The following is a 56524-nucleotide window of genomic DNA, read 5'->3' as shown; positions in this document are numbered from 1 at the left end:
CAACGGTGACGTCCGTATCCGACGCTCGGAACTGGACCGCTGGCTCACGTCCTTGGAGGAGGCGGCGTGACGAACAGTAGTGCCCCTGGGACCGGGCAGAACAACGGTTTGGACCCGGCAGGGTTTTCCCTGGACGTGCGCCTGTGGAATGTGACCAAGGCGCAGAGCAAGACTCGGCCATACCAACTCCGCTGGATCGTGGCTGGCAAAGTCAGCAGCAAGACGTTCGCCACGGTGACACTTGCGGGAAGCCGTAGGTCAGAACTGTGGCTGGCCATGAAGCGCGGGGAAGCCTTCCGCATCAAGGACGGCCTGCCCGAGTCCGAAGTCCGCGCTGCCATGAAGGCCGCAGCGACCGCAGATGCCCGAGAGGAACTGCCCTGGCTCGTCTTCTGCCGCGAGTACATGGCGATGCGCTGGCCTACAGCAGCGGCAAAGACCCGAGAAGGCATCGCGGATGGTCTCGCAGCGGTGACCCTGGCCATGGTGGAACAGGACAAGCAGATGCCCAAGGCGGAGGAGCTACGTCTCGCTCTTCGTTGGGCGGTCGTTCCGGCGAACGCGGAACTGGAGCCGCCGGTCGATCTCGAAGTTGCGTATCAGTGGCTCTCGAAGCGGTCGCTCCTCGTTTCGGCGCTGGAAGATCCGAAGATCCTGCGGGATGTCCATTACCGGCTCTCGTTCAAGCTGGACGGCACACCCGCAGCGGGCGAGACCTCTCGCCGTAGGCGCCGTGCCCTGAACACCGCTGTGGATTACGCGATCGAGCGCAAGCTCTTGGTTGAAAATCCTCTCGCTGGGCTCAAGAAGGTGAAGGCCTCATCATCGGATCGAGTTGATCCGCGCGTTCTCGTGAACAAGACCCAGGCAGCTCAACTGCTCGCCGCGGTTTCCTATGTCGGCACGTGGCACCGTAAGAAGGGGCGCCGTCTGGTGGCGTTCTACGCGGTGATGTATTTCGCGGCGCTCCGTCCGAGTGAGGCCGTGGGGCTGCGAAAGTCTGACTGCCACCTCCCCGAGAAGGGGTGGGGGACGCTCACCCTCCACACCACGCACCCCGTATCGGGCAAGCAGTGGACGGACAGCGGTGAGCGCCACGACAAGCGCGGTCTGAAGTCCCGTGAGGCCAAGGACGACCGGCCGGTACCGATCCCGCCGCCACTGGTCGCCATGCTCCGGGCACACCTCGAAGAGTTCGGCACGGCCAAGGACGGCCGACTCTTCACGAATGAGCGTCTCGGTCTGGTTGGCAGTAGTACGTACTGGCGCGTATGGAGGGACGCCCGGGAGTACGCGCTTTCGCCGGATCTCCAGACATCTATCCTCGGCGGTCGGCCGTACGACCTCAGGCACACCTGCATCACGACTTGGTTGAACGCCGGGGTTCCCGTCGCCGAAGTGGCCCGCCGGGTCGGGAACTCGCCTGAGGTCATCCACCGGGTGTACGAGGGCTGTATCTACGGCCAGGAGGATGCTATGAACAAGAAGATCGAGGCTGAGCTTGACTGGACTTGAGTCGCACCGCTGGGCATAAGGTGAGCGTCTGACCCGGCGAGTGTGCCCGCAGTTTTAAGAGAGGGCGCTCAGCATCATTCGCACGCCATGGAAAAGTTCGTCGTACGTCAAAACTCGTACGTCTTTCAGGCTTGATCGAAATACTTCTACAGAGTGGCGCTGCTTCTCGGAGAGAGACTCTTTTTCTAGGTCTCCGATCAGGATGGTGCAAGGGGGGCTAATCGCGCGAAGGTTGGGGGTCTGGTATGCAAGTGCCGTGATCTCCCTAATCAGGCTTTCTCGGTACGTGAGGACCTGGATGCACGACCCAGTCAGCTCTTTGGATGGCGCGAACACATTTGCGCGATATGGAGTGGGCGAGAGTAGTCGTGTAGTCGGAGTTTTGATCTCCAGAAGTGCAGAGTTTCCAGAGTTTTGGGCAAGGAAATCTACTATGTTTCCGCCACTGTTTAAAACATTCTTGCCTCCGACGTAGCACTTACTCAGGAGGCCGTACGCCTTCCCTTCGAGAGGGATGGCAAGCACCTCTGGGTGCTCTGCGAAGAATCCATGCCAGAACTCCTCGCTTGAATTATCCCGTTCGCTCTCCCAAATTGACAATGCCTCGGCGAATCGGCCGATAGTCGATACTGGAGCGGATAGCGCGGATGCGATGCGGGCGAGGTGGGCTTCGCGCATCCTCACGAGCACTTCGATGGAGTAGGTCTCGGGACTCCGGTCGACGAGGAGATGATGCGTCGGGCAGAGGATGATGATGTTGTCGCCAAGGTTCTGGTCGCCCGTCGCAAGCTCCGGGGCGTACCGAGGGCCACCGGGTGAGAGGGACGAGATGTGGGCGATCTCAAGTAGAGGAAGCCCATTGTCCAGAGTCCTGGGCGAAGGGCAGCCGGCGAACGAGCACCGCCCGCCGGCGAGTGCGATGGCTGTGCGAATGGTGGTGGCCGGGACTGCCGTCCGGGCCCGCGGGCGTCCCGTAGCGCTGTTGTCTGCCATGCAACTGATGCTGCCTCAGTGGTCTGACAGACGTCGCGGCATCTGGTGTGTCTGGCTCGCGCGCAGTTGGGGGCTGTCTATCGCAGGTCTATCGCGATCGGTGCGTAGCAACGACAAAGACCTGGACTCAGTGGGACTGGGTCCAGGTCTTCATGCTTGGCACTCGTGCAGGTCAGCGGGTGTTTCACGCTGGTCCAGCAGGAGTGCCCCCGGCAGGATTCGAACCTGCGCACACGGCTCCGGAGGCCGTTGCTCTATCCCCTGAGCTACGGGGGCGTGTCGTTCGCGTTGCGGCGACGGGTTGAACACTACCAGCTTCCGCAGGGTGATCAGGAACGGATTACGGGCCTGGGGGACGTGCGTCGCCCGGAGGGGGTGGAAGTGGCAAAAACCCGGACGCGGGGGCTTAGGCGGACCTACTCTCGAGTTGTGCCAGGCGCCTCGGGCCGGGTGCTTGTTGTCGACGACAACAAGGTCATCCGGCAGCTGATCAAGGTCAATCTCGAGCTGGAGGGCTTCGAGGTCGTGACCGCGAACGATGGTGCCGAGTGCCTGGACATCGTGCATCGCGTGTGTCCCGACGTGATCACCCTTGATGTGGTCATGCCCCGGCTGGACGGGTTCGGGACCGCCGCGCAGTTGCGTGCCGATCCGCGGACGCGGCATCTGCCCCTCGCCATCGTCAGCGCCTGTACGCAGCACGAGGTGGAGGCGGGCATCGCCGCCGGGGTGGACGCGTTCCTCGCCAAGCCCTTCGAGCCCGCCGAGCTCGTACGGGTCGTACGCCGGCTCGTCGAGCACAAGGACCGGCGCGAGCGGAAGGGTGCGCCGGCCGGGCGCGGCAGGGGGTAGGTGCGGGTGGTGGCGGTCACCTGTTCACATGGCGAAACCGTTCGCGGGATGGGCGGGCTTCTCCCCTAGGCTGGTCCCGTGACCCCCGCCGACCTCTCCAGCACCGTCGCACGCGCCGTGCGCCGCGCCGTCGAGGACGGGGAGCTGCCCGCCGAGACGGGTGTGCCCGAGCGGATCGTCGTCGAGCGGACCCGGCCCGGCGGGGCGGGTGACTACGCCAGCCCCGTCGCGTTCCAGGTCGCCCGGTCCGCCGGAAGGGCCCCCGCCGAGGTCGCCCGGGTGATCGCCGAAGGTCTGGCCGCGGAGCCCGGGCTGGTGCGCGTCGAGATCACCGGCGCCGGGTTCCTGAACTTCACCCTCGCCTCCCGCAGCGCCGCCGGGCTCGTCCGCGAAGTGCGCTCGCGCGGACGGCGCTACGGGTACGCGGCCGACGCCGTCGAAGCCGAGCCGTTCTGCCGGGCCCCCGCCGCCGAGTTCCGCCGGCGCGCCGTCCACGAGGCCGTCGTACGCATCCTGTGCAGCCAGGGTCAGGGTCAGGGCCAGGGAAGCCGAGACGGCGGCGCGCCGCCCGCCGTCGCCCCCGTCGCGCGCCGCGACGGCGACGTGGTCGCCGCCTACGGGCGGGACGCCGCCACCTGGGCCGTGCTCGCCGTTCCGGCCCGCGAGACCCCCCAGTTCGGGGCCCGGCTGCTGGTGCAGGACGAGTCCAGCGAGTTCTTCCTCGTGCGGTACGCCCACGCCCGCGCCGAGGCGCTGGGCCGCGCCGCCGCCCGCCTCGGCTTCCACGCCGAGCCCGCCGAGCCCGGCGAGCCCGCCGAGCCCGGCGAGCCCGGCGAGTCCGCCGACTCCGCCGACTCCGCCGAGTCAGCCGAGTCCGCCCACGCCCCCGCACTGCTCCGGCTCCTCGCCGAGTACCCCCTCGTGCTGGAGGCCGCCGCGCACCGGCGGGCGCCGGAGCAGCTCGTCCGGTTCCTCGTCCGCGTCGCCGACGAGCTGCTCGATTTCCAGCACTGCGTGCTGCCCAAGGGGGACGAGAAACCCTCGGCCGCCCACCGCGCCCGGCTGGCTCTCGCCGAAGCCGCCGGGACGGTGCTGGCCGGCGGCCTGGCCCTGCTCGGCATAGACGCACCTGACTGCCTGTGATCTGCGAAGAGAGATACCGATGAGCCGTTCCGCGCACCCCGCCGGGCCCCGCCACGCCGACGTCCTGCCCGAGGGCCACTACTCCCCGCCGCCCGCCGACCTCAACGCGCTCGACGAGAAGGTCTGGGCGCGGACCGTGCGGCGCGACGGCGACGGGGTGGTGACCCTGGGGGGCATCCCCGTCACCTCCCTCGCCCAGGAGTTCGGGACCCCCGCCTACTTCCTCGACGAAGAGGACTTCCGGGAGCGCTGCCGGGCCTGGGCGCACGCCTTCGGGCCCGACGCCGACGTGTTCTACGCGGGCAAGGCGTTCCTCTCCAAGGCCGTCGTGAAGTGGCTGCGGGAGGAAGGGCTCAACCTCGACGTCTGCTCCGGCGGTGAGCTGACCACCGCCCTCGCGGCCGGCATGCCCGCCGAGCGGATCGCCTACCACGGGAACAACAAGTCCGTCGCCGAGATCACCCGGGCCGTCACCGCCGGCGTCGGCCGCATCGTGCTCGACTCCTTCCAGGAGATCGCCCGCGTCGCGCACATCGCCCGTGAGCTGGGCGTACGCCAGCCCGTCCAGATCCGCGTGACGGTGGGCGTCGAAGCGCACACGCACGAGTTCATCGCCACCGCGCACGAGGACCAGAAGTTCGGCATCGCCGTCGCCGACGGCTCCGCCGCCGAGGCCGTACGGCGCGCCCTCGGGCACGACAGCCTCGACCTGCTCGGCGTCCACTCCCACATCGGTTCGCAGATCTTCGACATGGCCGGCTTCGAGGTCTCGGCGAAGCGCGTGGTGCGGCTGCTGGCCGCCGTACGGGACGAGCACGGCGTCGAGCTGCCCGAGATCGACCTCGGCGGCGGCCTCGGCATCGCGTACACCTCCTCCGACGACCCGCGCGAGCCCCACGAGATCGCCAAGGCCCTGCACGAGATCGTCGCCCGCGAATGCGAGTCCGCCGGGCTGCGCGCGCCCCGCATCTCCGTCGAGCCCGGCCGCGCCATCGTCGGCCCCACCGCCTTCACCCTCTACGAGGTCGGCACGATCAAGCCGCTCGAAGGGCTGCGCACGTACGTCTCCGTCGACGGCGGCATGTCGGACAACATCCGCACCGCCCTCTACGACGCCGAGTACGCCGTCACCCTCGTCTCCCGCGTCTCCGACGCCGAGCCCATGCTCGTCCGCGTCGTCGGCAAGCACTGCGAGAGCGGCGACATCGTGGTGAAGGACGCCTTCCTGCCGGCCGACCTGGCCCCGGGAGACCTCCTCGCCGTACCCGCCACCGGGGCGTACTGCCGCTCCATGGCCAGCAACTACAACCACGCCCTGCGCCCGCCCGTCGTCGCCGTGCGCGACGGGCAGGCCCGCGTGATCGTCCGGCGCGAGACGGAGGAAGATCTCCTGCGTCTCGACCTCGGATGATCCGGTTATTTCAGGGAGAAGCCCCCATACCCCCAAAATAGGTGTCTCACTCAATGGACCGAGGATGGAAAGTCCTGTCCATTGAGTGAGACTGGTTGAGACCCGGCGGGCAATACCGCACGCCGGGTGGTGATGGAAGATCGAAAGGCGTAGGTCGAATGATGCGTACGCGTCCGCTGAAGGTGGCGCTGCTGGGCTGTGGAGTGGTCGGCTCAGAGGTGGCGCGCATCATGACGACGCACGCCGACGACCTCACGCAGAGGATCGGCGCGCCCGTCGAGCTCGCCGGCGTGGCCGTGCGCCGCCCCTCCAAGGTGCGCGAGGGCATCGACCCCGCCCTGGTCACCACCGATGCGACCGCCCTCCTCAAACGCGGCGACATCGACGTCGCCATCGAGGTCATCGGCGGCATCGAGCCCGCCCGCACCCTCATCACCACCGCGTTCGAGCACGGCATCTCCGTCGTCTCGGCGAACAAGGCGCTGCTCGCCCAGGACGGCGCCGCGCTGCACGCCGCGGCCGAGCAGCACGGGCTGGACCTGTACTACGAGGCCGCCGTCGCCGGCGCCATCCCGCTGGTCCGCCCGATGCGCGAGTCCCTCGCCGGCGACAAGATCAACCGGGTGATGGGCATCGTCAACGGCACGACGAACTTCATCCTCGACAAGATGGACTCCACCGGCGCCGGGTACCAGGAAGCGCTCGACGAGGCCACCGCCCTCGGGTACGCCGAGGCCGACCCCACCGCCGATGTCGAGGGCTACGACGCCGCCGCCAAGGCCGCGATCCTGGCCGGCATCGCCTTCCACACCCGGGTCCGCCTCGACGACGTCTACCGCGAGGGCATGACCGAGGTCAGCGCCGCGGACTTCGCCTCCGCCAAGCGCATGGGCTGCACCATCAAGCTCCTCGCCATCCTGGAGCGCGCCGCCGACGGCGAGTCCGTCACCGCCCGCGTCCACCCGGCGATGATCCCGCTCAGCCACCCGCTCGCCTCCGTCCGCGAGGCGTACAACGCCGTCTTCGTCGAGGCGGAGGCCGCCGGGCGGCTCATGTTCTACGGGCCCGGCGCGGGCGGTTCTCCGACCGCCTCGGCGGTCCTGGGCGACCTCGTCGCCGTCTGCCGCAACAAGCTCGCCGAGGCAACGGGGCCCGGCGAGTCGGCCTACACCCAGCTGCCGGTCAGCCCCATGGGCGACGTCGTCACCCGGTACCACATCAGCCTCGATGTGGCCGACAAGCCGGGCGTCCTCGCCCAGGTGGCGACCACGTTCGCGGAGCACGGTGTCTCCATCGACACCGTGCGGCAGCAGGGCAAGGACGGCGAGGCCTCCCTCGTCGTCGTCACCCACCGCGCGCCCGACGCCGCCCTCTCGGGGACCGTTGAGGCACTGCGGAAGCTGGACACCGTGCGCGGTGTCGCCAGCATCATGCGTGTTGAAGGGGAGTAAGGACCCATGAGCAGCAATCGCACCCACCAGTGGCGCGGCATCATCGAGGAGTACCGGGACCGCCTGCCGGTGACGGACACGACTCCCGTGGTCACACTCCGCGAGGGCGGTACGCCCCTCGTTCCCGCGCAGGTGCTCTCCGAGCGCACCGGCTGCGAGGTCCACCTCAAGGTCGAGGGCGCGAACCCCACCGGGTCCTTCAAGGACCGCGGCATGACCATGGCCATCACGAAGGCCAAGGAGGACGGCGCCCAGGCCGTCATCTGTGCCTCCACGGGCAACACCTCGGCCTCCGCCGCCGCGTACGCGGTGCGCGCCGGGATGGTCTCGGCCGTCCTCGTGCCCCAGGGCAAGATCGCGCTGGGCAAGATGGGCCAGGCGCTCGTGCACGGCGCCAAGATCCTCCAGGTGAACGGCAACTTCGACGACTGCCTGGACCTGGCCCGCGCGCTGTCCGACAACTACCCGGTCGCGCTGGTCAATTCCGTCAACCCGGTGCGCATCGAGGGCCAGAAGACGGCCGCGTTCGAGATCGTGGACGCGCTCGGCGACGCCCCCGACATCCACGTGCTGCCCGTCGGCAACGCCGGCAACATCACCGCGTACTGGAAGGGCTTCAAGGAGTACAAGGCCGACGGCCTGGCCTCCCGTACGCCCCGCGTGTGGGGTTTCCAGGCCTCCGGCTCCGCGCCGATCGTGCGCGGCGAGATCGTCAAGGAGCCGCACACCATCGCCACCGCGATCCGCATCGGCAACCCGGCCTCCTGGGACTACGCGCTCGCCGCGCGCGACGAGTCCGGCGGCTTCATCGACGAGGTGACGGACCGCCAGATCCTGGCGGCCTACCGCCTGTTGGCCGCGCAGGAGGGCGTCTTCGTCGAGCCCGCCTCGGCCGCGTCCGTGGCCGGCCTGCTCAAGGCCGCCGAGCTGGGCCTGGTCGACCCCGGCCAGAAGATCGTGTGCACCGTGACCGGAAACGGCCTCAAGGACCCCGACTGGGCCGTCGCCGGCGCTCCGCAGCCGGTCACCGTCCCGGTGGACGCGGAGGCCGCGGCCATCCGCCTCGGCCTGGTCTGACCCACCCCCGAGTCGCCCCGAGTCGCCGGATTCCGCAGAGCCCGCGGAATCCGGCAACTCAGGTCGTACGGCACATAAGTCAACGGCATTCGGCGGAATCCACCGGAAGGCGCCGACACGCATCGTGCGCCTCCTGTGCGCCCTATGTCGCGAGAGAACCTTCCTTCGATAGGCTGTACTTACATCCGCCACCGCGCATATGTCCGTGGTGCTGCCCAGAGGGCCTTCGGGTGTCGTACGTTCTCCAGTACATTCGCAGCGAGCCAGCGAAGATCTCGTCTCGCACAGTCACAAGGAGTGTCATCGGACGATGGCCGGTCCAGCGTTCCGCGCCGCCGCCGTACGGGTGCGCGTCCCCGCCAGCAGTGCCAACCTCGGCCCGGGTTTCGACGCCCTCGGCCTGGCCCTGGGGCTCTATGACGACGTCGTCGTCCGGGTGGCCGACTCCGGCCTGAACATCGACATCGCGGGCGAGGGCGCCGACACCCTCCCGCGGGACGAGAGCCACCTGCTCGTACGCTCCATGCGCACCGCCTTCGACCTGCTGGGCGGGCAGCCGCGCGGCCTTGAGGTCGTCTGCGCCAACCGCATCCCGCACGGCCGCGGCCTCGGGTCCTCCTCCGCCGCGATCTGCGCCGGCATCGTCGCCGCCCGCGCCGTGACCATAGGCGGGGAGGCCAAGCTCGACGACGCGGCCCTGCTGGAGCTGGCCACCGAGATCGAGGGCCACCCCGACAACGTCGCCGCCTGTCTCCTCGGCGGCTTCACCCTCGCCTGGATGGACGGCGGCAGCGCCAAGGCGATCCGTATGGAGCCCGCCGATTCCATCGTTCCGGTGGTCTTCGTCCCCTCCAAGCCGGTCCTGACGGAAACCGCGCGCGGCCTGCTGCCGCGCAACGTCCCCCACGTGGACGCGGCCGTCAACGCGGGCCGCGCGGCCCTGCTCGTCGAAGCCCTGACCAGGCGTCCCGAGTTGCTGCTGCCGGCCACCGAAGACCGGCTCCACCAGGAGTACCGGTCCCCGGCGATGCCGGAGAGCGTCGCACTCGTCAACCGGCTGCGGGCGGACGGCATCCCCGCGGTCATCTCCGGCGCGGGCCCCACGGTCCTCGCGCTGGTCGACAACGGCGCGGCCGACAAGGTCGCGCAGCTCGCGGGCGAGGGGTGGGCGGCGAACCGGCTCGCCCTCGACGCCGCGGGCGCGAGCGTCCTGCCGCTGGGAAACCAGGGCGGCTAGGCCGTAGGGGCATACCCGCCGGGGGCGGGCGGCCAGGGCAGGCCGCCCGCGCTGCAGGCGCGATTGCCGGTGATTGAGAGGGGGAATATCTGTTGGATCCGGTAGTGTTAGTCTCAAGTGCGCATCCGAAGCCGCCATGGCTCGGTGCTCAGTGTCCCCATCCGGGACCACCTTTCTTCCGGGAGCCTCCCCGACTGCTTTGATCGCTGCCAGCAGTTTCGAGCACGCTCCGGAATCGGCGTGACATTCCCACGCTTCCAGCTCGGGGGCTTCTCGCCGGAACCACCCATGCACGTTTCTTTCCGCCGTTCCTCTTTCGGCGGACCACCGCCCCGGCCGCGGCCCATGACCCATCAAGCCATGGACCGTTGTCGGACAGCACAACCGGTCGCCGAGCCAGACAGGCCGACGTCCGCTCCAGGGAAGGACCCTTCGTGAGCGACACCACCGATCTGATGGGCGCTGCCGACACCACTGTCGACACCAGTGCCCCCGCCGCGGGCGCCGCCCCCAAGCGTCGCCGCTCCGGCACCGGCCTCGATGGCATGGTCCTGGCCGAGCTCCAGCAGGTTGCGTCGGGCCTCGGCATCAGGGGCACCGCGCGGATGCGCAAGAGCCAGCTGATCGAGGTCATCAAGGAGGCGCAGGCGGGAAGCGGCGCCCCCAAGGCCGCGGCTCCCGCCGCCGACGCCGCCGAGGCCAAGCCGAAGCGCCGCGCCACCAGCAAGGCCCGTACGGGTGAGGCCGCCGCCGAGGCGCCCGCCGAGAAGCCCGCCGCGCAGGCACAGATCGAGATCCCGGGCCAGCCGTCCCCCAAGCTCTCCGAGCAGGGAGGGACCCCCGCCGACGACGCCCCGGCCGGCGAGCGCCGCCGCCGTCGGGCCACGGCCCCCTCCGGCAGCCCGGAGACCGCGGCCCCCGCCGCCGTGCAGGTCGAGGCCAAGACCGAGACCGCCACCGCCACCGCGACCGCTCCGGCCGAGACCAAGGCCGAGGCGGCCACCGCCGTCTCAGCGCCCGCCCAGGAGGGCGAGGGCCGCGGCCGGCGCGACCGCCGCGAGCGCGGTGACCGTACCGAGCGCGAGGGCGGCCGGCGCGACCGCCGCGACCGCGGCGCCAAGGCCGACGACCAGGGCCAGGGCGCCCAGGGCCAGGGCCAGGGCCAGGCCGGCCAGGGTCAGGGCGGCGGCCAGGGCGGCCAGGGCCAGGGTCAGGGCGGTGGCCGCGGCGACCGCCAGGACCGCCAGCAGCAGGGCGGTCGCCAGGACCGCCAGCAGCAGGGCCGCCAGGACCGTCAGGCTCCCCAGGGCAACGGCCCCGAGGACGATTTCGACGACGAGGGCGGCCGTCGCGGCCGTCGGGGCCGCTACCGCGACCGCCGCGGCCGTCGTGGCCGTGACGAGTTCGCGCCGAGCGAGCCGCAGGTCGCCGACGACGACGTCCTGATCCCCGTCGCGGGCATCCTGGACATCCTCGACAACTACGCGTTCATCCGGACCTCGGGCTACCTGCCCGGCCCGAACGACGTGTACGTCTCCCTCGCCCAGGTCCGCAAGGCCGGTCTGCGCAAGGGCGACCACACCACCGGTGCCGTGCGCCAGCCCAAGGACGGCGAGCGCCGCGAGAAGTTCAACGCCCTCGTGCGTCTGGACTCGGTGAACGGCATGGCGCCCGAATCCGGCCGCGGCCGCCCGGAGTTCCAGAAGCTGACCCCGCTGTACCCCCAGGACCGGCTCCGTCTGGAGACCGACCCGGGCGTGCTGACGACCCGCATCATCGACCTCGTGTCGCCGATCGGCAAGGGCCAGCGAGGCCTGATCGTGGCCCCGCCGAAGACCGGCAAGACCATGATCATGCAGGCGATCGCCAACGCGATCACCACCAACAACCCCGAGTGCCACCTGATGGTCGTCCTGGTCGACGAGCGTCCGGAAGAGGTCACCGACATGCAGCGGTCGGTCAAGGGCGAGGTCATCTCCTCGACCTTCGACCGCCCGGCCGAGGACCACACCACCGTCGCCGAGCTGGCCATCGAGCGCGCCAAGCGCCTCGTCGAGCTCGGCCACGACGTGGTCGTCCTGCTGGACTCCATCACCCGTCTGGGCCGCGCGTACAACCTCGCGGCGCCCGCCTCCGGCCGCATCCTGTCCGGTGGTGTCGACTCGACCGCGCTGTACCCGCCGAAGCGCTTCTTCGGCGCCGCGCGCAACATCGAGGACGGCGGCTCGCTGACCATCCTGGCCACCGCGCTGGTCGACACCGGCTCGCGCATGGACGAGGTGATCTTCGAGGAGTTCAAGGGCACCGGCAACATGGAGCTCAAGCTCGACCGCAAGCTCGCCGACAAGCGCATCTTCCCGGCCGTGGACGTCGACCCGTCGGGCACCCGCAAGGAGGAGATCCTCCTCAACAGCGAGGAGCTCGCCATCGTCTGGAAGCTGCGCCGGGTGCTGCACGCGCTCGACTCGCAGCAGGCCATCGAGCTGCTGCTCGACAAGATGAAGCAGACGAAGTCGAACGCCGAGTTCCTGATGCAGATCGCCAAGACGACCCCGTCGGGCAAGAACGACGACTGATCCGTCGATCCGTCGCCGTACACGGCACCACGGAACCGCCCCCGCCGCAGCCGCGGCGGGGGCGGTTCCGTCTTTTCCGCCGCTGCGAGCTTCGCCACACTCGCGGCTTTCGCGCACCCGCCCGCCGTGCCTCGCGTGCCCTGGTAAAACCGCAGGTGGGAGCGGTGTGCCGGAAGGCGGAAGGGCCATTGGTCCCGCAGTGGCCGCCACAGTGCCCCCGTACGGGCACCCCTTTCGGCCGTGGAACCCTGGACGCCATTCGTCCGTCTGTGTTCAGAGGGAACGTACTCAGGGACCGAGGAGAGCATGAGCGAGGACAGCACGGGCGGCGGCAGGCGTGCCGCGGGCCGGCGCCGACGGAAACCGCCGAAGCGCCGCAGGGCCCTGGTCATCGCCGCGTGGAGCGCCGCCGGAGTGGTCCTGCTGGGCGGGGCGGGTCTCGGCTGGTTCTACTTCCACCTGAACGGGAACCTCAAGACGGTCGACATCGACCAGGCGCTCGGCACCGACCGGCCGCAGAACGTGGACAACGGCTCGATGGACATCCTCGTCCTCGGCTCCGACTCGCGGGGCGGCGCCAATTCCGAGTACGGACGGGACGACGGCGGCTCGGCCCGCTCCGACACGGCGATGATCGTCCACCTGTACGAGGGCCACAAGCAGGCCACCGTCGTCTCCATACCGCGCGACACCATGGTCAACCGGCCGGCCTGCACGACGGCCGGCGGCAAGACCGACCGCGGCAGCTCGCGCTCCCAGTTCAACGAGTCGTTCACCATCGGCGGGGCCGCCTGCGCGGTCAAGACCGTCGAGAAGATGTCGGGGATCCGCATGGACCACTACATCGAGGTCGACTTCACCGGCTTCAAGAAGATCATCGACAACCTTGGCGGCGTCGAGCTCACGACCAACAAGCCGATCAAGGACGGATCGAGCCACCTCGACCTCCCGGCCGGCGCGAACAAGCTCAACGGCGAGCAGGCCCTGGGCCTCGTACGGACCCGCAAGAGCGTCGGCGACGGCTCCGACCTCGGCCGAATACAGCTCCAGCAGGCGTTCATGAAGGCCCTGATCAAGCAGGTCAAGGGCATCGGCCTGTTCGACAACCCCAAGCGGCTGCTCGACCTCGCCGACACGGGCACCAAGGCGCTCACCACCGACAAGGCGCTCGGCGACGTGAAGTCCCTCATGGGCTTCGCGCAGAGCCTCCAGGGCATCGACGCCCAGAACATGAAGATGATCACGCTGCCGGTGACGCAGGACGCGCGCGACCACGACCGCGTCGCCCCGCTCGCCAAGGAGTCCCAGCTGGTCTGGAACGCGCTCCTGGCCGACCAGCCGGTCCCGGCCGAGGCCACCGCCAACTCGATGGGCGACAAGGGCACGGCCGGCCAGATCGTGCAGTGACCAGCAAAATGCCTGGTCACACGCTTTTCGCGGGGGAGCGGAATAGATGACGGACCCCTCTCGTTGAGGGAGGCGTCCTCAGAATTTTGACAGGCAGCCCGGTCCTGGCAGACTGGTCTGTCGGCCCCGGTTCACGCAGTGCGCAATTCGGCTCCTGCGACCCGGCGCCCTCCCGAATCTAGGAGACACCTTGAAGCGCGATGTTCACCCCGAGTACGTCGAGACCCAGGTCAGCTGCACCTGTGGCGCGTCGTTCACCACCCGTAGCACCCTGACCGAGGGCACCATCCGTGCCGAGGTCTGCTCCGAGTGCCACCCGTTCTACACGGGCAAGCAGAAGATCCTCGACACCGGTGGCCGCGTCGCCCGCTTCGAGGCCCGCTTCGGCAAGGCTGCCGGCTCGAAGTAGCGAGCCCCCGGCGCCGGACCCCGGCTGCACCCTGTCCAACACGGGGGCAGCCGGACCGGCGCCTTTGTCGTCCCGCAGCCCTTTTTCGCACTTTTCACTTCAGGAGCCCCCGATGTTCGAGGCGGTCGAGGAACTGGTCGGCGAGCACGCCGACCTTGAGAAGAAGCTCGCCGACCCTTCGGTCCACTCGGATCAGGCCAACGCGCGCAAGCTCAACAAGCGCTACGCGGAGCTGACCCCGATCGTCGCGACCTTCCGTGCCTGGAAGCAGTCCGCCGAGGACATCGAGACGGCGAAGGAGTTCGCGGCCGACGACCCCGACTTCGTGGCCGAGGTGAAGGAGCTCAGCGCACAGCGCGAGGAGCTCACCGAGAAGCTCCGCCTGCTGCTGGTCCCGCGCGACCCCAGCGACGACAAGGACGTGCTCCTGGAGGTCAAGGCGGGCGCGGGCGGCGACGAGTCCGCCCTGTTCGCCGGCGACCTGCTGCGCATGTACCTGCGCTACGCCGAGCGCGTGGGCTGGAAGACCGAGATCATCGACGCCACCGAGTCCGAGCTCGGCGGCTACAAGGACGTCCAGGTCTCCGTCCGCACCAAGGGCGGCAACGGCGCCACCGAGCCCGGCCAGGGCGTGTGGGCCCGGCTGAAGTACGAGGGCGGCGTGCACCGCGTGCAGCGCGTTCCGGCCACCGAGTCCCAGGGCCGCATCCACACCTCCGCCGCCGGCGTGCTCGTCACCCCGGAGGCCGAGGAGGTCGAGGTCGAGATCAACCCGAACGACCTGCGCATCGACGTGTACCGCTCGTCGGGCCCCGGCGGCCAGTCCGTCAACACCACCGACTCGGCCGTGCGCATCACGCACGTACCGACCGGCGTGGTCGCCTCCTGCCAGAACGAGAAGAGCCAGCTCCAGAACAAGGAGCAGGCCATGCGCATCCTCCGGTCGCGCCTGCTGGCCGCGGCCCAGGAGGCCGCCGAGCAGGAGGCCTCCGACGTGCGCCGCAGCCAGGTGCGCTCCGTGGACCGCTCCGAGAAGATCCGGACGTACAACTTCCCGGAAAACCGGATCTCGGACCACCGGACCGGCTTCAAGGCGTACAACTTGGACCAGGTGCTCGACGGCGACCTCGATCCGATGATCCAGGCCTGCGTCGACGCGGACTCGGCCGCCAAGCTGGCGTCCGCGCACTGATCCGGGCCGCACGGCCCCGCAGGACCCGTACCGCCCCCGCAGAACCCGTACCGCCCCGCACCACCCCCGTACGACAGCAGCCCGGAGGACCAGCGTGAACTTGCTGCTTGCCGAGGTGGCCCAGGCCACCCAGCGGCTGGCCGCCGCCGGCGTGCCCTCACCGCGCTTCGACGCGGAGGAGCTCGCGGCCTTCGTGCACGGCGTCAAGCGGGGGGAACTGCACCACGTCAAGGACGCGGACTTCGACGCCCGCTACTGGGAGGCCGTCGCCCGCCGCGAGGCGCGCGAGCCGCTCCAGCACATCACCGGCCGCGCCTTCTTCCGCTACCTGGAGCTCCAGGTCGGGCCCGGGGTCTTCGTGCCCCGGCCCGAGACCGAGTCGGTCGTGGACTGGGCCATACACGCCGTCCGCGCGATGGACGTCGTCGAGCCGCTGATCGTGGACCTGTGCACCGGCTCCGGCGCCATCGCGCTGGCCATGGCCCAGGAGGTGCCGCGCTCGCGCGTGCACGCGGTGGAGCTGTCCGAGGACGCCCTGCGGTGGACCCGCAAGAACGCCGAGGGATCGAGGGTCACCGTCCACCAGGGCGACGCGCTGCGCGCCCTGCCGGAGCTGGACGGCCAGGTCGACCTGGTGATCTCGAACCCGCCGTACATCCCGCTCACCGAGTGGGAGTACGTCGCCCCCGAGGCCCGGGACCACGACCCCGAGATGGCCCTGTTCTCCGGCGAGGACGGCCTCGACACCATCCGCGGCATCGAGCGCACCGCGCACCGGCTGCTGCGGCCCGGCGGGATCGTCGTCATCGAGCACGCCGACACCCAGGGCGGCCAGGTTCCGTGGATCTTCGCCGAGGAGCGGGGCTGGGCCGACGCCGCCGACCACCCCGACCTGAACAACCGCCCGCGCTTCGCCACCGCCCGCAAGGCGATGCCGTGACGCCCCCGACCCACCCCTCCACCCCCCAGCTGCACGAGGAGTCCCGCTGATGGCCCGGCGATACGACTGCAACGACGCGACGGACCGCAAGACGGGTCTGCGCGAAGCCGCATCCGCCGTGCGCCGCGGCGAGCTCGTCGTGCTGCCCACCGACACCCTCTACGGGATCGGCGCGGACGCCTTCAGCGCGGAGGCCGTCGGCGACCTGCTCGCCGCCAAGGGGCGCGGCCGCAACATGCCCACCCCCGTCCTCATCGGCTCCCCGAACACCCTGCACGGGCTCGTCACGGACTTCTCCGAGCAGGCCTGGGAGCTCGTCGACGCCTTCTGGCCGGGCGGTCTGACCCTCGTCGCCAAGCACCAGCCCTCGCTGGCCTGGGACCTGGGGGAGACCCGCGGGACCGTGGCCGTACGGATGCCCCTGCACCCCGTCGCGATCGAGCTGCTGACCGAGGTGGGCCCGATGGCCGTGTCCTCGGCGAACCTGACCGGGCACCCGGCGCCCGAGGACTGCGACGCGGCGCGCGAGATGCTCGGCGACTCCGTGTCCGTGTACCTGGACGGCGGCCCGACCCCGAGCACGCTGCCGTCGTCGATCGTCGACGTCACCGGGAAGGTTCCCGTGCTGCTGCGCGAGGGGGCGCTGACCGCCGAGCAGCTGCGGGAGGTCGTACCCGACCTCGAGGTGGCCCCGTGAGCCCTGAGGGGCGTGGCATAGCAAGCGGGCACACCTCCGGCGGGAGCCACGGCTGGGGGGACTCCCACCCGGCGGGCGCCGGCGGGGACACGTTCCGCATCCTCCACGTCAGCACCGGCAACGTGTGCCGCTCGCCGATCACCGAGCGGCTGACCCGGCATGCGCTGGCGCACCGGCTGGGCGGCATCCCGGTCGGCGACCTGATCGTGGAGAGCGCGGGGACGTGGGGCCACGAGGGGGCCCCGATGGAGGCGAACGCGGCGGCCGTGCTCGCGGACTTCGGGGCGGACGCCACCGGGTTCACCGGGCGCGAGCTGCTGGACGAGCACGTCATACGGGCGGACCTGGTGCTCACCGCCACGCGGGACCACCGGGCCCAGGTCATCTCGATGGGGCATTCGGCGGGGCTGCGGACGTTCACGCTGAAGGAGTTCACCCGGCTGGTCCGGGCGATAGATCCGGCCACGCTGCCGCCGCTGGACGACGGGGTCGCGGAACGGGCCCGAGCCCTGGTACGGGCTGCCGCCGCGCTCCGCGGATGGCTGCTCGCGCCCTCGCCGGACGCGGACGAGGTGTACGACCCTTACGGGGCGCCGATCACCTTCTTCCGCTCGATCGGCGACGAGATCAACCAGGCGCTGGACCCGGTGGTCACGGCCCTGACGGGCGTCAACGCCCGGTACTGACGGCCCTCGCGGCCCCTCGCCGGCCCGGACCCCGGCACCTCGGACGCCGGTCGGGACGAAATCGGGCGCGGTGGGACGGGGCGACCTAGAGTGGGGCTATTCGGGACAGCCCACTGGAGTCGCGCCATGAGCGTCATCACCCCGCCCTCGGACCTGCTGCGGCAGCAGGATCCGCAGATGGCCGACGTGCTCGCGGGGGAGGCGCGCCGGCAGGCCGACACCCTGCAGCTGAGCGCCGCCGAGAACTTCACCTCGCCCGCCGTGCTGGCGGCCCTCGGCTCGGCGCTCGCCAACAAGTACGCCGAGGGCTACCCGGGCCACCGCTACCACGGCGGCTGCGAATACGCCGACCTGGCCGAAGGGCTGGCCGTCGAGCGGGCCCGCGCGCTGTTCGGGGTCGAGCACGCCAACGTACAGCCGCATTCCGGTTCCGCCGCGGTGCTGGCCGCGTACGCCGCCCTGCTGCGGCCCGGGGACACGGTCCTCGCGATGGGGCTCCCGTACGGCGGCCACCTCACGCACGGCTCGCCGGCCAACTTCTCCGGCCGCTGGTTCGACTTCGTCGGCTACGGCGTCGACGCCGAGAGCGGCCTGATCGACTACCGGCAGGTGCAGGACCTCGCCCGGCTGCACCGGCCGAAAGCCATCGTCTGCGGCTCGATCTCCTACCCGCGCCACCCCGAGTACTCCGTGTTCCGGGAGATCGCCGACGAGGTCGGGGCCCACCTCATCGTGGACGCCGCCCATCCGATCGGGCTCGTCGCGGGCGGAGCCGCGCCGAGCCCCGTCCCGTACGCCGACATCGTCTGCGCGACGACGCACAAGGTGCTGCGCGGTCCGCGCGGCGGGATGGTCCTGTGCGGGTCCGAGTTCGCCGAGCGGATCGACCGCGCCGTCTTCCCCTTCACCCAGGGCGGAGCCCAGATGCACACCATCGCCGCCAAGGCCGTGGCCTTCGGCGAGGCGGCGGGCCCCGCGTTCACCACGTACGCCCACCGGGTGGTCGCCAATGCCCGGGCGCTGGCCGACGAGCTCGCCGCCCACGGCTTCGCGGTGACGACGGGCGGCACCGACACCCACCTGATCACCGCCGACCCGGCGGCGCTCGGCCTGGACGGCCCCACCGCCCGCGGCCGGCTCGCCGCCGCCGGGATCGTGCTGGACACCTGCGCCCTCCCGTACGGGGACCAGCGCGGGATCCGGCTCGGCACGGCGGCCGTCACCACCCAGGGCATGGCGGAGCCCGAGATGGCCCGCATCGCCGCGCTGTTTGCCGCCGCACTGCGCGGGGAAGGCGCGCAGACCCGCCCGGAGGTGGCCGAGCTGACGCGCGGATTTCCCCCGTACGGGGCGTAACAGGGACAAGCGGGGCGTACTGCAACCGGGATAGCGCCCCCTCGCGTCCTCGGTGAGGGGTACATCGCAGCTAATGTGTGGGGCTGAGATGGCCGGCGATACATCTGGGGCAGCCCGTGCGTGAATATCTGCTGACGCTTTGCGTCACGGTCGCGGTGACCTACCTGCTCACCGGGCCCGTGCGGAAGTTCGCGATCGCGGCCGGTGCGATGCCGGAGATCCGCGCCCGCGACGTGCACCGCGAGCCCACTCCGCGGCTCGGCGGCATCGCCATGTTCGGCGGGCTGTGCGCGGGGCTGCTGGTCGCGGACCACCTGCGCAATCTCAACGGCGTCTTCGAGCTGTCGAACGAGCCGCGGGCCCTGCTTTCCGGAGCTGCCCTGATCTGGCTGATCGGCGTCCTCGACGACAAGTTCGAGATCGACGCGCTCATCAAGCTCGGCGCACAGATGATCGCCGCGGGCGTGATGGTCATCCAGGGTCTGACCATCCTGTGGATTCCCGTCCCGGGCATCGGCAACGTGTCGCTGACCCAGTGGCAGGGCAACCTGCTCACCGTGGCCCTCGTCGTGATCACCATCAACGCGGTGAACTTCGTGGACGGCCTCGACGGCCTGGCCGCCGGCATGGTCTGCATCGCCGCCGCCGCGTTCTTCCTCTACGCGTACCGGATCTGGTTCGGGTACGGGATCGAGGCGGCCGCGCCCGCGACCCTGTTCGCCGCGATCCTGATGGGCATGTGCCTCGGCTTCCTGCCGCACAACATGCACCCGGCCCGGATCTTCATGGGCGATTCCGGATCGATGCTCATCGGCCTGGTACTGGCCGCCGCGGCGATTTCGATCACCGGGCAGGTGGACCCGGACACCATGGCCCTGTTCGCCGGCGGTGAGCGCAACGCGACCCACGCGATGCTCCCGGTCTTCATTCCGCTTCTGCTCCCGCTGACGATCATCGCGATCCCGATGGCGGACCTGGTCCTGGCCATCGTGCGGCGTACGTGGAAGGGCCAGTCGCCGTTCGCGGCCGACCGCGGGCACCTGCACCACCGGCTGCTGGAGCTCGGGCACTCGCACAGCCGCGCGGTGCTGATCATGTACTTCTGGTCGGGGCTGATCGCCTTCGGCGCGGTGGCGTACTCGGTGCACTCCGCCTCGATGTGGATCGTGCTCGCCATCGTCGCGCTGAGCGCGGCCGGCCTCGTACTGCTCCTCCTGCCGCGCTTCACCCCGCGCACCCCGCGCTGGGCCGAGGGCCTGGTGCCTCCGCGCTACCGCCACCGCGAGCGGGCCGCCGAGGCGGCCGCGCTGGACGTCTCGGGCCGGGAGCCGGAGCCCGCCGGGACGATCCGGGTCGGTGTCTCGGGCGTCAACGGAGCGACCGCGGTAGGCCCCCGTTCGCGCTTCCCCGACCGGCGTAAGGCCGAGTCGGCGCGCTGACGCCCGCGGTACATGTCGGACATGAACCGCCTTTACCACACACAACGACGGCTTGTCGCGCACACACGGGCGGATTAGCTCTCATGTGTGACAGTCGGCACACTCCCCGGGTAAAGCTCTCATCAAATAGTTTGTGATACCGTTCACTAAACCCGGCGACAGAGCCGAAGGACCGTAGTGCGACGGCCCATCGGCCCGAGGTTCGATCTCGGACCGGGCTTACGCTCGTCCCGTACGAGTCCCCGTAGTACGAGTCCCGTACGAGTCCGTGCCCCCACCACCACGCGGAGCAACCCGCCATGCGGTCTGATGACGTCCGATCCCTCCTGCACGCCGCTGTACCCACAGCTGTCGCCGGCGCTCTCGCAGCCGTCATCAGCGCCGTGGTGGCAGGCGGCAAGGGGGCCCTTGGCGCAGTCATCGCCACGCTGGTCGTGATGCTGTTCATGGGCATCGGATTCGTCGTTCTGCAACGCACCGCGAAATCGCTTCCGCACCTGTTCCAGGCCATGGGGCTGATGCTCTACACGGCCCAGATCCTGTTGCTGTTCGTCTTTGTCGCCGTGTTCAAGAACACGACGTTGTTCAACCCCAAGGCATTCGCGATCACGCTCGTCGCCACCACCCTCGTGTGGATCGGCGCACAGACGCGTGCTCATATGAAAGCCAAGATCCTCTACGTCGAACCGGACTCGACGAAGGGCGACAAGCCCGAAAATTCGGGGCCGAAGTCGTGAGGGGTAGGGCCGGAATAAGTGCTCGTTCGAGATGCTGCTATCGTCCGGTGCCAACTGCGGCATTGCGGGCGCGGGCATCTGAGCTGACGCCTGTTCCATCGCGAGGCTCGATGCCTGATCGCCGCCCCCACACCCGTAACACCAGTCCAGTGCCGAACAGCGGCTGTGCGCCGCGCCGACACAACGAGGTTGCCGTACCTATGCGCCACGCTGAAGGAGCCCGCGGTGAGTGCTGACCTGACGCAGGTGCTCGCTTTCGAGACCGACTGTCACATCTTCGACGGATGTGGCTTCCCCGGCCCGGGCCTGCACTCGTTCCTCTTCGAGCCGCTGTGGGGCGAAGCCGGCACCACCAGTGTGTACTTCAACAAGCCGATGCTGCTGGCCCTGCTGGGCTCCGTCATCATCGTCGCCTTCTTCTGGGCCGCGTTCCGGAAGCCGAAGGTCGTCCCGGGCAAGCTGCAGATGGTCGCCGAGGCCGGCTACGACTTCGTGCGCCGCGGCATCGTGTACGAGACGCTGGGCAAGAAGGAGGGCGAGAAGTACGTCCCCTTCATGGTGTCGCTGTTCTTCTTCGTCTGGGTCCTGAACGTCTGGTCGATCGTCCCCGTGGCCCAGTTCCCGGTGACCGCGATCATCGCGTACCCGGCGGCGCTCGCACTGGTCGTCTACTTCATCTGGATGTCGGTGACGTTCAAGCGTCACGGCTTCGTCGGCGGACTCAAGAACCTGACGGGCTACGACAAGTCGCTCGGCGGCGTCCTGCCCCTGGTCATGGTCATCGAGTTCTTCTCGAACGTCCTGGTGCGCCCGTTCACCCACGCGGTCCGACTGTTCGCGAACATGTTCGCCGGTCACACCCTGCTGCTGCTGTTCACCATCGCCAGCTGGTACCTGCTGAACGGGATCGGCATCGCCTACGCCGGCGTCTCTTTCATCATGGTCATCGTGATGACGGCGTTCGAGCTCTTCATCCAGGCTGTCCAGGCCTACGTCTTCGTACTGCTGGCCTGCAGCTTCATCCAGGGCGCACTCGCCGAGCACCACTGAGTCCGGCCCTCCCCCAAACCCCCTGTCGTCCGGTGGCCAACCCCCACCGGTCCGTGAAAGAGAAGGAAGAACTGGCATGTCCCAGATCCTCGCTGCCGCCGATGGCGTCACCGGCTCCCTCAGCTCCGTTGGTTACGGTCTCGCGGCCATCGGCCCGGGTGTCGGCGTCGGCATCATCTTCGGTAACGGCACGCAGGCTCTCGCCCGTCAGCCCGAGGCTGCCGGTCTGATCCGCGCCAACCAGATCCTCGGCTTCGCCTTCTGTGAGGCGCTCGCCCTCATCGGTCTGGTCATGCCGTTCGTCTACAGCTGACGAACCGCGACCACTAGTCCGATTAGACGAAAGGCACTGATGTGAACCTCCTGGTTCTCGCGGCCGAGACGGAAAACCCGCTCGTCCCGCCGATCCCCGAGCTCGTCATCGGTCTGATCGCCTTCGTCATCGTCTTCGGTTTCCTCGCGAAGAAGCTCCTCCCGAACATCAACAAGGTTCTGGACGAGCGCCGCGAGCAGATCGAGGGCGGTATCGAGAAGGCTGAGGCCGCTCAGACCGAGGCCCAGAGCGTGCTGGAGCAGTACAAGGCCCAGCTCGCCGAAGCCCGGCACGAGGCCGCGCGCCTGCGCCAGGAAGCGCTGGAGCAGGGCACTGCGCTCAAGGAAGAACTGCGCGCAGAGGGCCAGCGGCAGCGTGAGGAGATCATCGCTGCCGGCCACGCCCAGATCGAGGCCGACCGCAAGGCCGCCTCTCAGGCGCTGCGCCAGGACGTCGGCAAGCTCGCCACCGACCTGGCCGGCAAGCTCGTCGGCGAGTCCCTTGAGGACGCCGCCCGGCAGAGCCGCACGATCGACCGCTTCCTCAGCGAGCTTGAGGAGAAGGCCGAGGCGGCCCGATGAACGGAGCGAGCCGCGAGGCGCTGGCCTCCGCGCGCGAGCGTCTCGACGCGCTGACGGACAACACGTCCGTCGACGCGGCGAAGCTCGCCGGCGAGCTGGCAGCCGTCACCGCGCTGCTCGACCGTGAGGTCTCGCTGCGTCGGGTCATCACGGACCCGGCGCAGTCCGGCGAGGCCAAGGCCGAGCTGGTCGGCCGGCTGCTGTCCGGCCAGGTGGGCGGGGAGACCCTCGACCTGGTGTCCGGCATGGCGCGGTCGCGCTGGTCGCAGTCCCGTGACCTGGTCGACTCGCTGGAGGCCCTGGCGGCCACCGCCGACCTCACGGCGGCCCAGCGGGCCGGTGCGCTCGACGACGTCGAGGACGAGATCTTCCGCTTCGGCCGGATCGTCGCCTCGAACACCGGGCTGCGTGCGGCGCTGACCGACCGTGCGGCCACCGCCTCCGCCAAGGGCGAGCTGCTGCGCAGCCTGCTCGGCGGCAAGGCGAACGCCGTCACCGAGCGCCTGGTCGCCCGTCTTGTCACGCACCCGCGTGGACGTAGCCTGGAAGCGGGACTGGAGTCCCTTTCCAAGCTCGCCGCCGAGCGCCGTGACCGCATGGTCGCCACCGTGACCACCGCGGTTCCGCTCAGCGACGTGCAGAAGCAGCGTCTCGGTGCGGTGCTGGCCAAGCTGTACGGCCGCCAGATGCACCTGAACCTCGACGTGGACCCCTCGGTCCTCGGCGGGATCACGGTGCGGGTCGGCGACGAGGTCATCGACGGCACCATCGCGGACCGCCTCGCCGAGGCGTCGCGCCGCATGGCCGGCTGACCAGCCACCAAAAGAACAAAGCATTCCTAGCGGCCCGGTTGGGCCGTGCAGAACTTGCAGAAGATTCCTGGGGGTCGCCCCCAGACCCCTAAGAAGCTTCAGGCCCAACAAGGAGAGCAGGGAACCCAGATGGCGGAGCTCACGATCCGGCCGGAGGAGATCCGGGACGCACTGGAGAACTTTGTCCAGTCGTACCAGCCGGACGCGGCCTCGCGCGAGGAGGTCGGAACGGTCAGCGTTGCCGGCGACGGCATCGCGAAGGTGGAGGGCCTGCCCTCCGCCATGGCGAACGAGCTGCTGAAGTTCGAGGACGGCACCCTCGGTCTCGCCCTCAACCTTGAGGAGCGCGAGATCGGTGCGGTCGTCCTCGGCGAGTTCAGCGGTATCGAGGAGGGCCAGCCGGTGCAGCGCACCGGTGAGGTGCTCTCCGTCGGCGTCGGCGAGGGCTACCTCGGCCGTGTCGTCGACCCGCTCGGCAACCCGATCGACGGTCTCGGCGAGATCGCGACCGAAGGCCGTCGCGCCCTGGAGCTGCAGGCCCCGGGCGTCATGGTCCGCAAGTCGGTCCACGAGCCGATGCAGACCGGCTACAAGGCCATCGACGCGATGGTGCCCGTAGGCCGCGGCCAGCGTCAGCTGATCATCGGCGACCGTCAGACCGGCAAGACCGCTCTGGCCGTCGACACGATCATCAACCAGCGCGACAACTGGCGCTCTGGCGACGTGAACAAGCAGGTCCGCTGCATCTACGTCGCCATCGGCCAGAAGGGCTCGACCATCGCGTCCGTTCGCGGCGCCCTGGAAGACGCCGGTGCGCTTGAGTACACGACGATCGTCGCCGCCCCGGCGTCCGACCCGGCCGGCTTCAAGTACCTGGCGCCGTACACCGGTTCCGCCATCGGTCAGCACTGGATGTACGCCGGCAAGCACGTCCTGATCATCTTCGACGACCTGTCGAAGCAGGCCGACGCCTACCGCGCCGTGTCGCTGCTGCTGCGCCGCCCGCCGGGCCGTGAGGCCTACCCGGGTGACGTCTTCTACCTGCACTCCCGTCTGCTGGAGCGCTGCGCGAAGCTCTCCGACGACATGGGCGCCGGTTCGATGACCGGTCTGCCGATCGTCGAGACCAAGGCGAACGACGTGTCGGCGTTCATCCCGACCAACGTCATCTCCATCACCGACGGCCAGTGCTTCCTGGAGTCCGACCTGTTCAACGCGGGCCAGCGCCCGGCGCTGAACGTCGGCATCTCGGTCTCCCGCGTCGGTGGCTCCGCCCAGCACAAGGCCATGAAGCAGGTTTCCGGCCGTCTGCGCCTGGACCTGGCCCAGTACCGCGAGCTGGAGGCGTTCGCCGCCTTCGGTTCCGACCTGGACGCCGCGTCGAAGGCCTCGCTGGAGCGCGGCAAGCGTCTGGTCGAGCTGCTGAAGCAGGGCCAGTACCAGCCGATGCCCGTCGAGGAGCAGGTCGTCTCCGTCTGGGCCGGCACCACCGGCAAGATGGACGACGTTCCGGTCAACGACATCCGTCGCTTCGAGTCGGAGCTGCTGGAGCACCTGCGCCGCGAGCGCAAGGACCTGCTGACCTCGATCGCCGACGGCGGCAAGATGTCGGACGACACCCTGTCCTCCATCGCGGACGCCATCGCCGGCTTCAAGCGCCAGTTCGAGACCTCGGACGGCAAGCTCCTGGGCGAGGACGCACCGGCCGTCAACGTCTCCAAGTGACGACGGAAGGGACCTGACTCATGGGAGCGCAGCTCCGGGTCTACAAGCGTCGCATCCGTGCCATCACGGCGACCAAGAAGATCACCAAGGCGATGGAGATGATCGCCGCCTCGCGCATCGTCAAGGCGCAGCGCAAGGTGGCGGCGTCGATGCCGTACGCGACCGAGCTCACCCGTGCGGTGACCGCGGTGGCGACCGGTTCGAACACCAAGCACGCCCTGACGACCGAGGTCGAGCAGCCGAGCCGTGCCGCGATCGTGCTCATCACGAGCGACCGCGGTCTGGCCGGCGGCTACTCCTCCAACGCCATCAAGCAGGCGGAGCGGCTCACCGAGCGGCTGCGCGGCGAGGGCAAGGAGGTCGACACCTACATCGTCGGCCGTAAGGGTCTGGCCTACTACGCCTTCCGCGAGCGCAAGGTCGTGGATTCGTGGACCGGCTTCACCGACAGCCCGGCCTACGCCGACGCCAAGCGCGTCGCCGGGCCGCTGATCGAAGCCATCCAGACGGAGACGGCCGAGGGTGGCGTCGACGAGCTGCACATCGTCTACACGGAATTCGTGTCGATGATGACGCAGAACCCGGTCGACGGCCGGATGCTGCCGCTCAGCCTCGACGAGGCTGCGGAGGAGAGCGGTACGAAGGGCGAGATCCTTCCGCTGTTCGACTTCGAGCCGTCGGCGGAGGACGTCCTCGACGCCCTTCTGCCGCGCTACGTCGAAAGCCGTATCTACAACGCACTGCTGCAGTCGGCCGCTTCCGAGCACGCCGCCCGCCGCCGCGCGATGAAGGCGGCGACCGATAACGCCGGAGACCTCATCAAGAGCCTCTCCCGGCTTGCCAACGCGGCCCGCCAGGCCGAAATCACCCAGGAAATCAGCGAGATCGTCGGTGGCGCGAGCGCCATGGCTGACGCGACCGCGGGGAGTGACAAGTAATGACGACCACTGTTGAGACGGCCGCCGCCACGGGCCGCGTCGCCCGGGTCATCGGCCCGGTCGTCGACGTGGAGTTCCCCGTCGACGCCATGCCCGACATCTACAACGCCCTCAAGGTCCAGGTCTCCGACCCGGCCGAGGACGGCGCGCTGAAGACCCTGACTCTTGAGGTCGCGCAGCACCTGGGTGACGGCCTCGTCCGTACCATCTCGATGCAGCCGACCGACGGTCTGGTCCGCCAGGCCCCGGTGACCGACACGGGCGAGGGCATCACCGTCCCCGTCGGTGACTTCACCAAGGGCAAGGTCTTCAACACCCTGGGCGAGGTGCTGAACTACCCCGAGGCGAACGCCGAGGTCACCGAGCGCTGGCCCATCCACCGCAAGGCGCCCCGCTTCGACGAGCTCGAGTCGAAGACCGAGATGTTCGAGACCGGCGTCAAGGTCATCGACCTTCTCACCCCGTACGTCAAGGGTGGAAAGATCGGTCTGTTCGGTGGTGCCGGTGTCGGCAAGACCGTTCTGATCCAGGAAATGATCTACCGCGTCGCCAACAACCACGACGGTGTGTCGGTCTTCGCGGGCGTCGGTGAGCGTACCCGTGAGGGCAACGACCTCATCGAGGAAATGGCCGACTCCGGCGTCATCGACAAGACGGCGCTCGTCTTCGGCCAGATGGACGAGCCCCCGGGCACCCGTCTGCGCGTCGCCCTGGCCGGTCTGACCATGGCGGAGTACTTCCGCGATGTGCAGAAGCAGGACGTGCTCTTCTTCATCGACAACATCTTCCGTTACACCCAGGCCGGTTCGGAGGTGTCGACCCTTCTGGGCCGCATGCCGTCCGCCGTGGGTTACCAGCCGAACCTGGCTGACGAGATGGGTCTGCTGCAGGAGCGCATCACCTCGACCCGCGGTCACTCGATCACCTCGATGCAGGCGATCTACGTCCCCGCGGACGACCTGACCGACCCGGCGCCGGCCACCACGTTCGCCCACCTCGACGCGACGACGGTTCTCTCCCGTCCGATCTCCGAGAAGGGCATCTACCCGGCCGTGGACCCGCTGGACTCGACGTCCCGCATCCTCGACCCGCGGTACATCGCGGCGGACCACTACGCCACGGCGATGCGCGTCAAGGGGATCCTGCAGAAGTACAAGGACCTCCAGGACATCATCGCGATCCTCGGTATCGACGAGCTGGGCGAGGAGGACAAGCTCGTTGTCCACCGTGCCCGTCGTGTCGAGCGCTTCCTGTCGCAGAACACCCACGTCGCCAAGCAGTTCACCGGCGTGGACGGTTCGGACGTTCCGCTCGACGAGTCGATCACCGCGTTCAACGCGATCTGCGATGGTGACTACGACCACTTCCCCGAGCAGGCGTTCTTCCTGTGCGGTGGCATCGAGGACCTGAAGGCCAACGCCAAGGAGCTGGGCGTCTCCTGATCCGGCGCGCTCCTCACGGGGCGCTTCCGGTTCGAAGGCCCGCCGGTTCGCCGGCAGGTGTTTCGGTGGAGAGGGGCGGGTGTGTCCCGTCCCTCTCCCCACGCCCATTAGAATTTGACCCAACACCCGGCTTACCCGCCGGGTGGTGACCCGAGGAGCCACCTTGGCTGCTGAGCTGCACGTCGAGCTGGTCGCGGCGGACCGCAATGTCTGGTCCGGCGAGGCCACCCTGGTCGTCGCCCGCACCACGTCCGGCGACATCGGCGTCATGCCCGGTCACCAGCCGCTTCTCGGTGTGCTGGAATCGGGCCCGGTGACCATCCGTACCAGCGAGGGCAACACTGTCGTCGCCGCGGTGCACGGCGGATTCATCTCGTTCGCGGACAACAAGCTGTCCCTGCTGGCCGAGATCGCCGAGCTCGCTGACGAGATTGACGTCCAGCGGGCGGAGCGGGCACTGGAGCGCGCGAAGTCGGAGGCCGATGGGGCCGCCGAGCGTCGCGCCGATGTCCGGCTGCGCGCGGTCACGGGGCACTGAGCCCCGTACCGAACAGGTTTGAGACCTCAGCCGCGGTCCGGTCTGGAATTTTCCAGACCGGGTCGCGGCTGAGGCGATGCAGGTCGTTTTTCGTTTGAGGTATTCGATGAGCGAGGAGGTCGGTGAAGATGCTCCTCGCTCTGCTTGTGAGCGGCCTGGTCGTAGCCCTGGTGGTGATCGGGCTGTTTGTGTTCGGGCTGCGCCGCAGACTGATCCAGCGTTCCGGCGGCACCTTCGACTGCAGCCTGCGCTGGGGGGTCTCCGAGGAACCCGACATCTCCGGCAAGGGCTGGGTGTACGGGGTCGCCCGCTACAGCGGTGACCGCATCGAGTGGTTCCGCGTCTTCTCGTACTCCCCCCGCCCCCGCCGGCTGCTGGAGCGCTCCTCCATCGAGGTCGTCGCCCGCCGCGCCCCCGAGGGCGAGGAGGAGCTGGCGCTGCTGTCCGACGCCGTCGTGCTCGGCTGTCTCCACCGCGGGACCCGCCTGGAGCTGGCGATGAGCGAGGACGCGCTGACCGGTTTCCTGGCCTGGCTGGAGGCGGCGCCTCCGGGGCAGAGGGTGAACGTGGCCTGAGGGCCTGAGGGCCTGAGGGTCTGAGGGCCTCATGACATGACGGAGCCGGGAGACGGGGGGCGGACCCCGTCTCCCGGCTCCGTCGTTCACCGGGGGCGGTGGTGCCTACTGGAGCCCGGTGTGCACCGCGTTGGCGAGCTCCCCGTTCGCCGTGTCGCCGCTGAACTCCCAGTAGAAGGCGCCCCTGAGGCCCTGCTGCTTGGTCCAGCTCATCTTCCCGGCGATGGTGGCGGGGGTGTCGTAGCTCCACCAGTTGCTGCCGCACTTGGCGTAGGCCGTGCCGGCGACAGTGCCGGTGGCCGGGCAGCTGTTCTTGAGCACCTTGTAGTCCTCGATGCCCTGCTCGTACGTGCCCGGGGCGGGACCGGTCGCGGTGCCGCCGGGGGCGGCCTGCGTGACCCCGGTCCAGCCGCGGCCGTAGAAGCCGATGCCGAGGTTGAGCTTCGAGCCCGCGATGCCCTTGCCCTTGAGCTTGGTGATCGCGGCCTCGGAGTTGAAGCCGGCGATCGGGATGCCGGCGTACGAGGTGAGCGGGGAGTGCGGGGCGGTCGGGCCCTGGGCGTCCCACGCGCCGAAGAAGTCGTACGTCATGACGTTGTAGAAGTCGACGTACTGGGAGGCGCCCGCGTAGTCCGCGAGGTCGAGCTTGCCGCCGTTGGAGCCGTCGGCGGAGATCGCGGCGGTCACCAGGTTGCTGCTGCCGAACTTGGTGCGCAGCGCCGACAGGACGTTCTTCAGGGAGGCGGCGCCGCTGGTGTCGCAGGAGAGCCCGCAGGCGTTCGGGTACTCCCAGTCGATGTCGATGCCGTCGAAGACGTCCGCCCAGCGCGGGTCCTCGACCAGGCTGTAGCAGGAGTCGGCGAAGGCGGCGGGGTTCGCCGCGGCCTGGCCGAAGCCGCCGGACCAGGTCCAGCCGCCGAAGGACCACAGCACCTTGATGCCCGGGTACTTCGCCTTGAGCTTGCGCAGCTGGTTGAAGTTGCCGCGCAGCGGCTGGTCCCAGTTGTCGGCGACGCCGTCGACGCTCTGGTCGGCGGTGTAGGCCTTGTCGTAGTCGGCGTAGGCGTCACCGATGGTGCACTTGCCGCCCTGGACGTTGCCGAACGCGTAGTTGATGTGGGTGATCTTCGCGGCGGAGCCGGAGGTGTCCAGGTTCTTCACGTGGTAGTTGCGCCCGTAGACGCCCCATTCGGTGAAGTAGCCGAGCTTGACCTTGCCGCCCGGGTCCGGGGGCGTGGTGCCGCCGCCGGTCGTGGTGACCGATACGGAGCCGGAGGCCGGGCCCGTCTGGTCGGCGGTGTCGCGGGCGATGACGCTGTAGGTGTACGTCGTGCCCTTGGTCAGGCCGGAGTCGGAGTAGCTCGTACCGGTGACGGTGGCGATCTTGGTGCCGCCGCGGTAGACGTCGTAGTTCTTGACGCCCTTGTCGTCGGTGGCGGCGGCCCAGCCGATGGTCAGCGAGGTGTCGGAGACCCCGCTGGCGGTGGGGGTGCCGGGGGCCGACGGCGGGCTGTCGGTGGGGGTCGAGCCGCCGTCGCAGGAGCCGCCGTTGACCTTGCAGCCGCCGGGGGCGCCGGATCCGGCGCCGTTGAAGCCGAAGCTGATCGTGGCACCGGGGGCGAGGGTGCCGTTCCAGCCGACGTTCTTGCCGGTCCAGTGGGTTCCGGAGCTGGTGACGGTGGCGTCCCAGGCGGAGGTGACCGTCGTGCCGGAGGGGTAGTCCCATTCGACGGTCCAGCTGGTGAGGGTGGTGGTGCCGGTGTTCTTCACCGTCCACTTGCCCTCGAAGCCGGTGCCCCAGTCGGAGACCTTCGTGTACGTGGCCGTCGCCGAGGCGGCGGCCTCGGCGGGGCCGGCCAGGGCCACGAGTCCGGCGATGGGCAGGGCGAAGGCGGCCACGCTCGCGGCGAGCCTCCGCAGCAGTCGCATGCGGGGTGGGGGTGCCGAGCTTGCTGTGCTCAAGGGTGCTCCTCCGTAGGTCCGTCCCGGTCGTGGGGCCGACCGGGACTGGGGATGGGACCTGCGCCGCCCGTGAGCACGCTTGTCATGGCACGCTCACCACAGTTGCCGCGAGCGTAGAAAGGTCTGGACCAACCGTCAAGAGGTCCAGACCTTCACTCCGATACGCCTCTAGAGCCCCAACTCCTGTGCCAGCACGGCAGCTTGGACCCGGCTGCGCAGGTCCAGCTTGCCCAGCAGCCTGCTGACGTGCGTCTTCACCGTCGCCTCCGCCATCTCCAGCCGCACCGCGATCTCCGCGTTCGACAGCCCCTCGCCCAGAGCGCCGAACACCTCCCGCTCCCGCCGCGTCAGCGAGGCCACCGCCGCGGCCGTCTCCGGCGCCACCGGGGCCCTGACGGGCCGCGGAGCCGCGAACTCGGCGATCAGCCGGCGGGTCACCGCCGGGGCGATCAGGCCCTCCCCGCGCGCGACCGTCCGTACCGCCTCGATCAGCTCGGCCGCGTCCGCGTTCTTCAGCAGGAAGCCCGCCGCCCCCGCGCGCAGGGCGCCGAACACGTACTCGTCCAGGTCGAAGGTGGTCAGGACGAGGACGTCCGCCAGCTTCTCCGAGACGACCTGACGGGTCGCCGAGACCCCGTCGAGGCGCGGCATCTGCACGTCCATCAGGACGAGGTCCGGCCGCAGCTCCCGCGCCAGGCGGACCGCCTCCTCCCCGTCCGCCGCCTCGCCCACGACCTCCACGTCGCCCGCGCTGCGCAGGATCAGCACCAGCCCCGCCCGTACCGCGCTCTGGTCCTCTGCCACCACCACCCGGATGCTCATCCGGTCACCGCCTTCTCCTCCGCGGGCAGATCCGCCCGCACCAGCCACAGCGATCCCGTACGGCCCGCCGAGAACTCCCCGCCCAGCAGCTCCGTCCGCTCCCGCATGCCGACCAGCCCGGCCCCCGAACCCGGGGCGCGGGGGCCCGGCCGGTCCCCGTACGGGGACTCCACCCGCACGCCCAGCAGCCCGTCCGCCCGTGTCACGCGGACCCGGACCGTGCCGGGGGCGGCGTGCTTGAGCGCGTTCGTCAGCGACTCCTGGACGATGCGGTACGCCGCCAGCTCCACCGGGGCCGGCACCGGCTCGCCCGTCGGCCGGTCGTCGTGCAGTACGAAGTCCAGACCGCTCGCGGCGCCGTTGACGCGGGCCTGCTCCAGGAGGGCGTCGAGCCCGTCGAGGGAGGGCGTCGCGACCGCCTCCTGCTCCGCGCCCGCGTCCCGCAGCAGTCCGATCAGCCGGCGCATCTCGGCCAGCCCCTGCACGCTGTTCTCCCGGATCACCCCGAGCGCCTCCCGGCTCGTGGCGGGGGAGTCGATGGACAGTGCGGCCGTGGAGTGGATGGCGATGGCGGAGAGGTGGTTGGCCACCATGTCGTGCAGCTCGCGGGCCATCCGGGCGCGCTCGGCGACGACGGCCTGGCTGCGGTCCATTTCGGCCAGCAGCGCGGTCTGCTCGGCGCGCAGCCGGGCGGCCTCGGCGGCCTCGCGGTGGTTGCGCAGAGTGGCGCCGGTCAGGGCCGGGCCGAAGCTCACGATGCCGGTGATCACGCCGATCATCAGGGACTGCGGGGTGCGCAGCCAGGCCACCGCGGTGATGGTGACGGCGATGGTCACCAGGCCGGTGGTGATCGGGAGCCGCCGGGCCATGGCGGGTTTGCCGTAGACGACGGCCGCGTACATCAGGTCCGTGAAGATCAGGACCGTGCCGAGGTTGCCCACGGTGAACTGGTCGGCGATCACGCCGGCCGTGCCGACGGCCAGGGTGACGTTGGGCGCGGTGCGGCGCAGCAGCTCCATCGGGCCGAGCGCGAGGAGCGGGACCAGGGCCGCCCAGGCCGGGAAGAAGTGCCGGTTGTTCGTGCTGTAGATGCCGAGCGACCAGAGCACCAGGCCCGCGAGCACGCTGAACACCGCGAGGAGCACGTCGTCGCGGTGGGGGCGGAAGGTCCTGGCCGGCGTCGCGGCGGCGATGGTCGGGGTCACGGTGCCATCCAACAGGGTGGGGGGAGGGCCCGGCGTCGCCGCCGGGGCGGAGACCGGGCGGGGCGGGAGTACACCGAAGGATGCAGTCACGGTTCGTCACCGGCGACGACGAAGGGGTGCGGATCGGGCGGGAGGCTGGATCCAGTGGTTGCCGAAGGCCGCACACGGCAACGGAAGGGAGAATCCGGTGCTCGTCGCACTGATCATCGCCTGCGAGGTCGGCTTCTGGGTGCTGCTGGCCGGCGGACTGGCGCTGCGCTACCTCGCGAGGATGCCGAGGCTGGGGGCGGCGGTCCTGCTGTGCGAGCCGCTGCTGGAGCTGGTCCTGCTGGTGGCCACCGCGGTGGACCTGAAGAACGGGGGCGAACCGCGCTGGACGCACGGCCTGGCCGCGCTCTACATCGGCTACACCGTCGGCTACGGCCACTACACCGTGAAGTGGCTCGACCGGCACGCCGCGTACCGCTTCGCCGGGGGTCCGAAGCCGCCCGGCCCGAAGTACGGCAGGGCCAGGGCGGTCCACGAATGGCAGCTGTGGGCGCGCACGCTGGCCGGCGCGGCCGTCGCGCTCGGGCTGCTCCAGGGCGCGATCTGGTACGTGGGCGACGCGGCCGACACCGGCGCCCTGCAGAGCTGGCAGTACGTCGCCCTGCGGGTGCTCGGCATCCAGGCCGTGATCGCCGCCACGTACACGTTCTGGCCGCGCAAGCCCCCGGCGACGGAGGAGCGGGAGGAACGGACCGCGGCCGGACGGCGGAGCTAGCGCTCGCCGCCGGGCACCCAGAGGACGTCGCCGATCTCCTTGTTGGCCGTGCGCGCCAGGATGAAGAGGAGGTCGGAGAGACGGTTGAGGTAGGTCGCGGTCAGCGGGTTCATCACCTCGCCGTGCACCTCCAGGGCCGCCCAGGTGGAGCGCTCGGCGCGGCGCACCACCGTGCAGGCCTGGTGCAGGAGGGCCGCGCCGGGGGTGCCGCCGGGGAGGATGAAGCTGCGCAGCTTCTCCAGCTGCTCGTTGAAGGTGTCGCAGTCCGCTTCGAGCTTGTCGATGTAGAACTGCTCGACGCGCAGCGGCGGGTACTCGGGGTTCTCGACGACCGGGGTGCAGAGGTCGGCGCCGACGTCGAACAGGTCGTTCTGCACCCGTACCAGGACCTTCACGACATCCGCCGGCAGTCCGCCGAGCGCGATCGCCGAGCCGATGGCCGCGTTGGCCTCGTTGGCGTCGGCGTAGGCGGAGATCCGCAGGTCGGTCTTGGCCGTACGGCTCATGTCGCCGAGGGCGGTCGTGCCCTTGTCGCCGGTGCGGGTGTAGATGCGCGTGAGGTTCACCATGCGGCCAGCGTAGACGGCCCTGCCGCGGTAATCCCGGGCGCGGCGGCCTGCGGACGCCCACCACCTTGAGGGCCGCGGTGCCATGGCCGTCGAACCTGGCCGTCTGCCTGCGGCGCGGCGGCGACCGGAGCGGTTGCGCGGGCCGGCGCGCCGCCCCCGCGAGGGCGACGGGTGAACTGTGCGGCAGCGGACGGGTACTGGGCCGTCGCGGTGTGATGTCCGTCAGTTGAGACGTGACGCGTGTTACTTCGCCGTCACACGAACCCTCGCTGGCGCTAGTCTCCGCCGGAGAGGCTACGAGACTGGGCCGTATGGAAGAACGTGGGGTGTGCAGTGGCTGGGAAGCTCGCCGTCATCGGTGCCGGACTGATGGGTTCCGGAATCGCTCAGGTCTCCGCTCAGGCGGGGTGGGACGTGGTACTGCGTGATGTCACCGACGCCGCGCTGACCCGCGGCACGGACGGCATCAAGGCCTCGTACGACAAGTTCGTCTCCAAGGGCAGGATGACGGCCGAGGACGCCGAGGCCGCGCTCGCCCGCATCACGACCACCACCGACCTCGACGCGGTCGCCGACGCCGACATCGTCGTCGAGGCCGTCTTCGAGAAGCTTGAGGTCAAGCACGAGATCTTCCGCGCGCTCGACAAGCTCGTACGGGACGACGCGATCCTCGCGTCCAACACCTCCGCCATCCCGATCACCAAGATCGCGGCCGTGACGGAGCGTCCGGAGCGCGTCGTCGGCGCGCACTTCTTCTCGCCCGTCCCGATGATGCAGCTCTGCGAGCTCGTCCGCGGCTACAAGACGAGCGACGAGACCCTCGCCACCACCCGCGCGTTCGCCGAGTCCGTCGGCAAGACCTGCATCGTCGTCAACCGCGACGTCGCGGGCTTCGTGACGACCCGTCTGATCTCCGCCCTGGTCGTCGAGGCCGCGAAGCTGTACGAATCGGGCGTGGCCTCCGCCGAGGACATCGACATCGCCTGCAAGCTGGGCTTCGGCCACGCCATGGGGCCGCTCGCCACCGCCGACCTCACCGGCGTCGACATCCTGCTGCACGCCACGAGCAACATCTACACCGAGTCCCAGGACGAGAAGTTCGCGCCGCCGGAGCTCATGCGCCGCATGGTCGACGCCGGCGACATCGGCCGCAAGAGCGGTCAGGGCTTCTACAAGCACTGACCCGGGCACAAAAGCGACACTGAGCGCCAGTTCGAATATCCGCACCCGCACGGGTGAATTAGGTATCGGTTCGCTCACGGTCGGCAACCTCGCTGCCCGAACGGCAGTCAGATGCAGTGAGAGTTGCCGACCGCGGACCAGTCGGATCCCTACGTACCCGTACCCAGGACTGCCGGGAGCACATATGCACATCAGGGGCGACCACGCCGAACTCGCTGTCGGGGGCCGCCTCGACGTGCGCAGCGCGGCGGACGCCCGTACGGCCCTCCACTCCGCCCTCGACGACGGCCACGGCGACCTCGTGCTGGACCTCACCGGGCTCGACTCCTGGGACGCGACCGGACTCGGTGTGATCATGGGAGCCCACCGGCGGGCCGGCCGGACCGGCCGCCGCCTCGTCCTGCGCGGGGTGCCGCCGCAGATGCAGCGCCTCCTCGTGGCCACCCGGCTGCACCGCATCCTCGCGATCGAGGGCGGACTGGAAGCGGAATCCCTCCCGCGGGTCTGAGACGTCCACCGCTTACCCTTCTGCGGAAACGTAACGGTCCGGTGGTGATGGCACCCCTGCGGTTCCGTGCACGACCGGGCACCGTCTAGGGTTCGGGCGGAAACCGGACCCGTAGCGACAGCGGAATGTGCGAAGGCCGGACGGTACGACACGACGGCTATGGCGCAGGGCGCGATCGGGGGACGAGGTCATGGACCGCACGCAGGGGCAGCCCGAACCGGTGGAGCAGCCCGCGACGGCGCCCCTGCCTCCCGCGACGGCCGCCGGGGCGCCCGCGCCGGCGGCCCCGGCCGCCTCCGCCCCGGCCCCCGCCGCCCTCGGCGTGGCGCGGGTCGTCACCCTCACCGCCGGGGACTTCACGCTCACCGTGAACCCCGTCGACGGCAGCGAGATAGAACCGCGCCGCCCCGGCACCGGCGGCAGCGCCCCGGCCAAGCGCGACGCCGCCGGCCGCACCGCCCGGGAGGCCGCCGCGCGGCCGCCCGTCCTGCCCGGCCCCGCCGCACCGGTCACGGCGCTCCTCGCCCGCGACGAGGAGCGGGAGCGCCTCGTACGGCTGCTGGCCCGCGGCCGCTCCGCACGGCTGACCGGCCCCGCCGGCTCCGGCCGCAGCTCCCTGCTCGACGCCGTCGCCGCCGAATGCACGCGCCTGGCACCCGACGGCGTCGTACGGCTGAGCGGATACGGGCACCAGCAGCCCGGCGAGCTGCTCCACGCGCTGTACGACGCCGTGTACGAGGCCCCCCGGGAGCGTCCCGAGCGGACCCAACTCCTCGCCCGCGTACGGGACATCGGCGCCATCGTGCTCCTCGACGACCTGGAGATGGGCGGCGCCGCCCTCGACGAGCTGCTGCGCGCCACCCCCGAGTGCGCCTACCTGCTCGCCGCCACCCCCGACACCCGCGCCCCCTCCGACGACTCGCACCTGGAGGAGGTCTTCCTCGGCGGGCTCGGCCGGGCCGACTGCGTGGAGCTGCTGGAATCGGGCATCGGCCGGGCGCTGACCGAGGAGGAGACCGCCTGGGCGGGAGACCTGCGTTTCGCCTCCGAAGGGCTGCCGCTGCGCTTCGTCCAGGCGGCGGCGCTGTTGCGCCAGCGCGACGAACGGAACCTGTCCTCCGCCGAGGACGAGCACGACGAGCCGGGGGTCTTCGACGAGCGGCCGCGCGACGCCGAGTTCGTGCCGCTGCCCACGCTGGCCGAGGGAGCGGCCCCCGCCGAGCTGCTGGCCTCGCGGGTCAGCGAGTCGGCGCGGGCGGCGCTGCGGATCGCGAGCGCGCTGGGCGGGGAGCTTCCGCACCACGCCCACCTGCCGGCGCTCGTGGGGGACACCCACGCCGACGCGGCGGTCGCGGAACTGCTGGGCTGCGGACTGCTCACCCCGGTCGGCACCCGCTACCGGCTGGCCGCCGGGGTCCTGCGGCAGCTGGAGGAGGCCGGTTACGGGGACACCGCCGAGGAAGAGGCCCGTACCGCCGCCCGCCACTACGCCTGGTGGACCGGGCACGCCTCGGTGACCCCGGAGCGGGTCGCGGCGGAGGCCGACGCGGTGCTGGCGGCGCTGGCAGGCGCGGACGTGGTGGCCGCCGTACTGCTGGCCCGGACCGCTGCCCCGGCGTTCGCGGCCTCGCGGCACTGGGAGGCGTGGGAGCGGGTGCTGCGCTCCGGTGCCGAGGCCGCCCGGAAGGCGGGGGAGGTCGCGGAGCAGGCGTACTTCCACCACGAGCTCGGCGTACTCGCCCTGTGCGAGGGGCGCCTGGACCGGGCGCGGGCCGAACTGGAGGCCTCCATAGGCCTGAAGGGCGCGCTCGCCGACAAGCGGGGCACGGTGGCGGGGCGGCGGGCGCTCGCGCTGGTCGCCGACCGCGAGAAGGCGGGGGTGGAGGTCTCGCCGCCGCTGCGGCTTGAGCCGCCGGCGTCCGCGCCGGCGGGCGGGGCCGCCGAGGCCGTCACGACGGCGCTGCCCGTGGCCGCGCCCGCAGCGGCGTCGCCCGTGCTGCCCGGGGCCCCCGTGACATCCGTGGCGCCCGTGGGGCCGGTGGCGCCCGTGGTGCCGGTGATCGGCCGCTCGGAGTCCCCGACGAGCCTCACGGAGGTGTTCGAGGAGGCCTTCCCCCTCACCCCGAAGCCCGCGCCGCCGGCGGCGCCCCGGGCCGTGGGCGCGGCCGCACCGGCACGGCGTACGCGGCCGGGCCGCAAGCCGGTGCTGCTGGCCGCCGCGGGGGCGCTGACGGTGGCGGCGCTGGGTACGGTGATGGCCCTGGCGATGTCGGGCTCCGACGATCCGCAGACCCCTGCGGGCACGGACGGTCCGGCGGTGTCCTCCACGCCGACGCCGGGAACGTCGGTGCCGGGCGTGCCGGGCACGAGCGGGAACGATTCTGCGGCGGATCCGGGCACTGCGGCCCCCGAGGCGCCGGACCCGGGCTCCCCGCAGTCGACCCTCACGCCGGACCCGAACCAGCCGCCGCGGCCCCCGTCGCGCAAGCCGGTCACGCCGCCGCCGTCGCAGAAGCCGTCCTCGAACGGACCCACGTCGCCTACCCCGGTCACGTCGCCGACCCCGCCCACGGCGCCGCCCACGACGACGCCGGATCCGACGCCCACCGCGACGGCCACACCCGTCAGCCCGACGGCGACGCTGTAGCGGCGGCCGGCCGGTCGGCCGTGCGGGGCGGTCGGTCGGTAGGCCGGTCGGGGCGGTCGGCCGTGCGGGGCAGGCCGTGCGGGGCCGGCTCGGCCCCGGCTCCGTCAGAACAGGCGGAGCTTGTCGTCCTCGATGCCCCGCAGGGCGTTGTAGTCCAGCACCACGCAGTCCATGCCGCGGTCCGTGGCCAGAACGCGGGCCTGCGGCTTGATCTCCTGGGCCGCGAAAACGCCGCGCACCGGCGCCAGGTGCGGGTCCCGGTTCAGCAGTTCCAGGTAGCGGGTCAGCTGCTCCACGCCGTCGATCTCGCCGCGCCGCTTGATCTCCACCGCCACCGTCGCGCCGGAGGCGTCCCGGCACAGGATGTCCACCGGCCCGATCGCCGTCATGTACTCCCGCCGGATCAGCGTGTAGCCGTCGCCCAGCGTTTCGATGCGGTCCGCCAGCAGCTCCTGGAGGTGTGCTTCGACGCCGTCCTTGATGAGGCCGGGGTCGATGCCCAGCTCGTGGGAGGAGTCGTGGAGGACTTCCTCCATGGTGATGATGAGCTTCTCGCCCGCCTTGTTGACGACCGTCCAGACGCCGGCCTCGTCCCCGCTCCCCTCCTTGAGGGTGCAGGGGGGCGACATCCAGTTGAGCGGTTTGTACGCCCGGTCGTCCGCGTGGATCGAGACACTGCCGTCGGCCTTCACGAGGATGAGACGGGGTGCCGAGGGCAGATGGGCGGTGAGCCGGCCCGCGTAGTCGACGGAGCAGCGGGCAATGACGAGACGCATGGTCGGCAACGCTACTCGACGAGAAGGCCTGTACGCGATTCGCCCCCGAAAGCCCCGTTCGCCGATGGCGCGTTGTATGCGCATTCTCCTGGTGCGCCACCCATGGGGCGCCTACCGTGGTGAGCAGGAGGTGGCGGAGCGTGCACGCTGCGTCGCGACCTCCTTCCCTGCCCGTAAGACTCCGGCAACCCAAACCGCCGGGGTCGCGAGAGGAGAACCCATGTCGCTCGACGTCTCACCGGCCCTACTCGAACAGGCCGAGCGAGGCGAGGTCGACGAAGCCGCTTTCGTCGACTGCGTCCGGACCTCCCTGCCCTTCGCGTGGGAGATGATCAGCTCGCTGGTGGCCCAGCTGAAGGTGGACGGCGGAGAGTTCGCCGACAACCAGACGCCGCCGCCCGACGAGCAGGCGCGTGGCCAGCTGCTGCGCGCTCTCGCGAGTGACGCGATACGTGGTGCGCTGCAGCGGCACTTCGGGGTGCGCCTGGCCTTCCAGAACTGCCACCGGGTGGCCGTGTTCCCGCTGGATCCCTCGTCGGACGACCGGCTCGCCAAGTTCACTTCGATCCGCGGCCAGCTGCTCAACCAGTCGCCCGAGCTCCGGGACTGCTGACCGACCGTACTCCGCTGCCGCTCCGTATCGGGGGAGGTGATACCGGGGCGGCAGCCTCATCCGAGACGGGGCAGGACCTCGGCGCCGAGGCGCCGTACGTTCTCCTCCGTCGCGGCGAGATCCCCGGAGCCCTCCGCCAACAGCGCGAACCGCGTGATGCCCGTACGCTCCGAGGTGGCCGCCAGCCGGTTCGCCGCCAGTCGCGGGGTGCCCACCGGGTGCAGGTCGCACAGCAGCTCCGTGTAGGCGACGGGGTCCCGCATCGCGCGCTCCCGGCCGTCCACCGTCACGTGTGCGTCCAGCCCCTGCTTCAGCCAGCCCGGCATCGCCTTCAGGAGGGCCTCGCGGGCGTCGGCCGTACGGTCCGCCAGCTGGCACACGCCCGCCGACACGTGCGGGGCGTGCGGGTTCCGCCCCGCCGCGGCGGCCGTGCGCCGGTACAGCGCGACCATCTCCGCCTTGTCCTCGTCCCCGCAGTGCATGCCCAGCAGCATCGGCAGCCCCCGTTCGGCGGCGAGGCGCACCGAGGCGGGGGAGGTGCACGCGACGATCACTTCCGGCCCTGATCCGTCGCCGTCCAGGGCTTCCGACGGGCGCGGTACGACGGCCACTTCGCGGAACCCGTACCGCTCGCCGGCGGCCGCCACCCGCGGCTCGGCCAGCCAGCGCCGCAGCAGGTCCAGCCCCTCCGGGAACTCCTTCTCGTAGGAGTCCAGGCCGCCGCCGAACACCTCCAGGTCCACCCAGGGCCCGCCCCGGCCCACCCCCAGGGTGAAGCGGCCGCCCGAGGTCAGGTGCAGCAGCGCGGCCTGCTCCCCGAGGGCCACCGGATGCGTGTTCGGCAGCACGCTCACGGCCGTGCCCACCCGCAGCCGCCGGGTCCTCCCCAGCAGCAGGGCCGCCAGGGTCACCGCCGAGGGGCACACCCCGTACGGGACGAAGTGGTGCTCGGCGAGCCACACCGAGTCGAGCCCCGCCTCCTCGGCCACCTCCGCGGTGCGCACCGCCCGGTGCAGTGCCTCCCCCTGCCCCTGGCCCGGAAACTGGGCCGCCAGTACAAACGCTCCTACACGCATCGCCTTCGCCTTCCTCGTGGCTGACGCGGCCTCCCCCAGGTGGACCGGTTCATCTGATGGCAACAACGTCTGACACGTGCCAAAGGCACGGCCTGACACGAAAGTTATTGGGATAGTCAGGCTGGTCGACCGCGAGCGCGTCGAGGTCGGCCGGCCTCTGTCAGCCACCCTGCGGGTACCCGGCCTCGCTGCGCGTAGTCTGGGAGAAAGTCACTTCCGTCCGCCCATACGTGAGGTATACGTGTCACCGCGCCACAACCGCCCCAAGGGCGGCGAGACTCCGGACGAACGCCCTGCCACCGGCCTCGACCGCTTCGGGCTGGAGCGCACGGAGGAGTACCAGGGCGAGGAGTGGAAGGTCAGGCACGTCGCGGGCGCGAGCGCGGCGGGCAAGCGCTACCGCTGCCCCGGCTGCGACCAGGAGATCCCCTCGGGCACCCCGCACCTGGTGGCCTGGCCCGAGTACGGCGGCGTGGACGACCGCCGGCACTGGCACAAGGCCTGCTGGAACGCGAAGGACCGCCGCACCTCAAGGGTGCAGCGGTCCAGGAACGCTCCCAGGTACTGACTCCCGCGTACGCGGTCAGACGTCGCGGCGGCCGACCACCGCGTACGAGCCCGCCACCGCGGCGCCCGTCACCAGCAGGATCAGCAGGACCTGGGTCACGCCGTCGGGCGAGCTCCCGGTGTCGGCGTTCGGCAGGCCGAACAGCCCCATGATGGCGACCGGGGCGTTGTACCGGAGGATCATGCTGCCGAGCGGGGCCAGGGTCTCCCACATGCTGAGCATCCCCCCTATCACCGGCGGGAGCGTGACCAGCCCCAGCATCACGGCGATCGCTCCGGCGGAGTGCCGCAGCACGGCCCCGATCGCGAGGGCGAGGATCCCGAGCAGGGTGACGTAGACGCAGCCGGCCAGCGCGTCGGCCCATTCACCGCCGCCGTGCTTCCCGGCCCCCGCGCCGCCCCGCAGGATCGCGGAGGAGAGGCCCACGACCGCCACCGACCCCGCGATCGCGGCGAAGGCGACACCGGCGAAGACGAGGTACTTCGCGGTCAGCACCCGCGCCCGGTCGGGGGCGGCGGTGAGCGTCGTACGGATCATGCCCGTGCCGTACTCCGAGGTGATCGTCAGGACGCCGAGCACCATCACGGGGATCTGCCCCACCAGCAGCCCGAACAGGGCGGGCGCCGTGAGCGGCACCTCCTGGTAGTCGGTCGAGCGCGTCTCGGAGACGGCCAGCACCCCGATGCCGACGACGAGCAGGACCAGCGAGCCGAGCGTCCACACGGTGGAGCGCACCGAGATCATCTTCGTCCACTCCGAAGCCACGGCGTGCCCGAGGTGGGGCCGGGGCGTCTCCAGCGGCGAGCTGTAGCCCTTCGGGCGGTCGGAGGTGCCCGTGGTGCCCGTGCTGCTCGTGCTGTTCGTGGGGCGCGCGGGGCTCGTGGGGCCGGTCATCGGGTGTCCTCGCGGGTGTCCTGGGTGGTGTTGCGGTTGGTGCCGGCGAGCTCGCCGGGGTCGGAGGGCATCAGGAAGGGCTGCCCGCCCGCCCCGGGCGGCGGGGGAGCGAAGAAGGAGCCCCGCGGCACCTCCGGCGCCTGGAGCTCGTCCTCCCAGGCGGGGACGGTCAGCGGCTCCGGTTCCCACAGCTCGGCGCGCGGGTCCTCGGTGGAGGTGTACTCCACGTCGGCCTGGGTCATCCGCATGTAGGCCTCCTCCAGCGAGGCCCGGTGCGGGGACAGCTCCCACAGCCGTACGCCGGCCTCGTGCGCGAGGTCGGAGATCCGGGGAAGCTCCAGGCCGGTCACGCGGAGTGTCCCCTCGGGCTCCTGGAGGACCCGGCCGCCGGCTTTGGTCAGGGCTTCACCCAATGCATCCCGGCCACCGTGATCGTTGTCGGCCGCGCGCACCCGCGCGAATCCGGCCGAGTTGTGCGCGATGAATTCCTGGGTGCCCATGTCGGCCAGCAGCCGGCCGCGGCCGATCACGATGAGGTGGTCTGCGGTCAGCGCCATCTCGCTCATCAGGTGTGAGGAAACGAACACGGTGCGGCCCTCGGCGGCGAGCCGGCGCATCAGGGTGCGCACCCAGAGGATGCCCTCGGGGTCGAGCCCGTTGACCGGCTCGTCGAAGAGCAGCACCTGGGGGTCGCCGAGGAGGGCGGAGGCGATCCCGAGCCGCTGGCCCATGCCGAGCGAGAAGCCCTTCGCGCGCTGCTTCGACACGTCCTGGAGGCCGACGACGGCCAGCACCTCGTCCACGCGCTTCTCGGGGATCCCGGAGAGCTGGGCGAGGGCGAGCAGGTGCCTGCGGGCCCGGCGGCCGCCGTGCACGGCCTTGGCGTCGAGCAGGGCCCCGACGTGCCGCTGGGCGTTCGGCAGCTGCCGGAAGGGCAGGCCGTTGATCGTCACGCTGCCCGCCGTGGGCCGGTCCAGGCCGAGGATCATGCGCATGGTGGTGGACTTCCCGGAGCCGTTCGGCCCCAGGAATCCCGTCACGTGACCCGGCCTGACCTGGAAGGACAGCTGGTCGACGGCGGTCTTGGCGCCGTAGCGCTTGGTCAGGCCGACAGCCTCGATCATTGCTCTGCCTCTGCTCTGCCCCTAGCCAGGACCGGACGGCTTTCGTCCGGGTAAGGGTTAAGAGGATATCGAGTCGCCTACGGTTCCGCCCCGGACCGGATCCCTGAGCCACCCCTGACTCCGACCCGGGGATGACCCGTAGTACCCGAGGCGTCCGTCACGGGACGGACGCCTCGGACCCGCAGGGATCAGGCGTCGCGCTTCTTCAGCACCAGGTAGCCCCCGAGCACGGCGGCCAGCACCCACAGCGCCATGATCCCGAAGCCGCCCCACGGCCCGTAGGGGGACTCGCCGCTGTCCATCGCCCCGGGGACCACCTGCATGATCTTGGAGCCTGCCTGGTCCGGGAAGTACTGGGCGACCTTGCGGGTCGCGCTGACCGCCCCGAGGATCGTCGAGACCAGGAAGAAGAACGGCATCAGGATGCCGAGCGACAGCATCGAGCTGCGCAGGATCGTCGCCACGCCCATCGAGAACAGGGCGATCATGGCCATGTAGAGGCCGGCGCCGATCACGGCGCGCAGGACGTTGGGCTCGTCGATGCCGATGCTGCGGTCGCCCAGGATGGCCTGTCCCAGGAAGAAGGACAGGAAGCTGGTGACCAGGCCCACGACCAGCGCGAGACCGGTGGCCACGATCAGCTTGCCGGCCAGGAAGCTCGCCCGGCGCGGTACGGCGGCCAGCGAGGTGCGGATCATGCCCGAGCTGTACTCGGTGCCCACCACCAGCACGCCGAAGACGATCATGGCGAGCTGGCCGAGGGTCATGCCCGCGAAGCTGGCCAGGGTCGGGTCGAAGGTGACCTGCTGTTCCTGCGGCATGTCGTTGAAGGTGGCGTTGAAGACGGCGCACAGGCCGGCGCTCACGCCGACCGTGACCACCAGGGCCGCGACGAGGGTCCACGTGGTGGAGGCGACCGTACGGATCTTGGTCCACTCGGACCGGAGGACGGCGGGGAAGGAGGACATGGTCACTCGCCGCCCTTGCGCGTCGCCTCGTACCCGGCGCCCCACGCGGGGACGTCGGCCGGCCGGGCGGGGTTGTCCGCGGGGCCGGGGCCCGGGGGCAGACCCGGTTCCCCCGGTGCGTGGGCGTGGTACTCGACGGAGTCCGCCGTCATGCGCATGAACGCTTCCTCCAGTGAAGCCCGCTGAGGGCTGAGTTCGTGCAGCACGATCTGGTGCTGCGCGGCCAGCTCGCCGAGCTGCTCCGCGGCGACGCCGTCGATCTCCAGCGCGCCGGTGGCCGGGACGCTGATGGCGTCGATGCCCGCTCCGTGCAGGACGTCCTTGAGCCGCTCCTGCTGCGGGGAGCGCAGCCGGACGTAGCTGCGCGAGTTCTCCTGAATGAAATCAGCCATCGACATGTCGGCCAGAAGCTTTCCCTGGCCGATGACGATCAAATGGTCCGCGGTGAGCGCCATTTCGCTCATCAGATGGGAGGAGACGAAGATCGTCCGCCCCTCGGCCGCCAACCCCTTCATAAGATTTCGGATCCAGAGAATTCCCTCCGGGTCCAGACCATTGACGGGCTCGTCGAACATGAGGATCTCCGGATCGCCCAGCAGGGCGGAGGCGATTCCCAGCCGCTGGCCCATGCCCAGCGAAAATCCTTTCGACTTCTTCTTCGCCACGGGTGTCAGTCCGACAAGATCCAGTACCTCCGCGACCCGGCGCTCCGGGATGCGGTTCGACTGGGCAAGGCAGAGAAGGTTGTTGTAAGCGCTGCGGCCGCCGTTCATGGCTTTGGCGTCCAGCAGCGCACCGATGTGCTTCAGCGGCTCCGGCAGGTCCCGGTAGTGCTTCCCGTCGATCCGGACCGTACCGCTGGTCGGGTTGTCGAGGTCGAGCATCATGCGCATGGTCGTGGACTTCCCCGCCCCGTTGGGGCCGAGGAAGCCGGTCACCACCCCCGGTCTGACCTGGAAGCTGAGGTGGTCCACGGCGGTCTTCGCGCCGAATCGTTTGGTAAGGCCCTCAAGCTCGATCATGCCGCTCACGCTAGAACGCCCGAGGGCCCCACGCCACCTCAAACAGGTGACATAGGGCCCTCGGGCAGGACGTTCGTCCACGGGCCGGTAGACGGCGGCCGTCCGACCGGTCGACCGCCGGTGAACTCCCGCACGTGCTACCGCGCGTACCGGTACACGTACTAGCGGCTCTGCTGCGCCGGAACGCCGCGGGTGACCGGCTCGTCGTCGACGATCGGGTTGGCCGCCGCGACGGCCGCACCGGTCAGCGTCGCCAGCATCTCGCGGACGTTGGTGAGCTGGGCGTTGATCGAGTCGCGGCGGTTGGTGAGCGCCGCCAGCTCGCGCTCGGACTCGCTGCGGATGCGGTCCGCCTTCGCGTTGGCGTCGGCGACGATGTCCTCGGCCTGGCGCTGCGCGGTCTCCACCGTCTGACGGGCGCGGCGCTCGGCGTCCGTACGGAGCTTCTCGGCCTCAAGGCGCAGCTGCTCGGCGCGGTGCTCGATCTCGGCGAGGCGCTTCTCGGCCTTGGCCTGACGCGAGGCCAGGTCGCGCTCGGACTGCTCGCGGCGCTTGGCGAGGTTGGTCTCGAAGTCCGCGGCGGCCTGGGCGGCCTTGGCGCGGGTCTCCTCGAACAGGGCGTCGGCCTCCTCGCGCTTGGAGGCGGCGTCCTTCTGGGCCTCGGCGCGCAGGGTGGAGGCGTCGCCCTTGGCCTTCTCGACGATGCGGACGCCCTCGTCCTCCGCCTTCGACTTGCGGTCGGCGGCGAACGACTCGGCGTCGTTGCGCACCTGCTGGGCAGCCGACTCGGCGAGCTCACGGTGCTGCTCGGCCGCGCGACGGGCCTCCTCGCGCAGGTCCTTCGCCTCCTCCTCGGCCAGGCGCAGGATCTTCTCGACCCGGGCGCCGAGGCCGGCGTACGACGGCTCGGCGTCGCTCACCTGGGCCTGGGCGTTCTGCGTTTCGAGGTGCAGCTCCTCGATCCGCTTTTCCAGAGAGTTGATACGTCCAAGGGCGCTGTCGCGGTCGGAGACCAGCTTGGTAATGCGGTCGTCCACCTGACCGCGGTCGTAACCACGCCGCACGAGCTCGAAGCCGAAGGGGGAGGAAGTGTCGCTCATGGGGTTCCTGTCGAATGAGACCGATGAGGTGCTACGTGAGGTGTTAGGGGAATCCTAGGCGCCCGAGCGGCGTGTCATCGAGTCAATCCACGTTTGATCTGGACAATGACACCCCTTTTGAGTGGCAAGGCGACAGAATGCTTGTCACTCGTTCGGCTGAATCTTCATCAGGAACACACAACCTGATCGATTGCTAGCCCTCCGACGTCTTGCCACCCGAACGGGTGGAACCGGCTGTGGCTCCGGCCTTCACGCCCCCAGCGCCCTGACCGCCGACCACCGGCTTCCCGCCGCCCGAAGGCGCCTCGAATGATTCCAACGCCTCAAGAACGTCCTGGACACGGGAGATCTCCGCCTGAATGTCCTCGCGCCTGCGCACCAGGACCTCCAGCTCGCGGCGGCCCTCGTCGACGAGCCGCTCGGCCTCCGCCTTCGCCTCCGCGAGGGCCTTCTCGGCCTCCCGGGCCAGCTCGGCCTTCTTCTGCTCGGCCTCCTTGAGCAGCGCCTCCGCCTTGCGCACGGCCGCGATGCGGACCTTGCTCGCCTCGCTGCTCGCGTCCGACACCAGCGCCTTGGCCTTCGCCTCGGCCTCGACGCTCTGCTCGGTCGCCGCCCGCACCAGCTTGTCCACGCGCTCGCCGGCCGACTTCATCTGCTCGGCGGACTCACGGCGGGCCCGCTCGTGCAGCTCCTCGACCTCGCCCTCGACGCGGGAGCGCAGCTCCTCCGCCCGCTCCCTTATGGCGGCCGCGTCGCTGCGCGCGCCGACCAGCAGCTCGTCCGCGTCCGTACGGGCCTTCTCCACAAGGGAGTTGCCCTCGACGGTCGCCTCCGAGGAGATCCGCGCGGCCTCCTTGCGGGCCGCGTCGACCATCGCGTCGGCCTGCTCCTCGGCGGCCGTCGTCGCGGCCAGGGCCTGCGCCTGAGCGTCGCCGGTGAGCTTGTCCGCCTCGGACGCCGCCTCGGTGATGAGCCGGTCCACCTGCTCCGCGGCCTCGCTGCGGCGCTTGTTGGCCTCCTCGCGGGCCTCGTCCAGCAGCCGCTCCGACTCCGCGCGGGCCTCCGCACGGGTGCGCTCCGCCTGCGTCGCCGCCTCGGCCTTGACCCGCTCGGCCTCCGAGCGGGTACGGGTCGCGTGTTCCTGAGCCGAGGCCAGGGCCTCCGAGGCCTCCGCGCGCAGCCGTTCGGCCTCGGACTGGGCCTCGCCGACCGTGCGTTCGCTGTCCTTGCGGGTCTGCTCGGTGAGCTGGTCCGCCTCGGACGCCGCCTCCGTGATGAGCCGGTCGGCCTGCTCGGCCGCCTCACCGCGCATCCGGCCCGCCTCGGCGCGCGCGTCGTCGAGCGTCTGCTGCGACTCCCGCTCGGCGCTCGCCAGGGTCTCGTTGGCCGCGACCGTGACCCGGTCGGCCTCCGCGGTGGCCTCGCCGATGATCCGGCCGCCCTCCGCGCGGGCGTCGTCCAGGGTCCGCGCCGCCTCGGCGCGCAGCCGCTCGGCCTCGGCCGCGGCCTCGCCGACCGTGGCCTCGTTGGCCGCGCGCGTCTCGTCGACCAGCCGGTCGCCCTCGTTGCGGGCGTCGACCAGGACCCGCGCCGCGTCCCGCTCGGCCGCGGCCAGCGTGTCGGACGCCTGCCGGGTGAGCCGCTCGGCCTTCGCCGTCGCCTCCCCGAGCGCGGCCTCGTTCGCGGCGCGCGTCTCCTCGGTGAGCCGGTCCGCCTCGGACGCGGCCTCCGTGATGAGCCGGTCCGCCTGCTCCGCGGCGTCGCTGCGCAGCCGGTTGGCCTCGGAGCGCGCCTCGTCCAGGGTGCCCGCCGCCTCGGCGCGGGTGGCTTCCGCGGCCTCGGCCGCCTCGGTGGTGAGCCGTTCGGCCTCCGCCGCCGCCTCGCCGACCGTCACGGCGTTCGCCGCCTCGGTCTCGCCGGTCAGCCGCTCGGCCTCCGCCGTCGCTTCCGCGACGATCCGGCCGCCCTCGGCGCGCGAGGACTCCAGGGACTCCGCCGCCTCGCCGCGGATCCGGTTCGCGTCGTCCCGTGCGTCGGCCCGGGTACGGGCCGCGTCGCGCTCGGCCGCGGCCAGCGCGTCCGTCGCCTCCGTACGCACCCGCTGCGCGTACTCGGCGGTGTCGCCGCGCAGCTGCTCCGCCTCGGCGATCGCGTCGCCGACCGTACGCTCGGCCAGCGCCTTCGCCGCGTCCGTCTCGGCACGCGCCTCGGTGCGGATCCGGTTGGCGTCCCCGGTGGCCCGCTCGCGCTCGTCGTAGGCGTCCGCGCGGACCCGCGCGGCCTCCTCCTCGGCCTCCGTCTTCGTACGCTCCGCCACGTGCTCGGCGGCGCTGCGCAGCCCGGCGATCTCCTCGTCGGCCTCTTCGCGCAGCCCGGCCACGGAGTCCCGCACCTGCTGCGCGGTGGCCTCGGCCGCCGACACCAGCTCCGCGGCGCGCCGCTCCGCCTCCTCGGTCAGACGGGCCGCCTCGGCCTGCGCCTCCTCGGAGCGCTTGCGGGCCGAGGCCAGCAGCTCCTCGCTCTGCTCGCGGGCCTGCGCCCGCTCGCTGTCCGCGTCCGTACGGGCCGACGCGAGGGTCTCCTCCGCCTCCCGGCGGCGCCTGGCCGCTTCTTCCTGCGCCGCGGCCAGCGCCTCGGCGGCCTCCGCGGCGACCCGCTCGGCGGCGGCCTTCGCCTCGGCGCGCAGCCGGTCCGCGGTCTCCTTCGCCTCCGCGCGCACCCGCTCCGCCTCGGACTCCGCCTCGCTGCGCAGCCGTACGGCGACCTGCTCGGCCTCCGCGCGGGTGCGCCCGGCGTCGTCCGCCGCGTCCGTGCGCAGCTGGTCGGCCTCCGCCTCCGACTGCGCCTGGAGGGTACGGATCCGCTCCGCCGACTCGGCGCGCAGCCGGTCGGCCTCCTCGGAGGTCTCCCGCCGGATGTTCTCCGCCGCCCCGCGGGCGTCGCGCAGCGTCTGCTCGGCCGTGCCCAGCCGGCTCTCGGCCTCCGCGTGCAGCCGTACGAGCTCCTCGTCGGCCTCCGCCCGCTTCGCCTCGACGGCCCGCTCGGTCTCCTCGCGCCGCGCCCGCGCCGCAGCGTCGGCCTCGGCCCGTACGGACTCCGCCTCCTCCTCGGCCTCGCCGCGCAGCCGCTCCGCCTCGGCGCGCGTGCGCTCCAGCGTCTCCTCGGCCTGCCTGCGCAAGGTGGTGGCCCGCTCGACGGCCTCGGCGCGGACCCGCTCGCTCTCGGTGCGCGCGCCGCCGCGCAGCTCGTCCGCGTCCGACTTCGCCTTGCCGAGGAGCTCCTCGGCGGTCCGGGCCGCCTCCTCGATCTGCTGGACGGCCTCGCGGCGCGCCTCGCCGCGGATGCGCTCGCCCTCGGCGACGGCCTCGGCGCGCAGCTGCTCGGCCTCGCCGCGCAGCCGCCGGGCCTCCTCCTGGAGCTCGACGGTCCGGGCCCGGTACTCCTCGGTGTCGTCCTTCGCCGCGCCCTTGAGCTCGGCGGCCGTGGCCGCCGCCTGGGCGCGCAGCCGCTCCGACTCCGACTCGGCCTCGCGGCGGATCCGCTCGGCCTCCTCGGACGCGGCGCGGGTGGTGGCCCGGGCGTCCTCCGAGGCCTTGTTCAGTACGTCCTCGGCCGTGCGGGCCGCCTTCGCCAGCTGGGCGGCCGTGTCCTCGGCCGCCGCCGCGCGGGCCTGCTCCGCGGCCTCCGCGTGCAGCCGCTCCACGCCGGCGCGGGCGTCGGCGAGGGTCTGCTCGGCCTCGGCCTTGAGGACCTCGGCGTCCTTGGTGGCCTCGCCGACCAGCCGGGCCACCTGCTCCTTGGCGGTGCGGGTGCGCTGCTCGTTCACCGACTCCGCCGAGGCGAGCTGCCGGGCGGCGCTCTCCTTGGCGTCCGCGAGGAGCTTCTCGGCCTCGGCGCGCGCGGTGCGCAGGGCGCCGTCGGCCTCCTGGACCCGCTGCTCGGCCACCCGGCCGAGGTCGAGGGTCTGCTGCCGGGTCTGCTCGGCCTCGGCGGTGGTGCTGCTGCGCAGCCGCTCGGCGTGCTCGGTGGCCTCCTGGGCCTGCGCGGAGGCGGCGGTCAGCAGCCGCTCGGCCTCCTTGCGGGCGCGCAGCAGGGTCGCCTCGGTCTCCGCGCGGGCGGCCTCGGCGTCGGCGGTCAGCCGGCGGCGGGTCTCCTCGGCGACGCGGGCGGCCTCGGAGCGGGCCGCGTTCAGGGACTGCTCGGCCTCGGCACGGGACTCGTCCATGAGCCGGCGGGCCTGGGACTCCGTACGGGCGCGCAGCTGCTCGGCCCAGGCCACGTTCTCGTTGACGTGCGCCTCGACGGTCTGGCGGCGCTCGTTGAGCTCCTGGTCCAGCCGCTGGCGGCGGTTGACGGCCTCGGCGTGCAGCTCGGCCTGGAGGCGCGCCTGGTGCTCGGCGTGCTCCTGCAGGATGCGCTGGGTCTGCGCCCGGGCGTCGCGCAGCTCGCGCTCGGCGTCCGAACGCATCTGGTCGGCCTGGATCTGGGCATTGCGGAGCAGCTGCTCCGCCTGGTAGCCCATGTCCGCACTGTCGTAGGCGGGGCGGGACGCCAGATTGCGGCGCACCTCGTGGAGCTTGGCGCGCAGCACCTCGACTTGGTAGCCGAGGTCCTCGGCGTGCTGGACGGCCTTCCCGCGCTCCTTCTTCAGCCGCTCCATCTCGGCTTCGAAGCGCGAGAGATGGTCGGCTTCAGCCTGATGGCTCTCCTGGCTTTCGTAGCCCCGCACAGCGCGGTCCCATCCGTCCCCTGGTCGCAAGCTCACTCCCAATTGAGCATCGCTCGCCCGCTGAACGACGCCCCCGGGGAATGGTGTCAGATACCGGGGCAGGGGTCACAGGCCCCGACCCCGTCTCCGCACCGAACCCCGGCCGAGCCATGGCCACTCTACCGGCCGGGGAATCGGGCCATCAGTGGTCCATCAATGGTCGGGGTTCGAGGTGACCAGTTCGGTGAGGACTCCGTGGCAGTCCTTGGGGTGCAGGAAGGTGATCGAGGAGCCCATCGAGCCCGTGCGGGGCTGGTCGTAGAGGACCCGGACGCCCTTGCCGCGGATGGCCTCCGAGTCTCCCAGGACGTCCTCGGTGCCGAAGGCGATGTGGTGCACGCCCTCGCCGTTCTTGGCCAGCCACTTGCCCACCGCGGAGTCCTCCCGGGTGGGTTCGAGGAGCTGGAGGTAGGAGGCGCCGCCGTCGGAGGTCTCGTTGATCTTGAGCATGGCCTCGCGGACGCCCTGCTCCTCGTTGACCTCGGTGTGGAACACCTCGAAGCCGTACGTGGCACGGTAGAACTCGACGGTCTTGTCCAGGTCGAAGCAGGCGATCCCGATGTGGTCGATTCTTGTCAGCATGGGACCAGTGCACCGCTGCGGAGGGCGGTCACGCAACGTGCCAGCGATCACACCGACTGCCCGGTGACGGCGCGGGTACCGCTCAGTACATTCATGTAAACCCTCGTTCACCCTCATCTTCAAGGGGCTGTGCTCCATGTCCGGAACGAACAACACCACGTCAGTGATCGTCGCCGGGGCCCGCACGCCCATGGGGCGGCTGCTCGGTTCGCTGAAGTCCTTCTCCGGTGCCGATCTCGGCGGGTTCGCCATCAAGTCCGCTCTGGAGCGGGCCGGCATCGCCGGTGACCAGGTGCAATACGTGATCATGGGGCAGGTGCTCCAGGCCGGTGCGGGCCAGATCCCGGCGCGCCAGGCGGCGGTCAAGGGCGGCATCCCCATGAACGTCCCGGCGCTCACGATCAACAAGGTGTGCCTCTCCGGCCTCGACGCGATCGCGCTGGCCGACCAGCTCATCCGCGCGGGCGAGTTCGACATCGTGGTCGCGGGCGGTCAGGAGTCCATGACCAACGCCCCGCACCTGCTGCCGAAGTCCCGAGAGGGCTTCAAGTACGGCGCGATCGAGATGCTCGACGCGATGGCCTACGACGGCCTCACCGACGCCTTCGAGAACATCGCGATGGGCGAGTCCACCGAGAAGCACAACAGCCGTCTGGGCATCGAGCGCGCCCCGCAGGACGAGTTCGCCGCCGCCTCGCACCAGCGGGCCGCCGCCGCGCAGAAGAACGGCGTCTTCGAGGCCGAGATCGCCCCCGTCGAGATCCCGCAGCGCAAGGGCGACCCGGTCCTCTTCGCCCAGGACGAGGGCATCCGCCCGGAGACCACGGTCGAGTCCCTCGGCAAGCTGCGCCCGGCTTTCGCGAAGGACGGCACGATCACCGCCGGCACCTCCTCGCAGATCTCCGACGGCGCCGCCGCCGTGGTCGTGATGAGCAAGGCGAAGGCCGAGGAGCTCGGACTGGAGTGGATCGCCGAGATCGGCGCCCACGGCAATGTGGCCGGTCCCGACAACTCGCTGCAGTCGCAGCCGTCGAACGCGATCCTGCACGCCCTGAAGAAGGAGGGGCTCCAGGTCTCCGACCTGGACCTCATCGAGATCAACGAGGCCTTCGCCGCGGTCGCCGTGCAGTCAATGAAGGATCTCGGCGTGACCCCGGAAAGGGTGAACGTCAACGGTGGCGCCATCGCCCTGGGCCACCCGATCGGCATGTCCGGCGCCCGCGTGGTCCTGCACCTGGCCCTGGAGCTGGCCCGCCGGGGCGGCGGGACCGGCGCGGCCGCGCTGTGCGGCGGCGGCGGCCAGGGCGACGCCCTGATCGTCCGCGTCCCGAAGAAGAAGTAACACCGGCCCGCCGGCCCTTCCCTTCCCTACCCGAACCGAGGAGCGCAGCACGTATGACGGTGGACGTCCCCCAGCTGGTGGCCCAGGCGCGTGAGGGCAGGCCGAGAGCGGTGGCCCGGCTGATCTCGCTGGTCGAGGGGGCGTCCCCGCAGCTGCGCGAGGTGATGGCGGCCCTGGCCCCGCTGACGGGCGGGGCGTACGTGGTGGGCCTGACCGGCTCCCCGGGCGTCGGCAAGTCCACCTCCACCTCGGCCCTGGTCTCCGCGTACCGCAAGGCCGGCAAGCGGGTCGGCGTCCTCGCCGTCGACCCGTCCTCGCCGTTCTCCGGCGGTGCGCTGCTCGGCGACCGGGTCCGGATGTCGGACCACGCCTCCGACCCGGGGGTCTACATCCGCTCCATGGCCACCCGCGGCCACCTGGGCGGTCTGGCCTGGGCCGCCCCGCAGGCGATCCGGGTGCTGGACGCGGCCGGCTGCGAGGTGATCCTGGTCGAGACGGTCGGGGTCGGGCAGTCGGAGGTGGAGATCGCCGCGCAGGCCGACACCTCGGTGGTGCTGCTGGCCCCCGGGATGGGCGACGGGATCCAGGCCGCCAAGGCGGGCATCCTGGAGATCGGCGACGTGTACGTGGTGAACAAGGCGGACCGGGACGGGGCCGACGCCACCGCCCGGGAGCTGAACCACATGCTGGGCCTGGGGGAGTCCCGGGGCGCGGGCGACTGGCGGCCGCCGATCGTCAAGACGGTCGCGGCGCGCGGCCAGGGCATCGACGAGCTGGTCGAGGCCCTGGAGAAGCACCGGGCCTGGATGGACGAGCGAGGGGTGCTGGCCGAGCGGCGCAGGGTCCGGGCCGCGCGCGAGGTGGAGACCATCGCGGTGACGGCCCTGCGGGCCCGGATGGCGGACGTGCGCGGGGACGCGCACCTCGACGCCCTCGCGGGCCGGGTGGCGGCCGGCGAGCTGGACCCGTACGCGGCCGCGGACACGCTCCTGGCGACGCTGACGGAGTCCTGAGGCACCCGTCGCGCGAGAGCCGCGCCCCGGTCTTCCGGGGCGCGGCTCTCGTACGTCTGCGGGGCGGACGGTCAGGCGTTGGGACGCTTGCCGTGGTTCGCCTTCTTCTTCTTGCGTGCTCGCTTCTTGTTGCCGCGCTTGGCCATGACGCCACTCCCTCGAAGATCGGGGTAATCCGGGCGTTCGCCAGTCTAGGGGCGCCCGATCAGGTCCGCACGGGAACCCGCGGACCGGCGCGCGTCAGTTGTCGCCGCCGTCGTCGTCCGAGTCCGATGCGGACACCGTGGCCTTGCCCGACGCGGCGTCGACGTGCACGTTGGTGGTCTTGCCCCCGGACTGGATCTCGACGTTCCAGTAGCGGGAGCCGTTGTCGTCATCGTCGTCCCACTCCACGGACCGGATCTGGCCCGCGTGGGCGGCCACGGCCGCCTTCATCGCCTGCTGGGCGGTGACCTTGGCGGCGGCCAGTGCCTTGTTCCCGCCGTCGTCGTCGCCGTCGTCGTCCGCGTTCTCGGTGAACACCTTGCCGCTGCGGGTGTCGACCGTCAGCTCCGCGTGCTTGCCGTTCTTGCCGATGACGTCGACGTGCCAGACGGGGCCGTCCTTGTCGAGGGAGGTCACGACACCGGGGTACCTCTTCAGGGCGGCGGCGGCCGCGCCCGCGGCGTCCACGTCGGCGCGGGCCGGGGCGGCCGCGGGGGCGGTTCTCGCCGCGTCGGCCGTGTGCGCCGCGGCGGCCGCCACCGGGCCCCCGGCGATCAGGAGCGCGGCCGTGGCCGTGGCCGTGACGGCCACCTTGTGCTTGGAGTGCGAGTGCATGGCTGACCTCCTCTGGCCGGCCATGCGCTTACGGTTGCTCGGCGGGCGGCCGGCGAGCGAGCGTTACCACTCATTCTCGGGGCCGCCGCCGAGGACGGCACCCCGGAGGGGCGCCTTCCTCGGCGGTACCGGACCGGCGTCAGGCCTTGCCGCGCTCGTCCCGCAGGTGGTTCGCGACCGGCTCCAGCGAGGCGCGCAGCTCCGCCAGGGCCTCCGGCGGCAGCAGGTCGATGAAGTGCCGGCGGACGGACGCCACGTGGTGCGGGGCGACCTTCCGCATGAGCTCCATGCCCCCGTCGGTCAGGACCGCGTACAGGCCCCGGCGGTCGGACTCGCAGTTCACCCGTACGACCAGGCCCGCGGTCTCCATGCGGGTGATCTGGTGGGACAGCCGGCTCTTGGACTGGAGCGTCGACGTCGCGAGATCGCTCATCCGCATCCGGTGGCCCTCGGACTCCGAGAGGTTCACCAGGATCTCGTAGTCGTTGTTGGTGAGTCCGAAGGGCTGGAGATCCTTTTCCAGCTGGTGCATCAGCAGCCGGCTGACGTCCAGGTGGGTGCGCCAGGTGCACTGCTCGGCCTCGGTCAGCCAGCGGGTGGCCGTCTCGGTCTCCATGGTCTCCATGAATGAACTCTACCTAAGAAGTTGAATTACGTACAAAGAAGGAGGTGCGGAATATGTCAGAGTCCCAGGCGCCGCTGGATGTCACCCAGCTGCCCCGGCATCCGCGGCACGCCGAGCTGGCCCAGCGGACCCTGCTGCCCGTGCCCGCCGCCGTAGCCGGCCCCGGGTACGCCCGCCGCCTCCGCGCCGGCGCCGACGGTACCGATCGCCTGCTCCGCCATCAGCATCTCGGAAGACTGCAGAAGCACCGTCCCGGCCCCGACGAATTCGAACTGGTGTTCCTCGCCGGAGCTGCCGCCGATGCCCGTCAGCGAGCGCAGCCCGCCGATGACGCCCGACATGTAGCCGTGGTCGTAGTGGTGGCAGGGGGACGGGCAGTCCGCCCAGCCCACCAGCGCCTGCGGGTCCACGCGCAGCGGCGGCTCCATGAACACCACCGGTCCGTTGGACGCCGCCACGAACTTCCCGGTTCCGATCAGGGTCA

Annotated in this window: 53 protein-coding genes and 1 tRNA gene (2 of these 54 only partly in view); 35 read left to right on the top strand and 19 right to left on the bottom strand. The window is 70.9% G+C overall.

Annotated features, from left to right (window positions below):
* A protein-coding gene (locus ACFYXV_RS01760) for a helix-turn-helix transcriptional regulator (RefSeq protein WP_389381773.1) crosses the window boundary here: on the top strand, positions 1-70 show its final stretch. 122 nt of this gene lie to the left of the window's left edge; only the last 70 of its 192 coding nucleotides appear in the window; the start codon falls outside the window, past its left edge; its stop codon occupies positions 68-70.
* Entirely contained in the window at positions 67-1515 is a 1449-nt protein-coding gene (locus ACFYXV_RS01755; protein WP_389381772.1) for a tyrosine-type recombinase/integrase, read from the top strand. The genes ACFYXV_RS01760 and ACFYXV_RS01755 overlap by 4 nt, the downstream gene beginning before the upstream one ends.
* Positions 1516-1569: 54 nt before the next feature.
* On the opposite strand, the gene ACFYXV_RS01750 is transcribed toward ACFYXV_RS01755, so the two are convergent.
* Positions 1570-2508, bottom strand: a complete 939-nt coding sequence (locus tag ACFYXV_RS01750; protein ID WP_389381771.1) for a Shedu anti-phage system protein SduA domain-containing protein — start codon at positions 2506-2508, stop codon at positions 1570-1572.
* 204 nt (positions 2509-2712) lie between these two features.
* Positions 2713-2784 (bottom strand) — tRNA-Arg (locus ACFYXV_RS01745).
* 72 nt (positions 2785-2856) lie between these two features.
* Here ACFYXV_RS01745 and ACFYXV_RS01740 point away from each other — a divergent pair.
* The 25 genes from ACFYXV_RS01740 to ACFYXV_RS01620 all read left to right on the top strand — a co-directional run bounded on the left by ACFYXV_RS01740 (position 2857) and on the right by ACFYXV_RS01620 (position 29092).
* Entirely contained in the window at positions 2857-3360 is a 504-nt protein-coding gene (locus tag ACFYXV_RS01740) for a response regulator (protein ID WP_385471542.1), read from the top strand.
* 78 nt (positions 3361-3438) lie between these two features.
* On the top strand, positions 3439-4503 hold the full coding sequence (nrtL, locus tag ACFYXV_RS01735; protein WP_389381770.1) for an ArgS-related anticodon-binding protein NrtL: 1065 nt from the start codon (positions 3439-3441) through the stop codon (positions 4501-4503).
* Between the two features lie 19 nt (positions 4504-4522).
* A complete protein-coding gene (lysA, locus tag ACFYXV_RS01730; RefSeq protein ID WP_383347841.1) occupies positions 4523-5914 on the top strand; it encodes a diaminopimelate decarboxylase in 1392 nt (463 codons plus the stop codon).
* Positions 5915-6075: 161 nt separating this feature from the next.
* Positions 6076-7365, top strand: a complete 1290-nt coding sequence (locus ACFYXV_RS01725; protein ID WP_383347870.1) for a homoserine dehydrogenase — start codon at positions 6076-6078, stop codon at positions 7363-7365.
* Between the two features lie 6 nt (positions 7366-7371).
* The gene (gene thrC / locus ACFYXV_RS01720) at positions 7372-8442 is read left to right on the top strand and encodes a threonine synthase (RefSeq protein WP_389381769.1); all 1071 of its coding nucleotides are present in this window, start codon (positions 7372-7374) and stop codon (positions 8440-8442) included.
* 310 nt (positions 8443-8752) lie between these two features.
* Entirely contained in the window at positions 8753-9679 is a 927-nt protein-coding gene (gene thrB / locus ACFYXV_RS01715) for a homoserine kinase (RefSeq protein WP_048476407.1), read from the top strand.
* Between the two features lie 434 nt (positions 9680-10113).
* On the top strand, positions 10114-12255 hold the full coding sequence (gene rho, locus ACFYXV_RS01710) for a transcription termination factor Rho (protein WP_389381768.1): 2142 nt from the start codon (positions 10114-10116) through the stop codon (positions 12253-12255).
* Positions 12256-12561: 306 nt separating this feature from the next.
* A complete protein-coding gene (locus ACFYXV_RS01705) occupies positions 12562-13662 on the top strand; it encodes an LCP family protein (protein ID WP_385473978.1) in 1101 nt (366 codons plus the stop codon).
* 190 nt (positions 13663-13852) lie between these two features.
* The gene (gene rpmE / locus ACFYXV_RS01700) at positions 13853-14071 is read left to right on the top strand and encodes a 50S ribosomal protein L31 (RefSeq protein WP_030153765.1); all 219 of its coding nucleotides are present in this window, start codon (positions 13853-13855) and stop codon (positions 14069-14071) included.
* 112 nt (positions 14072-14183) lie between these two features.
* On the top strand, positions 14184-15263 hold the full coding sequence (gene prfA, locus ACFYXV_RS01695) for a peptide chain release factor 1 (protein ID WP_383347828.1): 1080 nt from the start codon (positions 14184-14186) through the stop codon (positions 15261-15263).
* A gap of 94 nt (positions 15264-15357) precedes the next feature.
* Entirely contained in the window at positions 15358-16203 is an 846-nt protein-coding gene (gene prmC / locus ACFYXV_RS01690; RefSeq protein ID WP_030857135.1) for a peptide chain release factor N(5)-glutamine methyltransferase, read from the top strand.
* A 49-nt stretch (positions 16204-16252) separates the two neighbouring features.
* Positions 16253-16900, top strand: coding sequence for an L-threonylcarbamoyladenylate synthase (locus tag ACFYXV_RS01685; protein ID WP_054224695.1), 648 nt, complete (start codon positions 16253-16255; stop codon positions 16898-16900).
* Positions 16897-17586, top strand: a complete 690-nt coding sequence (locus tag ACFYXV_RS01680; RefSeq protein WP_385473981.1) for a protein-tyrosine-phosphatase — start codon at positions 16897-16899, stop codon at positions 17584-17586. Before ACFYXV_RS01685 ends, ACFYXV_RS01680 begins: the two co-directional genes overlap by 4 nt.
* Before the next feature lie 126 nt (positions 17587-17712).
* On the top strand, positions 17713-18942 hold the full coding sequence (glyA, locus tag ACFYXV_RS01675; protein WP_385473983.1) for a serine hydroxymethyltransferase: 1230 nt from the start codon (positions 17713-17715) through the stop codon (positions 18940-18942).
* A gap of 104 nt (positions 18943-19046) precedes the next feature.
* Positions 19047-20381 carry an MraY family glycosyltransferase gene (locus ACFYXV_RS01670; RefSeq protein WP_385474017.1) on the top strand — a complete coding sequence of 445 codons (1335 nt, stop codon included), beginning with the start codon at positions 19047-19049 and terminating at the stop codon, positions 20379-20381.
* A gap of 299 nt (positions 20382-20680) precedes the next feature.
* Complete coding sequence (locus ACFYXV_RS01665) at positions 20681-21118, top strand: hypothetical protein (RefSeq protein WP_366101089.1); 438 nt, start codon at positions 20681-20683, stop codon at positions 21116-21118.
* Between the two features lie 225 nt (positions 21119-21343).
* Entirely contained in the window at positions 21344-22168 is an 825-nt protein-coding gene (gene atpB, locus ACFYXV_RS01660) for a F0F1 ATP synthase subunit A (RefSeq protein ID WP_383347819.1), read from the top strand.
* A gap of 76 nt (positions 22169-22244) precedes the next feature.
* The gene (locus ACFYXV_RS01655) at positions 22245-22481 is read left to right on the top strand and encodes an ATP synthase subunit C (RefSeq protein WP_030153776.1); all 237 of its coding nucleotides are present in this window, start codon (positions 22245-22247) and stop codon (positions 22479-22481) included.
* 41 nt (positions 22482-22522) lie between these two features.
* Positions 22523-23062 (top strand): F0F1 ATP synthase subunit B, encoded by a 540-nt coding sequence (locus ACFYXV_RS01650; protein WP_030857149.1) that lies wholly within the window; start codon positions 22523-22525, stop codon positions 23060-23062.
* Positions 23059-23874 (top strand): F0F1 ATP synthase subunit delta, encoded by an 816-nt coding sequence (locus tag ACFYXV_RS01645; RefSeq protein ID WP_385473987.1) that lies wholly within the window; start codon positions 23059-23061, stop codon positions 23872-23874. Before ACFYXV_RS01650 ends, ACFYXV_RS01645 begins: the two co-directional genes overlap by 4 nt.
* Before the next feature lie 129 nt (positions 23875-24003).
* On the top strand, positions 24004-25599 hold the full coding sequence (gene atpA, locus ACFYXV_RS01640) for a F0F1 ATP synthase subunit alpha (RefSeq protein ID WP_030857153.1): 1596 nt from the start codon (positions 24004-24006) through the stop codon (positions 25597-25599).
* Positions 25600-25619: 20 nt separating this feature from the next.
* The gene (locus tag ACFYXV_RS01635; RefSeq protein ID WP_383347811.1) at positions 25620-26537 is read left to right on the top strand and encodes a F0F1 ATP synthase subunit gamma; all 918 of its coding nucleotides are present in this window, start codon (positions 25620-25622) and stop codon (positions 26535-26537) included.
* Entirely contained in the window at positions 26537-27979 is a 1443-nt protein-coding gene (gene atpD, locus ACFYXV_RS01630) for a F0F1 ATP synthase subunit beta (protein ID WP_371676641.1), read from the top strand. The genes ACFYXV_RS01635 and atpD overlap by 1 nt, the downstream gene beginning before the upstream one ends.
* 163 nt (positions 27980-28142) lie before the next feature.
* Positions 28143-28517, top strand: a complete 375-nt coding sequence (locus ACFYXV_RS01625) for a F0F1 ATP synthase subunit epsilon (protein WP_030857159.1) — start codon at positions 28143-28145, stop codon at positions 28515-28517.
* 128 nt (positions 28518-28645) lie between these two features.
* Positions 28646-29092, top strand: coding sequence for a DUF2550 domain-containing protein (locus ACFYXV_RS01620; RefSeq protein ID WP_030153784.1), 447 nt, complete (start codon positions 28646-28648; stop codon positions 29090-29092).
* Positions 29093-29197: 105 nt separating this feature from the next.
* Here ACFYXV_RS01620 and ACFYXV_RS01615 read toward each other — a convergent pair whose 3' ends face one another.
* The 3 genes from ACFYXV_RS01615 to ACFYXV_RS01605 form a co-directional block, all read right to left on the bottom strand.
* A complete protein-coding gene (locus ACFYXV_RS01615) occupies positions 29198-31021 on the bottom strand; it encodes a glycosyl hydrolase family 18 protein (protein ID WP_385474019.1) in 1824 nt (607 codons plus the stop codon).
* A 201-nt stretch (positions 31022-31222) separates the two neighbouring features.
* Entirely contained in the window at positions 31223-31876 is a 654-nt protein-coding gene (locus ACFYXV_RS01610) for a response regulator (RefSeq protein ID WP_385473991.1), read from the bottom strand.
* Entirely contained in the window at positions 31873-33081 is a 1209-nt protein-coding gene (locus tag ACFYXV_RS01605) for a sensor histidine kinase (protein ID WP_385473993.1), read from the bottom strand. Before ACFYXV_RS01605 ends, ACFYXV_RS01610 begins: the two co-directional genes overlap by 4 nt.
* A gap of 187 nt (positions 33082-33268) precedes the next feature.
* Here ACFYXV_RS01605 and ACFYXV_RS01600 point away from each other — a divergent pair, with 187 nt between their 5' ends.
* Positions 33269-33844 carry a hypothetical protein gene (locus ACFYXV_RS01600; RefSeq protein WP_385473995.1) on the top strand — a complete coding sequence of 192 codons (576 nt, stop codon included), beginning with the start codon at positions 33269-33271 and terminating at the stop codon, positions 33842-33844.
* Here ACFYXV_RS01600 and ACFYXV_RS01595 read toward each other — a convergent pair.
* A complete protein-coding gene (locus ACFYXV_RS01595) occupies positions 33841-34413 on the bottom strand; it encodes a cob(I)yrinic acid a,c-diamide adenosyltransferase (RefSeq protein WP_048476391.1) in 573 nt (190 codons plus the stop codon). The two genes, ACFYXV_RS01600 and ACFYXV_RS01595, sit on opposite strands and share 4 nt — an antisense overlap.
* Positions 34414-34746: 333 nt before the next feature.
* On the opposite strand from ACFYXV_RS01595, the gene ACFYXV_RS01590 reads away from it, so the two are divergent.
* The 3 genes from ACFYXV_RS01590 to ACFYXV_RS01580 all read left to right on the top strand — a co-directional run bounded on the left by ACFYXV_RS01590 (position 34747) and on the right by ACFYXV_RS01580 (position 38750).
* Positions 34747-35595: a 3-hydroxyacyl-CoA dehydrogenase family protein gene (locus ACFYXV_RS01590; RefSeq protein WP_048476390.1), complete on the top strand. Its 849-nt coding sequence runs from the start codon at positions 34747-34749 to the stop codon at positions 35593-35595.
* A 184-nt stretch (positions 35596-35779) separates the two neighbouring features.
* Entirely contained in the window at positions 35780-36103 is a 324-nt protein-coding gene (locus ACFYXV_RS01585; protein ID WP_054224709.1) for an STAS domain-containing protein, read from the top strand.
* A gap of 190 nt (positions 36104-36293) precedes the next feature.
* Complete coding sequence (locus ACFYXV_RS01580) at positions 36294-38750, top strand: ATP-binding protein (protein ID WP_389381767.1); 2457 nt, start codon at positions 36294-36296, stop codon at positions 38748-38750.
* 104 nt (positions 38751-38854) lie between these two features.
* Here ACFYXV_RS01580 and nucS read toward each other — a convergent pair whose 3' ends face one another.
* Positions 38855-39526, bottom strand: coding sequence for an endonuclease NucS (gene nucS, locus ACFYXV_RS01575; RefSeq protein WP_030857179.1), 672 nt, complete (start codon positions 39524-39526; stop codon positions 38855-38857).
* 220 nt (positions 39527-39746) lie between these two features.
* On the opposite strand from nucS, the gene ACFYXV_RS01570 reads away from it, so the two are divergent.
* Positions 39747-40139, top strand: a complete 393-nt coding sequence (locus ACFYXV_RS01570) for an SCO5389 family protein (RefSeq protein WP_030153794.1) — start codon at positions 39747-39749, stop codon at positions 40137-40139.
* A gap of 56 nt (positions 40140-40195) precedes the next feature.
* Here the strand turns inward: ACFYXV_RS01570 and ACFYXV_RS01565 are convergent, their stop codons facing one another.
* Positions 40196-41215: an LLM class flavin-dependent oxidoreductase gene (locus tag ACFYXV_RS01565; protein WP_385474001.1), complete on the bottom strand. Its 1020-nt coding sequence runs from the start codon at positions 41213-41215 to the stop codon at positions 40196-40198.
* Between the two features lie 241 nt (positions 41216-41456).
* Between ACFYXV_RS01565 and ACFYXV_RS01560 the strand changes: the two genes are divergently transcribed.
* Positions 41457-41783 (top strand): ATP/GTP-binding protein, encoded by a 327-nt coding sequence (locus tag ACFYXV_RS01560; protein WP_385474003.1) that lies wholly within the window; start codon positions 41457-41459, stop codon positions 41781-41783.
* Between the two features lie 15 nt (positions 41784-41798).
* Here the strand turns inward: ACFYXV_RS01560 and ACFYXV_RS01555 are convergent, their stop codons facing one another.
* The 7 genes from ACFYXV_RS01555 to mce form a co-directional block, all read right to left on the bottom strand.
* A complete protein-coding gene (locus ACFYXV_RS01555; RefSeq protein WP_389381766.1) occupies positions 41799-42677 on the bottom strand; it encodes an ABC transporter permease in 879 nt (292 codons plus the stop codon).
* Complete coding sequence (locus ACFYXV_RS01550; RefSeq protein WP_389381765.1) at positions 42674-43801, bottom strand: ABC transporter ATP-binding protein; 1128 nt, start codon at positions 43799-43801, stop codon at positions 42674-42676. Before ACFYXV_RS01550 ends, ACFYXV_RS01555 begins: the two co-directional genes overlap by 4 nt.
* Positions 43802-43989: 188 nt before the next feature.
* Entirely contained in the window at positions 43990-44769 is a 780-nt protein-coding gene (locus tag ACFYXV_RS01545; protein WP_383347774.1) for an ABC transporter permease subunit, read from the bottom strand.
* A gap of 2 nt (positions 44770-44771) precedes the next feature.
* Positions 44772-45791 carry an ABC transporter ATP-binding protein gene (locus tag ACFYXV_RS01540; RefSeq protein ID WP_389381764.1) on the bottom strand — a complete coding sequence of 340 codons (1020 nt, stop codon included), beginning with the start codon at positions 45789-45791 and terminating at the stop codon, positions 44772-44774.
* A gap of 161 nt (positions 45792-45952) precedes the next feature.
* Positions 45953-46891: a cellulose-binding protein gene (locus ACFYXV_RS01535; protein ID WP_030153801.1), complete on the bottom strand. Its 939-nt coding sequence runs from the start codon at positions 46889-46891 to the stop codon at positions 45953-45955.
* Between the two features lie 193 nt (positions 46892-47084).
* A complete protein-coding gene (gene scy / locus ACFYXV_RS01530) occupies positions 47085-51620 on the bottom strand; it encodes a polarized growth protein Scy (RefSeq protein WP_389381762.1) in 4536 nt (1511 codons plus the stop codon).
* 192 nt (positions 51621-51812) lie between these two features.
* Positions 51813-52241 (bottom strand): methylmalonyl-CoA epimerase, encoded by a 429-nt coding sequence (gene mce, locus ACFYXV_RS01525; RefSeq protein ID WP_048476381.1) that lies wholly within the window; start codon positions 52239-52241, stop codon positions 51813-51815.
* 136 nt (positions 52242-52377) lie between these two features.
* Here mce and ACFYXV_RS01520 point away from each other — a divergent pair, with 136 nt between their 5' ends.
* On the top strand, positions 52378-53583 hold the full coding sequence (locus tag ACFYXV_RS01520) for an acetyl-CoA C-acetyltransferase (protein ID WP_389381761.1): 1206 nt from the start codon (positions 52378-52380) through the stop codon (positions 53581-53583).
* Positions 53584-53636: 53 nt separating this feature from the next.
* Positions 53637-54596 (top strand): methylmalonyl Co-A mutase-associated GTPase MeaB, encoded by a 960-nt coding sequence (meaB, locus tag ACFYXV_RS01515; protein ID WP_383347762.1) that lies wholly within the window; start codon positions 53637-53639, stop codon positions 54594-54596.
* A 71-nt stretch (positions 54597-54667) separates the two neighbouring features.
* Here meaB and ACFYXV_RS01510 read toward each other — a convergent pair whose 3' ends face one another.
* The 4 genes from ACFYXV_RS01510 to ACFYXV_RS01495 all read right to left on the bottom strand — a co-directional run.
* Positions 54668-54742 carry a 50S ribosomal protein bL37 gene (locus ACFYXV_RS01510; RefSeq protein WP_099895366.1) on the bottom strand — a complete coding sequence of 25 codons (75 nt, stop codon included), beginning with the start codon at positions 54740-54742 and terminating at the stop codon, positions 54668-54670.
* 94 nt (positions 54743-54836) lie between these two features.
* Complete coding sequence (locus ACFYXV_RS01505) at positions 54837-55415, bottom strand: PepSY domain-containing protein (RefSeq protein ID WP_389381760.1); 579 nt, start codon at positions 55413-55415, stop codon at positions 54837-54839.
* Positions 55416-55554: 139 nt separating this feature from the next.
* On the bottom strand, positions 55555-56031 hold the full coding sequence (locus tag ACFYXV_RS01500; RefSeq protein ID WP_385469420.1) for a MarR family winged helix-turn-helix transcriptional regulator: 477 nt from the start codon (positions 56029-56031) through the stop codon (positions 55555-55557).
* Between the two features lie 65 nt (positions 56032-56096).
* Positions 56097-56524 carry the 3' portion of an AIM24 family protein gene (locus tag ACFYXV_RS01495; protein ID WP_383502183.1) on the bottom strand. It continues 403 nt past the right edge of the window, so 428 of the gene's 831 nt are visible here — the last part of the coding sequence; its start codon lies beyond the right edge, outside the window — the gene reads right to left on this strand; it ends in the stop codon at positions 56097-56099.

This window comes from Streptomyces sp. NPDC002181 (genome assembly GCF_042890485.1).
GTDB lineage: Bacteria > Actinomycetota > Actinomycetes > Streptomycetales > Streptomycetaceae > Streptomyces.
Note: the sequence above shows the minus strand (reverse complement) of the source record. Positions and strands in the feature narration are given on the sequence as shown.

What these genes read in the sequence shown, in the direction of transcription:
- meaB (WP_383347762.1), top strand. Translation starts at nt 53,637, where the DNA reads ATGACGGTGGACGTCCCCCAGCTGGTGGCCCAGGCGCGTGAGGGCAGG.
- ACFYXV_RS01505 (WP_389381760.1), bottom strand. Translation starts at nt 55,415, where the DNA reads ATGCACTCGCACTCCAAGCACAAGGTGGCCGTCACGGCCACGGCCACG.
- prfA (WP_383347828.1), top strand. Translation starts at nt 14,184, where the DNA reads ATGTTCGAGGCGGTCGAGGAACTGGTCGGCGAGCACGCCGACCTTGAG.
- lysA (WP_383347841.1), top strand. Translation starts at nt 4,523, where the DNA reads ATGAGCCGTTCCGCGCACCCCGCCGGGCCCCGCCACGCCGACGTCCTG.
- thrB (WP_048476407.1), top strand. Translation starts at nt 8,753, where the DNA reads ATGGCCGGTCCAGCGTTCCGCGCCGCCGCCGTACGGGTGCGCGTCCCC.
- atpA (WP_030857153.1), top strand. Translation starts at nt 24,004, where the DNA reads ATGGCGGAGCTCACGATCCGGCCGGAGGAGATCCGGGACGCACTGGAG.
- ACFYXV_RS01725 (WP_383347870.1), top strand. Translation starts at nt 6,076, where the DNA reads ATGCGTACGCGTCCGCTGAAGGTGGCGCTGCTGGGCTGTGGAGTGGTC.
- ACFYXV_RS01555 (WP_389381766.1), bottom strand. Translation starts at nt 42,677, where the DNA reads ATGACCGGCCCCACGAGCCCCGCGCGCCCCACGAACAGCACGAGCAGC.
- ACFYXV_RS01565 (WP_385474001.1), bottom strand. Translation starts at nt 41,215, where the DNA reads ATGCGTGTAGGAGCGTTTGTACTGGCGGCCCAGTTTCCGGGCCAGGGG.
- nucS (WP_030857179.1), bottom strand. Translation starts at nt 39,526, where the DNA reads ATGCGTCTCGTCATTGCCCGCTGCTCCGTCGACTACGCGGGCCGGCTC.
- glyA (WP_385473983.1), top strand. Translation starts at nt 17,713, where the DNA reads ATGAGCGTCATCACCCCGCCCTCGGACCTGCTGCGGCAGCAGGATCCG.
- ACFYXV_RS01615 (WP_385474019.1), bottom strand. Translation starts at nt 31,021, where the DNA reads ATGCGACTGCTGCGGAGGCTCGCCGCGAGCGTGGCCGCCTTCGCCCTG.
- ACFYXV_RS01620 (WP_030153784.1), top strand. Translation starts at nt 28,646, where the DNA reads ATGCTCCTCGCTCTGCTTGTGAGCGGCCTGGTCGTAGCCCTGGTGGTG.
- ACFYXV_RS01580 (WP_389381767.1), top strand. Translation starts at nt 36,294, where the DNA reads ATGGACCGCACGCAGGGGCAGCCCGAACCGGTGGAGCAGCCCGCGACG.
- ACFYXV_RS01545 (WP_383347774.1), bottom strand. Translation starts at nt 44,769, where the DNA reads ATGTCCTCCTTCCCCGCCGTCCTCCGGTCCGAGTGGACCAAGATCCGT.
- ACFYXV_RS01585 (WP_054224709.1), top strand. Translation starts at nt 35,780, where the DNA reads ATGCACATCAGGGGCGACCACGCCGAACTCGCTGTCGGGGGCCGCCTC.
- ACFYXV_RS01520 (WP_389381761.1), top strand. Translation starts at nt 52,378, where the DNA reads ATGTCCGGAACGAACAACACCACGTCAGTGATCGTCGCCGGGGCCCGC.
- ACFYXV_RS01595 (WP_048476391.1), bottom strand. Translation starts at nt 34,413, where the DNA reads ATGGTGAACCTCACGCGCATCTACACCCGCACCGGCGACAAGGGCACG.
- ACFYXV_RS01655 (WP_030153776.1), top strand. Translation starts at nt 22,245, where the DNA reads ATGTCCCAGATCCTCGCTGCCGCCGATGGCGTCACCGGCTCCCTCAGC.
- ACFYXV_RS01645 (WP_385473987.1), top strand. Translation starts at nt 23,059, where the DNA reads ATGAACGGAGCGAGCCGCGAGGCGCTGGCCTCCGCGCGCGAGCGTCTC.
- ACFYXV_RS01635 (WP_383347811.1), top strand. Translation starts at nt 25,620, where the DNA reads ATGGGAGCGCAGCTCCGGGTCTACAAGCGTCGCATCCGTGCCATCACG.
- ACFYXV_RS01500 (WP_385469420.1), bottom strand. Translation starts at nt 56,031, where the DNA reads ATGGAGACCGAGACGGCCACCCGCTGGCTGACCGAGGCCGAGCAGTGC.
- ACFYXV_RS01610 (WP_385473991.1), bottom strand. Translation starts at nt 31,876, where the DNA reads ATGAGCATCCGGGTGGTGGTGGCAGAGGACCAGAGCGCGGTACGGGCG.
- ACFYXV_RS01540 (WP_389381764.1), bottom strand. Translation starts at nt 45,791, where the DNA reads ATGATCGAGCTTGAGGGCCTTACCAAACGATTCGGCGCGAAGACCGCC.
- ACFYXV_RS01550 (WP_389381765.1), bottom strand. Translation starts at nt 43,801, where the DNA reads ATGATCGAGGCTGTCGGCCTGACCAAGCGCTACGGCGCCAAGACCGCC.
- atpD (WP_371676641.1), top strand. Translation starts at nt 26,537, where the DNA reads ATGACGACCACTGTTGAGACGGCCGCCGCCACGGGCCGCGTCGCCCGG.
- ACFYXV_RS01750 (WP_389381771.1), bottom strand. Translation starts at nt 2,508, where the DNA reads ATGGCAGACAACAGCGCTACGGGACGCCCGCGGGCCCGGACGGCAGTC.
- ACFYXV_RS01570 (WP_030153794.1), top strand. Translation starts at nt 39,747, where the DNA reads ATGTCGCTCGACGTCTCACCGGCCCTACTCGAACAGGCCGAGCGAGGC.
- ACFYXV_RS01665 (WP_366101089.1), top strand. Translation starts at nt 20,681, where the DNA reads ATGCGGTCTGATGACGTCCGATCCCTCCTGCACGCCGCTGTACCCACA.
- ACFYXV_RS01535 (WP_030153801.1), bottom strand. Translation starts at nt 46,891, where the DNA reads ATGAGCGACACTTCCTCCCCCTTCGGCTTCGAGCTCGTGCGGCGTGGT.
- ACFYXV_RS01705 (WP_385473978.1), top strand. Translation starts at nt 12,562, where the DNA reads ATGAGCGAGGACAGCACGGGCGGCGGCAGGCGTGCCGCGGGCCGGCGC.
- mce (WP_048476381.1), bottom strand. Translation starts at nt 52,241, where the DNA reads ATGCTGACAAGAATCGACCACATCGGGATCGCCTGCTTCGACCTGGAC.
- thrC (WP_389381769.1), top strand. Translation starts at nt 7,372, where the DNA reads ATGAGCAGCAATCGCACCCACCAGTGGCGCGGCATCATCGAGGAGTAC.
- ACFYXV_RS01685 (WP_054224695.1), top strand. Translation starts at nt 16,253, where the DNA reads ATGGCCCGGCGATACGACTGCAACGACGCGACGGACCGCAAGACGGGT.